Annotated in this window: 57 protein-coding genes and 1 pseudogene (2 of these 58 running past the window's edge); 22 read left to right on the top strand and 36 right to left on the bottom strand. The window is 54.1% G+C overall.

All coding sequences use genetic code 11. The annotated features are described in order from the left end of the window. Nucleotides 1–810: the 3' portion of a dienelactone hydrolase family protein gene (locus R1T41_RS14765; RefSeq protein ID WP_062952352.1), read on the top strand. It extends 15 nt beyond the left edge of the window; 810 of the gene's 825 nt are visible here — the last part of the coding sequence; its start codon lies off the left edge, out of view; its stop codon occupies nt 808–810. Between the two features lie 76 nt (nt 811–886). On the opposite strand, the gene R1T41_RS14770 is transcribed toward R1T41_RS14765, so the two are convergent. From R1T41_RS14770 to R1T41_RS14780, 3 genes are all read right to left on the bottom strand, one after another. Continuing rightward, on the bottom strand, nt 887–1657 hold the full coding sequence (locus tag R1T41_RS14770; protein WP_062952353.1) for an ABC transporter permease: 771 nt from the start codon (nt 1655–1657) through the stop codon (nt 887–889). 16 nt (nt 1658–1673) lie between these two features. Continuing rightward, a complete protein-coding gene (locus R1T41_RS14775) occupies nt 1674–2459 on the bottom strand; it encodes an ABC transporter ATP-binding protein (RefSeq protein WP_062958929.1) in 786 nt (261 codons plus the stop codon). Nucleotides 2460–2550: 91 nt separating this feature from the next. Beyond that, nucleotides 2551–3573 carry an ABC transporter substrate-binding protein gene (locus R1T41_RS14780; protein WP_062952355.1) on the bottom strand — a complete coding sequence of 341 codons (1023 nt, stop codon included), beginning with the start codon at nt 3571–3573 and terminating at the stop codon, nt 2551–2553. A gap of 265 nt (nt 3574–3838) precedes the next feature. Between R1T41_RS14780 and R1T41_RS14785 the strand changes: the two genes are divergently transcribed. After that, a complete protein-coding gene (locus tag R1T41_RS14785) occupies nt 3839–4558 on the top strand; it encodes an ATP12 family chaperone protein (protein WP_317337639.1) in 720 nt (239 codons plus the stop codon). Nucleotides 4559–4574: 16 nt separating this feature from the next. Here R1T41_RS14785 and R1T41_RS14790 read toward each other — a convergent pair whose 3' ends face one another. After that, complete coding sequence (locus R1T41_RS14790; protein WP_114111544.1) at nt 4575–5552, bottom strand: ABC transporter transmembrane domain-containing protein; 978 nt, start codon at nt 5550–5552, stop codon at nt 4575–4577. Between the two features lie 307 nt (nt 5553–5859). Between R1T41_RS14790 and R1T41_RS14795 the strand changes: the two genes are divergently transcribed. The 6 genes from R1T41_RS14795 to R1T41_RS14820 all read left to right on the top strand — a co-directional run bounded on the left by R1T41_RS14795 (nt 5860) and on the right by R1T41_RS14820 (nt 12194). Further along, nucleotides 5860–7392, top strand: a complete 1533-nt coding sequence (locus R1T41_RS14795) for an acyl-CoA carboxylase subunit beta (RefSeq protein WP_317337640.1) — start codon at nt 5860–5862, stop codon at nt 7390–7392. 29 nt (nt 7393–7421) lie between these two features. Continuing rightward, nucleotides 7422–9428: an acetyl-CoA carboxylase biotin carboxylase subunit gene (gene accC / locus R1T41_RS14800; protein WP_317337641.1), complete on the top strand. Its 2007-nt coding sequence runs from the start codon at nt 7422–7424 to the stop codon at nt 9426–9428. Between the two features lie 241 nt (nt 9429–9669). Further along, nucleotides 9670–10419: an HAD family hydrolase gene (locus tag R1T41_RS14805; protein ID WP_209221646.1), complete on the top strand. Its 750-nt coding sequence runs from the start codon at nt 9670–9672 to the stop codon at nt 10417–10419. Nucleotides 10420–10435: 16 nt separating this feature from the next. After that, nucleotides 10436–10795 carry a DUF1244 domain-containing protein gene (locus R1T41_RS14810; RefSeq protein WP_411045562.1) on the top strand — a complete coding sequence of 120 codons (360 nt, stop codon included), beginning with the start codon at nt 10436–10438 and terminating at the stop codon, nt 10793–10795. 37 nt (nt 10796–10832) lie between these two features. Next, entirely contained in the window at nt 10833–11147 is a 315-nt protein-coding gene (locus R1T41_RS14815; protein ID WP_317337643.1) for an acylphosphatase, read from the top strand. A gap of 192 nt (nt 11148–11339) precedes the next feature. Beyond that, nucleotides 11340–12194, top strand: a complete 855-nt coding sequence (locus R1T41_RS14820) for a 5'-nucleotidase, lipoprotein e(P4) family (protein ID WP_114124067.1) — start codon at nt 11340–11342, stop codon at nt 12192–12194. A gap of 52 nt (nt 12195–12246) precedes the next feature. On the opposite strand, the gene R1T41_RS14825 is transcribed toward R1T41_RS14820, so the two are convergent. The 6 genes from R1T41_RS14825 to R1T41_RS14850 all read right to left on the bottom strand — a co-directional run bounded on the left by R1T41_RS14825 (nt 12247) and on the right by R1T41_RS14850 (nt 17650). Continuing rightward, nucleotides 12247–12402, bottom strand: a complete 156-nt coding sequence (locus tag R1T41_RS14825; protein WP_317337644.1) for a hypothetical protein — start codon at nt 12400–12402, stop codon at nt 12247–12249. A 67-nt stretch (nt 12403–12469) separates the two neighbouring features. Next, nucleotides 12470–13492, bottom strand: coding sequence for an SEL1-like repeat protein (locus tag R1T41_RS14830; protein ID WP_317337645.1), 1023 nt, complete (start codon nt 13490–13492; stop codon nt 12470–12472). A 198-nt stretch (nt 13493–13690) separates the two neighbouring features. Beyond that, on the bottom strand, nt 13691–14440 hold the full coding sequence (locus R1T41_RS14835; protein ID WP_317337646.1) for a DUF4336 domain-containing protein: 750 nt from the start codon (nt 14438–14440) through the stop codon (nt 13691–13693). A gap of 84 nt (nt 14441–14524) precedes the next feature. After that, nucleotides 14525–15088: a hypothetical protein gene (locus R1T41_RS14840; RefSeq protein WP_317337647.1), complete on the bottom strand. Its 564-nt coding sequence runs from the start codon at nt 15086–15088 to the stop codon at nt 14525–14527. Nucleotides 15089–15204: 116 nt separating this feature from the next. After that, complete coding sequence (locus R1T41_RS14845; RefSeq protein WP_317337648.1) at nt 15205–16620, bottom strand: FAD-binding oxidoreductase; 1416 nt, start codon at nt 16618–16620, stop codon at nt 15205–15207. Between the two features lie 34 nt (nt 16621–16654). Beyond that, nucleotides 16655–17650 (bottom strand): L-threonylcarbamoyladenylate synthase, encoded by a 996-nt coding sequence (locus R1T41_RS14850; protein ID WP_317337649.1) that lies wholly within the window; start codon nt 17648–17650, stop codon nt 16655–16657. 259 nt (nt 17651–17909) lie between these two features. On the opposite strand from R1T41_RS14850, the gene R1T41_RS14855 reads away from it, so the two are divergent. Continuing rightward, nucleotides 17910–19079, top strand: coding sequence for an MFS transporter (locus R1T41_RS14855; RefSeq protein ID WP_317337650.1), 1170 nt, complete (start codon nt 17910–17912; stop codon nt 19077–19079). A 301-nt stretch (nt 19080–19380) separates the two neighbouring features. On the opposite strand, the gene cysQ is transcribed toward R1T41_RS14855, so the two are convergent. Both cysQ and ftrA read right to left on the bottom strand, forming a co-directional pair. Beyond that, nucleotides 19381–20202: a 3'(2'),5'-bisphosphate nucleotidase CysQ gene (gene cysQ / locus R1T41_RS14860; protein WP_317337651.1), complete on the bottom strand. Its 822-nt coding sequence runs from the start codon at nt 20200–20202 to the stop codon at nt 19381–19383. Between the two features lie 153 nt (nt 20203–20355). Beyond that, the gene (gene ftrA, locus R1T41_RS14865) at nt 20356–21351 is read right to left on the bottom strand and encodes a transcriptional regulator FtrA (RefSeq protein ID WP_317337652.1); all 996 of its coding nucleotides are present in this window, start codon (nt 21349–21351) and stop codon (nt 20356–20358) included. Between the two features lie 134 nt (nt 21352–21485). Between ftrA and R1T41_RS14870 the strand changes: the two genes are divergently transcribed. Beyond that, the gene (locus R1T41_RS14870; protein ID WP_062952370.1) at nt 21486–21887 is read left to right on the top strand and encodes a rhodanese-like domain-containing protein; all 402 of its coding nucleotides are present in this window, start codon (nt 21486–21488) and stop codon (nt 21885–21887) included. Between the two features lie 86 nt (nt 21888–21973). After that, nucleotides 21974–22456, top strand: a complete 483-nt coding sequence (locus R1T41_RS14875) for a GNAT family N-acetyltransferase (protein ID WP_317337653.1) — start codon at nt 21974–21976, stop codon at nt 22454–22456. On the opposite strand, the gene R1T41_RS14880 is transcribed toward R1T41_RS14875, so the two are convergent. Genes R1T41_RS14880 through R1T41_RS14890 form a run of 3 tightly spaced genes read right to left on the bottom strand, consistent with a single transcriptional unit; the run spans nt 22446 to nt 25212 of the window. After that, the gene (locus tag R1T41_RS14880) at nt 22446–22826 is read right to left on the bottom strand and encodes a DUF2750 domain-containing protein (protein WP_317337654.1); all 381 of its coding nucleotides are present in this window, start codon (nt 22824–22826) and stop codon (nt 22446–22448) included. The two genes, R1T41_RS14875 and R1T41_RS14880, sit on opposite strands and share 11 nt — an antisense overlap. Beyond that, nucleotides 22823–24310 carry an AmmeMemoRadiSam system protein B gene (gene amrB, locus R1T41_RS14885; protein ID WP_317337655.1) on the bottom strand — a complete coding sequence of 496 codons (1488 nt, stop codon included), beginning with the start codon at nt 24308–24310 and terminating at the stop codon, nt 22823–22825. Before amrB ends, R1T41_RS14880 begins: the two co-directional genes overlap by 4 nt. A gap of 20 nt (nt 24311–24330) precedes the next feature. After that, nucleotides 24331–25212: an AbiJ-NTD4 domain-containing protein gene (locus R1T41_RS14890; RefSeq protein ID WP_317337656.1), complete on the bottom strand. Its 882-nt coding sequence runs from the start codon at nt 25210–25212 to the stop codon at nt 24331–24333. A gap of 92 nt (nt 25213–25304) precedes the next feature. On the opposite strand from R1T41_RS14890, the gene amrS reads away from it, so the two are divergent. Beyond that, nucleotides 25305–26420 carry an AmmeMemoRadiSam system radical SAM enzyme gene (gene amrS / locus R1T41_RS14895; protein WP_317337657.1) on the top strand — a complete coding sequence of 372 codons (1116 nt, stop codon included), beginning with the start codon at nt 25305–25307 and terminating at the stop codon, nt 26418–26420. Nucleotides 26421–26493: 73 nt separating this feature from the next. Then, entirely contained in the window at nt 26494–26958 is a 465-nt protein-coding gene (locus tag R1T41_RS14900; protein ID WP_317337658.1) for a GNAT family N-acetyltransferase, read from the top strand. A gap of 64 nt (nt 26959–27022) precedes the next feature. Here R1T41_RS14900 and R1T41_RS14905 read toward each other — a convergent pair whose 3' ends face one another. The 3 genes from R1T41_RS14905 to R1T41_RS14915 all read right to left on the bottom strand — a co-directional run bounded on the left by R1T41_RS14905 (nt 27023) and on the right by R1T41_RS14915 (nt 31553). Beyond that, nucleotides 27023–28294 carry a lipase family protein gene (locus tag R1T41_RS14905; RefSeq protein ID WP_317337659.1) on the bottom strand — a complete coding sequence of 424 codons (1272 nt, stop codon included), beginning with the start codon at nt 28292–28294 and terminating at the stop codon, nt 27023–27025. A 232-nt stretch (nt 28295–28526) separates the two neighbouring features. Then, entirely contained in the window at nt 28527–29792 is a 1266-nt protein-coding gene (locus R1T41_RS14910; RefSeq protein WP_317337660.1) for an NnrS family protein, read from the bottom strand. A 57-nt stretch (nt 29793–29849) separates the two neighbouring features. Further along, the gene (locus R1T41_RS14915; RefSeq protein WP_317337661.1) at nt 29850–31553 is read right to left on the bottom strand and encodes a restriction endonuclease; all 1704 of its coding nucleotides are present in this window, start codon (nt 31551–31553) and stop codon (nt 29850–29852) included. Between the two features lie 330 nt (nt 31554–31883). Here R1T41_RS14915 and R1T41_RS14920 point away from each other — a divergent pair, with 330 nt between their 5' ends. Next, entirely contained in the window at nt 31884–33353 is a 1470-nt protein-coding gene (locus R1T41_RS14920) for a leucyl aminopeptidase (RefSeq protein ID WP_317337662.1), read from the top strand. Nucleotides 33354–33436: 83 nt separating this feature from the next. Further along, complete coding sequence (locus tag R1T41_RS14925; RefSeq protein ID WP_317337663.1) at nt 33437–33892, top strand: DNA polymerase III subunit chi; 456 nt, start codon at nt 33437–33439, stop codon at nt 33890–33892. A gap of 16 nt (nt 33893–33908) precedes the next feature. Here R1T41_RS14925 and R1T41_RS14930 read toward each other — a convergent pair whose 3' ends face one another. From R1T41_RS14930 to R1T41_RS14940, 3 genes are read right to left on the bottom strand one after another with little or no spacing between them, the layout of a single operon-like run. Next, nucleotides 33909–34526 carry a hypothetical protein gene (locus R1T41_RS14930; RefSeq protein ID WP_317337664.1) on the bottom strand — a complete coding sequence of 206 codons (618 nt, stop codon included), beginning with the start codon at nt 34524–34526 and terminating at the stop codon, nt 33909–33911. A gap of 30 nt (nt 34527–34556) precedes the next feature. Next, nucleotides 34557–36905 (bottom strand): protein-arginine deiminase family protein, encoded by a 2349-nt coding sequence (locus R1T41_RS14935; protein ID WP_317337665.1) that lies wholly within the window; start codon nt 36903–36905, stop codon nt 34557–34559. 7 nt (nt 36906–36912) lie between these two features. Then, nucleotides 36913–37752 (bottom strand): hypothetical protein, encoded by an 840-nt coding sequence (locus tag R1T41_RS14940; protein ID WP_317337666.1) that lies wholly within the window; start codon nt 37750–37752, stop codon nt 36913–36915. A gap of 313 nt (nt 37753–38065) precedes the next feature. On the opposite strand from R1T41_RS14940, the pseudogene R1T41_RS14945 reads away from it, so the two are divergent. From R1T41_RS14945 to R1T41_RS14955, 3 genes and pseudogenes are all read left to right on the top strand, one after another. Continuing rightward, nucleotides 38066–38794, top strand: a pseudogene (locus R1T41_RS14945) (methionine ABC transporter ATP-binding protein); the annotation flags it as partial. 68 nt (nt 38795–38862) lie between these two features. After that, nucleotides 38863–39522: a methionine ABC transporter permease gene (locus R1T41_RS14950; RefSeq protein ID WP_062952387.1), complete on the top strand. Its 660-nt coding sequence runs from the start codon at nt 38863–38865 to the stop codon at nt 39520–39522. Between the two features lie 68 nt (nt 39523–39590). Then, a complete protein-coding gene (locus R1T41_RS14955; protein ID WP_114116175.1) occupies nt 39591–40391 on the top strand; it encodes a MetQ/NlpA family ABC transporter substrate-binding protein in 801 nt (266 codons plus the stop codon). A gap of 97 nt (nt 40392–40488) precedes the next feature. Here R1T41_RS14955 and R1T41_RS14960 read toward each other — a convergent pair whose 3' ends face one another. From R1T41_RS14960 to R1T41_RS14990, 7 genes are all read right to left on the bottom strand, one after another. Beyond that, complete coding sequence (locus R1T41_RS14960; RefSeq protein ID WP_317337668.1) at nt 40489–41220, bottom strand: thioredoxin family protein; 732 nt, start codon at nt 41218–41220, stop codon at nt 40489–40491. Between the two features lie 124 nt (nt 41221–41344). Next, nucleotides 41345–42040: a GNAT family N-acetyltransferase gene (locus R1T41_RS14965; protein ID WP_317337669.1), complete on the bottom strand. Its 696-nt coding sequence runs from the start codon at nt 42038–42040 to the stop codon at nt 41345–41347. Nucleotides 42041–42045: 5 nt separating this feature from the next. Beyond that, nucleotides 42046–43713, bottom strand: a complete 1668-nt coding sequence (locus tag R1T41_RS14970; RefSeq protein WP_062958955.1) for an MFS transporter — start codon at nt 43711–43713, stop codon at nt 42046–42048. 139 nt (nt 43714–43852) lie between these two features. Next, entirely contained in the window at nt 43853–44311 is a 459-nt protein-coding gene (locus tag R1T41_RS14975; protein WP_062952390.1) for an SRPBCC domain-containing protein, read from the bottom strand. An 11-nt stretch (nt 44312–44322) separates the two neighbouring features. Further along, a complete protein-coding gene (locus R1T41_RS14980; RefSeq protein ID WP_062952391.1) occupies nt 44323–44691 on the bottom strand; it encodes an ArsR/SmtB family transcription factor in 369 nt (122 codons plus the stop codon). A gap of 37 nt (nt 44692–44728) precedes the next feature. Continuing rightward, nucleotides 44729–45376 carry a LysE family translocator gene (locus R1T41_RS14985; RefSeq protein ID WP_247793717.1) on the bottom strand — a complete coding sequence of 216 codons (648 nt, stop codon included), beginning with the start codon at nt 45374–45376 and terminating at the stop codon, nt 44729–44731. 118 nt (nt 45377–45494) lie between these two features. After that, nucleotides 45495–46202, bottom strand: coding sequence for a hypothetical protein (locus R1T41_RS14990; RefSeq protein ID WP_317337670.1), 708 nt, complete (start codon nt 46200–46202; stop codon nt 45495–45497). A gap of 72 nt (nt 46203–46274) precedes the next feature. On the opposite strand from R1T41_RS14990, the gene R1T41_RS14995 reads away from it, so the two are divergent. The 3 genes from R1T41_RS14995 to R1T41_RS21960 are packed head-to-tail and all read left to right on the top strand — an operon-like array spanning nt 46275 to nt 49569. Further along, nucleotides 46275–47447: a CBASS cGAMP synthase gene (locus tag R1T41_RS14995; RefSeq protein ID WP_317337671.1), complete on the top strand. Its 1173-nt coding sequence runs from the start codon at nt 46275–46277 to the stop codon at nt 47445–47447. Then, nucleotides 47447–49108 (top strand): ThiF family adenylyltransferase, encoded by a 1662-nt coding sequence (locus R1T41_RS15000; RefSeq protein ID WP_317337672.1) that lies wholly within the window; start codon nt 47447–47449, stop codon nt 49106–49108. Before R1T41_RS14995 ends, R1T41_RS15000 begins: the two co-directional genes overlap by 1 nt. Then, nucleotides 49072–49569 (top strand): Mov34/MPN/PAD-1 family protein, encoded by a 498-nt coding sequence (locus R1T41_RS21960; RefSeq protein ID WP_411045425.1) that lies wholly within the window; start codon nt 49072–49074, stop codon nt 49567–49569. Before R1T41_RS15000 ends, R1T41_RS21960 begins: the two co-directional genes overlap by 37 nt. 63 nt (nt 49570–49632) lie before the next feature. Here the strand turns inward: R1T41_RS21960 and R1T41_RS15005 are convergent, their stop codons facing one another. The 3 genes from R1T41_RS15005 to R1T41_RS15015 all read right to left on the bottom strand — a co-directional run bounded on the left by R1T41_RS15005 (nt 49633) and on the right by R1T41_RS15015 (nt 53498). After that, the gene (locus R1T41_RS15005; protein WP_317337673.1) at nt 49633–50046 is read right to left on the bottom strand and encodes a DUF1801 domain-containing protein; all 414 of its coding nucleotides are present in this window, start codon (nt 50044–50046) and stop codon (nt 49633–49635) included. 118 nt (nt 50047–50164) lie between these two features. After that, a complete protein-coding gene (locus tag R1T41_RS15010) occupies nt 50165–51451 on the bottom strand; it encodes a calcium-binding protein (RefSeq protein ID WP_317337674.1) in 1287 nt (428 codons plus the stop codon). Between the two features lie 136 nt (nt 51452–51587). Then, nucleotides 51588–53498: an ABC-F family ATP-binding cassette domain-containing protein gene (locus tag R1T41_RS15015; RefSeq protein WP_062952396.1), complete on the bottom strand. Its 1911-nt coding sequence runs from the start codon at nt 53496–53498 to the stop codon at nt 51588–51590. Nucleotides 53499–53874: 376 nt separating this feature from the next. Here R1T41_RS15015 and ndk point away from each other — a divergent pair, with 376 nt between their 5' ends. Beyond that, nucleotides 53875–54297: a nucleoside-diphosphate kinase gene (gene ndk, locus R1T41_RS15020; protein ID WP_007091418.1), complete on the top strand. Its 423-nt coding sequence runs from the start codon at nt 53875–53877 to the stop codon at nt 54295–54297. Between the two features lie 115 nt (nt 54298–54412). Here ndk and R1T41_RS15025 read toward each other — a convergent pair whose 3' ends face one another. The 5 genes from R1T41_RS15025 to R1T41_RS15045 form a co-directional block, all read right to left on the bottom strand. Then, a complete protein-coding gene (locus R1T41_RS15025; protein ID WP_082824789.1) occupies nt 54413–54547 on the bottom strand; it encodes an aa3-type cytochrome c oxidase subunit IV in 135 nt (44 codons plus the stop codon). A 179-nt stretch (nt 54548–54726) separates the two neighbouring features. Continuing rightward, nucleotides 54727–54855, bottom strand: a complete 129-nt coding sequence (locus tag R1T41_RS15030) for an aa3-type cytochrome c oxidase subunit IV (protein ID WP_082824790.1) — start codon at nt 54853–54855, stop codon at nt 54727–54729. Nucleotides 54856–54959: 104 nt separating this feature from the next. Beyond that, nucleotides 54960–55343 carry a hypothetical protein gene (locus R1T41_RS15035; protein ID WP_062958961.1) on the bottom strand — a complete coding sequence of 128 codons (384 nt, stop codon included), beginning with the start codon at nt 55341–55343 and terminating at the stop codon, nt 54960–54962. 85 nt (nt 55344–55428) lie between these two features. Beyond that, nucleotides 55429–56412, bottom strand: a complete 984-nt coding sequence (locus tag R1T41_RS15040; RefSeq protein WP_317337675.1) for a formylglycine-generating enzyme family protein — start codon at nt 56410–56412, stop codon at nt 55429–55431. An 89-nt stretch (nt 56413–56501) separates the two neighbouring features. After that, a protein-coding gene (locus tag R1T41_RS15045) for an HAD family hydrolase (protein ID WP_317337676.1) crosses the window boundary here: on the bottom strand, nt 56502–56572 show its 3' portion. The gene runs 928 nt beyond the window's last position; 71 of the gene's 999 nt are visible here — the last part of the coding sequence; the start codon falls outside the window, past its right edge; the stop codon is at nt 56502–56504.

Raw genomic sequence — 56572 nt, forward strand, 5'->3', positions numbered from 1 at the left:
GGATGTGGTGTAAACGACCATCTCGGCCCGCCGCCCAAGGCCACGGACGAAGATCGCCGTCTGTTCCTGAAGGGGGCGGTTGCCCTGCCACTCGCAGTCGTTCTGGCCGACCCGATTCTGGCCCATGCCGCCGGATCGATGCTCGAACCCGTGACGATCACAACGCCGGGCGGGGAAAAGATGACCGCCGAAATTGCCATGCCGGCAACCCTTCCGGCCCCGACCGTCATTCTGATCCATGAATGGTGGGGGCTTAATGATCAGATCCGTGCGGTTGCCGCCGAATATGCCAAGCAGGGCTATATCGCGCTTGCGGTTGATCTGTATGGCAAACCGGCTGCGACCACGCCGGACGGGGCCAAGGCCCTGATGTCGGCGGTTGATCCGGCGATTGCCACCGAAAAATTGCAGGAATCCGTCAAATTCCTGAAAAATCACAAGGATTCAACCGGCAAGGTCGGAACGGTTGGCTGGTGCTTTGGCGGGGGCTGGTCGCTCAATACCGGGCTTGCCGCCGATGTCGATGCGGTTGTGGTCTATTACGGCAATGTCAAAAAGACCGCCGAACAGGTCTCGACGCTAAGCGCGCCATTGATGGGGCATTTCGGCACGCTTGATAAAAGCATCAACAAGCCGATGGTCGAAGGGTTTGAGGAATCCCTCAAGGAAGCCGGAAAAACCGATTATCAGATTTTCTGGTACGAGGCCGATCATGCCTTTGCCAATCCGACCGGCGGGCGTTACGACGCCGAGGACGCAATGCTGGCGTGGGAACGCACGATGGGCTTCTTTGATACCCATCTGTCCTAGGCGTCAATACAATCGTCTGCATATAAAAAAGGCCGGGGTTTTCCCGGCCTTTTGCGTATCTAAGCGGAGCCAGCTATTAATTCGCAGGATTGCCGCGATTGGCCCATTTGGTCGACCGGCGTTCGATGATGTTAAACAGCTCGTACATCGCAATCCCCATCACCGCGATCACCAGCAACCCGGCAAATACCAGCGGCATGTTGAATTTCGACGATGCCGACAGCATCAGGTAACCGACGCCAAGGTTCGATGCGACGGTTTCCGAAATCACCGAACCGACAAAGGCCAGCGTGATCGCGACCTTGAGCGATGCAAAGAAATAGGGCATTGCACGCGGGAAGCCGACCTTGACCAGAATATCGCGTCGCGTCGCGCCAAGGGATCGCAACACATCGCGCAATTCGGGTTCAAGGGTCGCCAGCCCGGTCGCCACATTGACCACAATCGGGAAGAACGAAATCAGGAATGCGGTAATGATCGCCGGAACCGTGCCGATGCCAAACCACATCACAAGGACCGGGACCAGGGCGACCTTCGGGACCGAGTTAAACCCGACCAGAAGCGGATTGGCCGCGTCGTAAACCGCCTTGCTCGACCCCACCAGCGCCCCCAGAATGACGCCAAACACAACCGCAATGGCAAAGCCCGCAAGCGTTGTATAAAGCGTCTGAAGCGCGTGCATCCAGATGGCGGCCCGAAATTCCCAGCCGACCATGATGCTTTCGGACGGTGTTGGCAGGACATAGACCGGGATATTGAAAATCCGCACGATCAGTTCCCACAAAACAAAAAGCCCGATTGCGCTGAGCCACGGTGTTGCTTTCGCGAAGTCTTTTTTCTTGGTCATGATGCAAAGCCTTCCGTTATGCCGCGCGCACGTCACGGATGTGACTGCGCAATTCGTGGACCAGATCGGTGAAAGGCTGCGTGAATGTCGTTTCCTGATCCCGCGGGCGGGGCAGGGTGTTTTCCCGCTGCACCAGAATCATGCCGGGGCGCTTTGACATCACATAGATCGTATCGGCCAGATAGGCCGCTTCGCGCAGATCATGCGTCACAAGGATGACGGTAAAGGGCCGCACCATCCAAAGATTTTGCAGGATGTCCCAAAGCTCTTCGCGGGTGAAGGCATCAAGCGCGCCGAACGGCTCGTCCAGCATCAGAAGATCGGGTTCATGGATCAGCGACCGGCAAAGCGATGCGCGTTGCTGCATCCCGCCCGACAATTCCCACGGATATTTGTCTTCATGCCCGGCAAGCCCGACACTGGCCAGAAGCTTTCGCGCGCGGTCTTCGTATTCGGCACGGTGCTTGCGCAGGCGGTTGCGATGCGGTTTGACGATTTCCATCGGCAGCAGCACGTTATCAAGGGTCGTGCGCCATGGCAGAAGGGTCGGGTTCTGGAATGCCATGCCAACGATTTTAAGCGGCCCGGAAACCTCCTTGTTATCGACGATAACCGTGCCTTCGCTGGGTGGCATCAGTCCCGATACCAGTTTCAGCAGCGATGACTTGCCACATCCCGAAGGACCGACAACGGCGATAAATTCGCCCTTGTTGATCTTCATGTTTGTTGTTTCCAATGCCAGATCGTCACCTTCGCTGTAACGAAGCCGGACATTGTTAAGTTCGACAAAGCTGTTCGACACGGCAGTCAGTCCCCCTGCGTATCATTATTTGTGATTTCTTATGGATCGGGGCCGGTTCGCCCGGCCCCGTTTGCGTTGTCTGACGTGCCGATTATTTCAGCATGCGGTCTTTTTCGCCGGGCATGAAGATGTCGGTGAAGATGTCCGCAACGGTTGGCTTGTTTTCAATGCCAAATGCCAGGCTGACCTGATCAATCGCCTTGTTCATGCGATCGGTCTTGATCAGGCCCATGCCTTCTTTAAGCGTCACCTCGGTCACAACGTTTTCGTCAATCGTCATCTGAAGGCGCTGCAATTCAAGGGCCGGGTCAATCAGCGGATCGGTTTCCTTAAGTGCTGCAATGGCTTCTTCGGGGTTGGCAATCGCATCACGCCATCCCTTGACGACCGCACGCAGGAACGCACGCAGTTCTTCCGGATGGTTTTCCATCATGTCGGGCGATGCGATCATCGCGTTGCCATAGAAATCCATGCCGTAATCGAAATACTTGAAAACGGTCAGGTCGTCCTTGGAAATACCCTGCGCCTGAAGGTTCAGGATCGATGTGAAATAGTGGCCGGTGATCGCATCAACGTCACCACGCACCAGCATCGGTTCGCGCAGCGGCGGGTCCATGCTTTCCCATTTGACATCGTCAAGTTTAAGCCCGGTTGCCTGTGCAAAGGCCGGGAACAGCTTGCGCGATGCATCAAATACCGGCGCGCCAAGCGTTTTGCCAATCAGGTCCTCGGGCTTGGTGATGCCGCTTTTCTTCAGCATGAAAAGCGAGAAGGGCGGGCGGTCATAGACCATGAAGATCGACTTCATCGCACGGTCGGGGTTCGATGCATTGAATTCCAGCATCGAGTTGATATCGGCAAATCCGACATCATAGGCGCCGCTGGCAACGCGCGTGATAGAACCGACCGATCCGTTGCCCGAATCAATCGTGACATCAAGGCCTTCATCGTCGAAATAGCCCTTTTTCTTGGCCAGCACATAGGGTGCTGCCGGGCCTTCGAATTTCCAGTCGAGTGTGAATTTGATCGCCATCTGCGCCATCGCGGATTGCGCACCAAGTGCAACGGCAATGCCGACGGTCGCGCCAAGTAGCCGCGCTTTAAGTCTCACCATTAATGAAGCCTCCTGTTTCGGGTCTTTTTGACGACCCATTGACCGAATGATACCCCTGATCGCACAGCAATGCCTGTGCCAAATCCCTTTTTTGTCGGTTTTCCTGATATGAAGGGACTGTTACGGGGAGAGTACGGTTGTTTAATAAATGGTCAATGGGGTAAATTGACCAAAAATTATACAGAAATTCTTGATAATCGCCTTTGAAGATGGCGGTCCCATCAAATCGCTTGCACATGGAAACGGATTTGGGCATATCGCCATCATGCTTACAAAATCGATCAACCGTTTTTATAAAAAAGCCGAAGCCGTGCGCGACGAAGATGCGCAGGGCTGGCGTATTCATCTGGACGGAAGGCCTGTAAAATCACCGTCCAAGGCCGAATTCGTATTGCCCGCCGAACGGCTGGCGCATGAAATTGCGGCCGAATGGGATGCGCAGGGCGAAAAGGTTCTGCCGACCACGATGCCGATCATGCAACTGGCCGCGACCGCGATTGACCGGGTGCGCCCGCACCGGTTTGCGGTGATTGCGGAACTGACCGGGTTTGGCCGGTCTGACCTGTTATGCTATCGCGCATCTTTCCCCGATGATCTTGTGCGCCAGCAGGCCGAAGCTTGGCAGCCGTTACTTGACTGGGCGCATCATGAACTGGGTATTTCGCTGAAAGTGACCGAAGGCGTCATGCCGATCACGCAGGAAGACGAGGCCCTTCTGCGCATTCAGGACGAGATCGAGGCGCTTGATGATTACCATCTGACAGCCCTTCACACCCTGACGACGGTTTCGGGATCGGTCATCATCGGTCTGGCAACCCTGCGGGGCCGGATCAGTGCCGAAGAGGCGTTTGAAGTTTCCCAGCTTGATGAAAGCTATTCCATCGAACATTGGGGGGCCGACGCCGAGGCCGTCGCACGCCGCGAACGCCACCGGGCCGAATTGCTGGCGGCGGGGCGGTATCTTGATCTGATCGGGCAGCGATAAACATTCGTTGCCCTGATCAATTCATCCATTTCGCGATCATTCTGTGTTGTACGGCTGCCTGTGCCGCCATCCGGTAATAGGACAGCAATTCGCGCATTGGCGATGACATCCGGTCAAAACCGGAAATGAACGCGACAATAATCCCGACCGATGTTTCGCCCTTGATCGCAAGATAACCACCGACGACCAGCACGCAAAGCGGTGCAAGGGCATTCAGCAGATTGATCAGGGTTTTCATCCCGAACTTGAGGATGAAAAACCACATGCGGTTGTTATAAAGATAACTGATGCCGCGATGGATCGGGTCCAGAAGTTCCTTGTGATCGTCATCTTCGCCCGGGTGGAGTTCGCTTAGCTCGTCGCTGACTTCGCGCATTTTTTCCACGCGCTTTTCAATCAGCCGGTTGATCTGTTTTTGAATGACCGGCACCAATGCGATTTGCGGGATCAGGGCAAGAATGCCGATCAGACCAATGATCGGCTCGACACTGACCATATAGCCGATCCCGAAAATCAGCATCCCGGCATTGACGACCGGCTGCGAAAGGCCATCGCCCACAAACCCGCCGAGTTTTTCGATTTCTGATCCGATGATCGAAACCGCCCGGCCGTTTTCGCCTTCGCCATTGCCGGTGCGGTCTTCGGCGTAAAGGCGGCTGAGATGGCGGCGGTTATGACGGATCGCACTTTCACTGAGCCAGCCTTCGTAAATCCGAAGCGTGAATTTGGCCGCCGACTGCACCAGCACCACCGCCAGATAGATCACCGCCAGTACGGTCAGAAGCGACATGTCCTGTTTGCTGATCGCATCATCGACAAGCCTGCGTTGCAGTTCCAGCGGCACAATGCCAAGAACGGCAACCGATATGGCAATCAGGCAGACAACGATCTGGTGCCGGCCACTCATCAGCCAGATATAACGCCATAAGGATTGCGCAGGGCGATCATCGCCGGTGGATTTCGGCTCGTGCGGGCGGATGCGAAACAGCTTCATGAAAGGACCGTTCTGGTGGATATCATAAGGCCTTAACGCGCCAGAACCCGTTTGGTGCCCGCACCGTTCGAAATGCCGGTATTTCCCGACCGGCTTCTAGACTTTAGTCCAGCCCGCCCACACATATCGCAATGACGTTAGGGAAATCAGGCCTTTGCGGGCCATTTTGTTCCTGTACCAGACTGTGAAAAATAATTGGCATTCCAGTACCGAATAATGCTATTTCAATTCATCATTCAGATTGCATCACCGGCATGACCACCGTCATGAATGCATTCCGGGCGGCCCAAAATAAGGATCACGCAATATGCAGGATATTATCGCCAAGCTCGAAGCCAAACGCGCAGAGGCGGCCATGGGCGGCGGCCAGCGCCGCATCGACAATCAGCATGCCAAGGGCAAACTGACCGCGCGCGAACGGCTTGATGTGCTTCTTGACGAAGGCTCGTTCGAGGAATGGGACATGTTTGTCGAACATGATTGCGTTGATTTCGGCATGACCGAAAACCGCATTCCGGGCGATGGCGTGGTCACCGGGCATGGCACGATCAATGGCCGTCTGGTGTTTGTCTTTTCACAGGATTTCACCGTGTTCGGTGGTGCGCTTTCGGGCGCGCATGCGCGCAAGATCTGCAAGATCATGGATCAGGCGATGAAGGTCGGTGCACCGGTGATCGGGCTTAACGATTCCGGCGGTGCGCGTATTCAGGAAGGTGTCGAAAGCCTTGCCGGTTATGCCGATGTGTTCCAGCGCAATGTCGAGGCATCCGGTGTTATCCCGCAAATTTCCCTGATCATGGGGCCGTGTGCGGGCGGGGCGGTCTATAGCCCGGCCATGACCGACTTTATTTTCATGGTCAAGGACAGTTCATACATGTTCGTGACCGGCCCGGACGTGGTCAAGACCGTGACGCACGAGGAAGTCACTCACGAGGAACTTGGCGGGGCGATGACCCATACCAGCATTTCCGGTGTGGCCGATCTGGCGTTTGAAAACGATGTTGATCTGCTGTTGCAGACCCGTCGTTTCATGGATTTCCTGCCGCTATCCAATAAGGAAAAGCCGCCCGCACGTCTGTGTGAAGACCCGATCATGCGCGATGATTTCTCGCTTGATACGCTGGTTCCTGAAAATCCCAACATGCCCTATGACATGAAGGAACTGATCACAAAGGTCGTAGATGAAGGCGACTTTTATGAAATTCAGCCCGATCATGCCAAAAACATCATTATCGGTATGGGGCGCATGGATGGCCGCACGGTTGGCATCGTCGCCAATCAGCCGATGGTTCTGGCCGGTTGCCTTGATATTGCATCCTCGAAAAAGGCCGCGCGGTTTGTACGGTTCTGTGATGCCTATAACATCCCGATTGTCACCTTTGTCGATGTGCCGGGCTTCATGCCGGGGACCGCACAGGAATATGGTGGCATCATCAAGCACGGTGCCAAACTGCTTTATGCCTATGCCGAGGCGACGGTGCCAAAGGTCACCGTCATCACCCGCAAGGCTTATGGCGGGGCTTATGACGTGATGGCATCCAAACATCTGCGCGGTGACGTCAACTATGCCTGGCCGACCGCTGAAATCGCGGTGATGGGGCCAAAGGGTGCGGTGGAAATCATTTTCCGGGCCGATATGAACGACCCGGCCAAGATCGAGGCCCGCACCGAAGAATACCGTGAAAAATTTGCCAACCCGTTTGTCGCGGGGCGCAAGGGTTTCATTGACGATGTCATCATGCCGCATGGCACGCGCAGGCGTGTGTGCAAGGCGCTTGGCATGCTGCGCAACAAGGACATCAAGAACCCGGCCCGCAAACACGGCAACATTCCGCTTTAACCCGCGACGTCAAATTGGGAGCAAACAATATGTTCAAGAAAATCCTGATTGCCAACCGCGGTGAAATTGCCTGCCGCGTGATCAAATCAGCCCGTAAAATGGGCATTGCCACGGTCGCGGTTTATTCCGATGCCGATAAAAATGCCCTGCATGTGCAGATGGCCGACGAAGCCGTGCATATTGGTCCGGCGCCATCCAACCAGTCCTATCTGGTGATTGATAAAATCATCGATGCCTGCAAATCGACAGGGGCGGAGGCCGTCCATCCCGGCTATGGCTTCCTTTCGGAAAATCAGGCATTCGCCAAGGCGCTTGATGCCGCCAAAATCGCCTTCATCGGCCCGCCGGTTGGCGCGATTGCCGCGATGGGCGATAAGATCACATCGAAAAAAATCGCCGCTGAGGCCGGTGTTTCCACCGTTCCGGGCTATATGGGCGTGATCAAGGATACTGCCGAGGCGATCAAAATTGCCAATGATGTCGGCTATCCGGTGATGTTGAAGGCATCGGCTGGTGGTGGTGGCAAGGGCATGCGCATTGCGCGCAACGATGCCGAATGCCGCGAAGGGTTCGAGCGCGCCACGTCAGAAGCCGCAAGCTCCTTTGGCGATGATCGCGTCTTTATCGAGAAATTCGTCGAAGAACCGCGCCATATCGAAATTCAGGTGCTTTGCGATAAACATGGTCACGGCATTTACCTTGGCGAACGCGAATGTTCGATCCAGCGCCGCCATCAGAAAGTCGTCGAAGAAGCGCCGTCACCCTTTATCGACCCTGAAACCCGCAAGGCGATGGGTGAACAGGCCGTGGCACTGGCGCATGCGGTGGATTACTGCTCCGCCGGGACGGTGGAATTCATCGTCGATAAGGACAAGAACTTCTACTTCCTTGAAATGAACACAAGGCTTCAGGTCGAACATCCGGTGACCGAGCTGGTGACCGGCGAGGATCTTGTGGAATGGATGATCAAAATCGCCAATGACGAAAAGCTGACGCTCGCGCAGGATGACGTCAAGCTGACCGGCTGGGCGATGGAAACCCGCATCTATGCCGAGGACCCGTTTCGTGAATTCCTGCCTTCCACCGGGCGGTTGGTGCGGTATCAGCCCCCAGCCGAGAGCGCATCGGTGCGTGTCGATACCGGTGTCTATGAAGGCGGCGAAATTTCGATGTATTACGATCCGATGGTCGCCAAACTCGTGACTTACGGCGAAACCCGTGATGATGCGATTGCGGAAATGCGGGCCGCCCTTGATGCCTATTACATTCGCGGTATTTCGCACAATATCCCGTTTGTTGCCGCCGTCATGGCCAATAAACGGTTCCAGTCAGGCAACATCACCACCAATTTCATCGCCGAAGAATATCCCAACGGCTTTTCTGCCGATGATCTGCCCAATGATGATCCGGCGATGCTGGTTGTTGTTGCCGGATACCTCAATCAGCGGGTGGCGGAACGCAATGCGCGGGTGACCGGGCAGGTCAGTGACCATCCGTTGACCATCGCCGAAAGCTGGGTCGCGGTATCGGGCGATGATCACACCGCATTCGATATCGAAATTGACGGTGTTAACAATGACTACATTGTTGCCATCGGGGATCGCAGTTATGGCGTTTCATCCGACTGGAAAATCGGTGATGCGCTGTTTGTCGGCGAAATTGACGGTGCGCCGGTCTGCGTGCAGATCGATGTCGAGGGTGTCGGCTATCGCCTGTCGGCCAACGGCATCCAGCGCAGCTTCAAGGTGATGCTGCCCCGCGTGGCCGAATTGCAAAAACTGATGCCTTTCAAGGCACCGCCGGATATGTCAAACTTCCTGCTGTCCCCGATGCCGGGGCTGCTGGTCAAGGTATCGGTCACCGAAGGCCAGACCGTCCAACCAGGCGAGGAACTTTGCATCCTTGAGGCGATGAAAATGGAAAACGTGCTGAAGGCCGAAAGCAAAGGCGTTGTCAAAAAAATCCACGCCGAGCAGGGCGCGAACCTGTCGGTCGATGCGATCATCATCGAGTTTGAGAAAGACGAGGCAGCCTAGGCCGGATTGTCATCTGATCGGGCATTGACTGAAACGTGATCGGCGTCGGGGGAACATTCCCCCGGCGCTTTTTGTTTCATACCTGTTCGATCGGACGGGTTTGCAACCCCTTTCGAACAGTTGCAACGCATATTAAATACAGAAAACGGGGCTTTACGGCGATTTCCGGCTGACCTATGGTCGCGGATTGAGGCCCGATGCTTTGACATGGCCATCCAATAACAAGAAACGAGGGCTTGGAATGACCTATAAACTGATTGCCTTTGATGGCGACGATACGCTGTGGCACAACGAACCGCTGTTTCGTGACGCCCATATCCGCCTGCGCGAAATGCTTTCGCATTATGGCGATGCCGATACGGTCAATGATCGGCTCTATCAGGCGGAACTGGCCAATCTTTCGATCTATGGATACGGCATCACGGGCTTTACCCTGTCGATGATCGAAACCGCGATCGAGCTTTCCGACAAGAAAATAAGTGCGGCCGAAATTCATGAACTGGCCGAAATCGGCAAATCGATGCTGCGCGCGCCGACCCGCCTTATTGAAGGGGCCGAGGATGTTTTGCGCCATTATGCCGCCCATCCGGATCGCAAGGTCGTTCTGATCACCAAGGGCGATTTGATCGCCCAGCAGCTTAAAATCGAGCGTTCCGGCCTCGAAAGCCTGTTTGCCGGGGTCGAGATCGTCTCGGAAAAGGACCCGCTGACCTATCGCAATATCTTTGGCCGCTATGGTGTGGAGCCATCCGAGGCGGTGATGATCGGCAACTCGTTAAAGTCCGACATCCTGCCCGTCCTTGCGTGCGGTGGGTCTGCGATCCACATTCCCTATGAAATCACATGGGTCCACGAAATGGTCGATCAGACGGAAATCGATAATGATCATTTCGTCACTGTCGAAAGCATCGCCGCGGTGCCCGAAAGCATCGAGAAACTTGAAGAGGACCTGCCTGCCTATGGCACGGTCGGGAGTATGGAAAATGTCTGATTGCGCCGGTTCGGAAATGTCGACCGAAGCATCCCTTGCCAATGGCCCTGCGGCAAATCTTGATCCGCAGACCAAGCTGGAACTTGAAGCCGCAGCCTTTCGCGGGCTTGTGCAGCATCTTCAGGACCGCAAGGATGTGCAGAATATCGATCTGATGAACCTTGCGGGTTTCTGCCGAAACTGCCTTGCCAAATGGTATCTGGCCGCGGCACGTGAACGCAACGTTCCGATGGATTATGATGGTGCGCGCGAAGTGGTCTACGGCATGACCTATGATGAATGGAAAGACAATCATCAGGCCCCGGCAAGCGCCGAACAGAAACAGAAGTTTCAGGACACCGCCCATCTGCACGCCAATATCCCCGGCGCGAAATAAAAGTCGCGAAGTAAACATCACACCAAAGGATGTTGTCATGACCACCACCGAACCAGACCCGCAAACCGGCACCGGAAACATTTCCGTTCATGCCCGGATTGAAGGCCGGGTGCAGGGCGTGTGGTATCGCGCCTGGACGGTCGAGGAAGCGCGCAAACGCGATCTGACCGGCTGGGTGCGCAACCGTGCGGATGGCACGGTCGAAGCCCTGTTTTGTGGCCCGGTCGCCGGGGTGCAATCCATGATTGCCGCCTGTCACGAGGGCCCGATGCATGCCAATGTCACCCGCGTGCATGAAGAACCCGGCCTTGAAGACGGGTTCACCACTTTTGAAAAACACCCGACTGTCTGACGACGGGCCGCCAGATTGGCGCCTTTATCCAATCGCGTTCAAAGCCTTTTTCCGCCCCTATGCAGAAAAAGGCTTTTTCTTTGGTGCGGTGCGGTGGCATGCTCTTTCAATCCTGTCCGGCTGGTCAGCCCGCTATTTTGCGTATCGGGTGTGTGCAGGCCGGACCGGGAACCAAACAGGGAGAATACAAAGATGAAATTGACGACGAAATCATTTGGCGTTGCCGTTCTTCTGGCGGGTTCGGCCTTTGGCGCGTTTGGCGCACAGGCACAGGAACCGGCACAGAATGACGGTCTGAACGCATCGCTTTGGTATCAGACCTCGGTCGAATACAAAACCACGGCCCTTTCGGTTTATGCCGGTGCGCAGCGTCTTCTCGATGCCGCGATTGGTGATCATGACTGGACCGCGGCCCTTGAACAGGATGGCAATTATTCGGCCAAGCCGCCGGCGATCATCCTTGATGTTGATGAAACCGTGCTCGATAACTCGGCCTATCAGTCATGGGTTGTGACGGCCAATACGTCTTACAGCTCCAAAACCTGGGCGGCATTTGTCGAAGATGCGATTTCAACCCCGACGCCGGGCGCGCTGGAACTGACCAAGGCCGCGGCTGACAAGGGCGTTGAAGTCTTCTATGTCACCAACCGCAAGGCCGCCGAAGAAGCCGCGACCATCAAAAACCTGCAGGAATACGGCTTCCCTTACGCCGATGCGGACCATGTGATGGTGCGCGGTGAAAAGGAAGAATGGGGTTCCGCCAAGGCCACCCGTCGTGCGGCAGTTGCGGCTGATTTCCGTGTCATCATGATGTTTGGCGATAACTTCGGTGATTTCACCGACGATATCGATGGCACCATCGATGAACGCCTCGAAGTCATGGACAAATACGCGACCTATTGGGGGGAACGCTGGTTCATGCTGCCGAACCCGACCTATGGGTCATGGGAATCCGCGGCATTCGGCAATGACTGGAAAAAATCCCCCGAAGCCCGCCGTCAGGACAAGCTTGACGCGCTCAATAGCTGGTCGGGCCCGAAAGAATAATTTCTTTCGCATCTGACGATAGAAAGGGGGCGTGCCATGATCGGCGCGCCCCTTATTTCATGACCCAGCGAAAGGCGCGTTTGAGTTCGGCTGTGCCGTTGTGATCGTACCAGCGGCCATGCGCATATCCATCCGGAGCCATCGAGGCAACAAACATCCGCTGCAGCCACCGCCAAGTGGTTGAGAGGTCGTTCGGGCTTGCGGTCACGCTTTGACTGTTCTGGTGGGCATGTCAAAAGAGGGGCATGGGCATTTCAGAGAGGGGCTAAATCAAATCAGCAACCCTTATAGTTTTTAGCAACACACTCTTTCATAAGTATCTGTGCTGCGGAGATGTCAGCAGGTGTCATAAATTCTTCGACTTTTTCTCGAGATTTTAAATCAATATCTTCCCCTAAAGATGCCGAAATATTAAGCCACATGTACGCAGAGACGATATCTTTTGATACGCCGCGTCCGTCGGCAAACATGAATCCAAGATTTTTTTGAGCTTTTGCATGACCCTGTTCAGCGGCAAGGGTGTACCAACTCACGGCAGTCTTATCATCTTGTGGAACGCCTTCTCCGTCTTCATACATTTTCCCAAGATTGTTTTGTGCTTTTGCATGGCCCTGTTCAGCGGCAAGGGTGTACCAATTCACGGTAGTCTTATAGTCCTGTGGTACGCCGCGTCCGTCTTCATACATTGTCCCAAGATTGAATTGTGCCTCGGCAAGCCGCTGGTCAGCGGCAAGGGAGATCCACCTAAAAGCAGTCTGATCATCCTGAGGAGCACCTAGTCCGAAGTAATACCTGGCCCCAAGATTGTTTTGTGCTATTGCGTACCCCTGTTCAGCGGCAAGGGTGTACCACTTCACGGCAGTCTTATCATCTTTTGGAACACCTTCTCCGTTGGCATATATCACCCCGAGATTGTTTTGTGCTATTGCGTACCCCTGTTCAGCGGCAAGGGTGTACCATTTCACAGCAGTCTTATCATCCTGTGGTACGCCGCGTCCGTCGTCATACATCAGTCCAAGATTGTTTTGTGCTTCGGCAAGCCCCTGTTCAGCGGCACGGGTGTACCATTTCACGGCACTCTTATCATCCTGTGGAACACCCTGTCCTGCGTAATACATTGCCCCAAGATTGTTTTGTGCTTCGGCAAGCCCCTGTTCAGCAAGAGGAGTAAATTCTTTTACTGCAGTTGCAAAATCTTCGTTTCGTGTTGCAATTACCCCCTTTTGGAAGTGAGTGGCGCAACCAGGTAATGACATTATTATTAATAGAAAAACTGGTGTAATAAAGGAGAATCTCACAATAACGTCCTTTGATATGGAATTGCCGAAGTATTATTTGTTTTTTATTTCAGTGATTATTTTGGTAAATATTTTGCAAAATCAAATCACCATTTTCAAACCCATATGCATATCTCTCCCCATGATCGTACGGTGAAACTCCCCTCAACGACTTGATGATATCACATTACGCTCATGTTTGAGCGTAATGCGGCTGCTTTATCGCATCGCCCAACGAAAGGCGCGTTTAAGCTCGGCCGTGCCGTTGTGATCATACCAGCGGCCATGCGCGATAATCACCCGTTCCGGTGCCCAGTCGATCATCTGATTTACCGCCTTGCGAAGACTTTCCTTGTGTCCGGCAAAGGTCATGCGCATATCGCGTGGCGCGCAGCCATCCGGATCCATCGAGCCAAATATCCGCACCAGCCAGCGCCACACCGGGCTTTTGATCTTGTGGGCCTCGAAATTCTCTATCAGGTCGGTCAGGATCAGGGTGTTTGATTTCGGGTGGTAAAATACCGCCTCGGACAAATAGCCGCCGCGTACCATCACCTGTTCAATCTCGCCGGCCCATTCGCGTTCAACGCTGTCGGCAAGTTCGGCGTCAAACGATACCGTCATGCCGACCGATTTCGCCCGCTTCATCACACCGGGCGCGCAGAAGCTTTGCGCTGCCGGATAGGCCGCCTGCCATTCCGGCACCCCGGCATAATGGATGGTGTTGGGCGCAATCAGACAGGCAACTTCGCCCAGCGCATCAACACGGGCCTTAAGCTCCGTCGTCAAACGGATCGGTGAATGGATAAACAGCTTGCCTGATGCCAGCCGGATGATCGTCATCCGGGTCGGAAACGGCAGTTTCATGCCGAGATACTGAAACCCGATCACCGGGCCATCCACGATCCAGATTTCGTCCCCGACGGCCTTGGGAACGTTTAGCGGATCATAGGTATCAATCGAAAACATCGCGGACCTTTTTGGGATGGGGTCTTTGGAGGAGGCTATTCCACTCCTTTGAAATCACAAGATTTTTGCAATTCGCATTTGTTTTTATTTGTTTGCGCTGACTTCATTGTCATCTGTCGGTAGGGCGATTGTAGAGGCAAAATATCTGCTTAAATGCATGAACAACACGAAAGCTATCGGGATGCCGTTTAGAAATGAGAAATTGGGGAAAAACAACCCTGTGGACGCAGAAAACCCAAAGCTCATGAAAGCCACGATCAATATCTCACAGGTCGGATTGTATCTACTTCTTAATAGAAATTCTGAGCCTATAACAATAATTACACCAATTATTCCGCTAGATATAAACACGCTTACGAATATCGAGGTGTGAATTGGGTCGGGTAAAAATGAAAATTCGAACATTTTATCCGCTTTGAAAACAAATATCGCACCAGCGAAATATGAGACGATAAGAGAAATTACAATCGCCAGAAAAACTGCAAGCGGAACTATAATTAATTTGGCGTCGTTTTTGTTTTGTGCATTTTTTGTATGAACAAGTATTGCCGTAAAACCGTAGCTGCCAAATAGCAGTATCAATGCTCCCAGATGTCCGAATGGGAGCAGAAATCCGGCAATAATAGGAAGACATAAATAGTAGCGCATTTCCGACGCCATCATGACCTCTAGGTGCGTTATTTAACTATTTTTCTAACGTATTTCGCGTCTTGATTGTGAGGGGACATTAATGTGATGCAAGAAAATTTACGTAAACTTCTAAGCTAAATGACGATTTTGCCGGGGTTGAGCATTCCATCTGGATCAATCGCATCCTTGATCGCGCGCAATAATTTCATCTTTTCCGGGCTGGCATAGCGGGCCAGTTCATCAAGCTTCAGCTTGCCAATGCCATGTTCGGCACTGATCGATCCGCCAAGATCGGCAACAATGTCATGGATCAGGCGGTTAAGCGTTTCCCAGCAATCGAGAAATGCCTGTTTTTCCATCTCGACCGGCTGGGTGAAGTTGAAATGGATATTGCCATCACCAACATGGCCAAACGGGCAGGGGCGAATGCCCGGAATGAAATCACCGGCCGCGGCCATGCCGCGTGTCAGCAATTCCGGCACCTTGGAAACCGGAACCGATACATCATGCTTGATGCTGCCGCCTTCAAACCCCTGTGCCTCGGGGATGCCTTCGCGGATCGCCCAAAGATTGGCGCGCTGGGCCTCGGATTGTGCAAGCGTTGCATCGCTGGCAAGGCCCGCCTCAAGGGCGCTTTCGAGAAGGTCGCTTAGAACCTCGTTCAAATCATCCTTGGGCCGTGACGAGGTCAGCTCGATCATCACATACCAGTCCGAGGGTGCGGCAAGCGGGGCAGATAGCCCCGGCAAATGGGCGATGGCCATATCATGGGCAAAGCCGCACAACAGCTCGAACGCGGCAATCGCATCACCGCTTTCACGTCGCGCAAGCGCCAGAAGGTCAAGGGCGGCATCGGGGCTGGGGACAGCCACCCAAGCGGTCGCGACATGGCGCGGCTTGGGAAACAGTTTCAGCGTTGCCTTGGTGATAATGCCAAGGGTGCCTTCCGCCCCGATAAACAGATCGCGCAGATCATAGCCGGTATTGTCCTTGCGCAGGGATGACAGGCCGTTCCACACGCTACCATCGGGCAGAACGACTTCAAGCCCCAGAACCAGATCACGCGCATTGCCATAACGAATGACGTTCAGCCCGCCCGCATTGGTCGCAAGATTGCCGCCAATCTGGCAGGAGCCCTCCGACCCAAGGCTTAGAGGGAAAAGAAGGTCACGGTCGCCTGCCGCATCCTGCACGGTTTGCAGGATCGCACCGGCCTCGACCGTTGCGGTGAAATCGCGGGCATCAATTTCAATGATCCGGTTCATCCGTTTCAGGTTCAGGATCACCTCGGCGGCATTGGCAACCGCCCCGCCGCATCGCCCGGTATTGCCGCCCTGAGGCACAATCGCAATGCCATGTGTTGCACAGATCGCGACACATTTGGCGACTTCGTCGGTGTTGGCGGGGTAAAGCACCATGCCCGCGTCGCCAGCAAACTTGCCGCGGGCCTCGGCATTATGGTTTGCCAGAATATCGGCCTCCATGCTCCAGCCTTTCGGGCCAAGGGCATCCTGAAGTTCCTTGATCGCGCTGGCGGGCAGGATGTGCATGGGGCTGTTTTCCGCTCGGCTGAGGTTGGAAGAATTACGGGGTCGGATGAAGGGCGCGGGGCGCGCTGGCGCGTTTCATCCTGTCATTGATCGCAAGCCCAAGACCGGTATCGGGGATCGGCGCAATCGCGATCCCGTCAAAGCGCGGCTGATCGGCTTCGTGCAGCTTGGCAAACAGGTTGGCGGCGGCTTCGCGGTCATCACCGGTTTTCGAAAGCCACAGGACTTTATCAAACCCCTTGGTCACGCAATCCCCGAATGCCAGCAATATTTCATGGCCATATTTCTTCTGATCTGGTGCATCGGCATTCAGCCGCACCGGAAGGCCGGGCGCATAATGGCTGGTCAGCATGCCGGGGCTTTTGGGCGCATTGTCATCTGTTTCGGCCATCACGACGTCGCATCCCAGAACTTCCGCCACCTGATCACGCGTAATCCCGCCGGGGCGCAGCATCACCACCTGATCGGTGGTAAGATCAATGACGGTGCTTTCAAGTCCGACCCCGCAGGGCCCGCCATCCAAGATCATGCCAATCGCATTGCCAAGGGATGCTGCTACATGGGCCGCCGTCGTCGGGCTGATCCGCCCGGACCGGTTGGCCGAAGGTGCTGCAATCGGGCGACCAACCGCACGCAATAATGCGCGCGCCATGTCATGTGCGGGCACACGCACCGCAATGCTTGGTAATCCGGCGGTGGTCAGGTGCGAAACCGTGCTGTCATCGCGTTTGGGCAAAACAAGGGTCAGGGCACCGGGCCAGAACGCATCGGCAAGCTTATCGGCACGCGCATCAAAAACCGCATGCTGAGAGGCGGCATCGCGGTCAGGAAAATGGCTGATCAGCGGGTTGAAGCTTGGCCGTTGCTTGGCGGCAAAAATGCCTGCAACCGCATCGTCATTGGTGGCATCCGCGCCCAACCCGTAAACCGTTTCGGTCGGAAACGCGACAAGCTCGCCCGCGCGCAACTTGGCCGCGGCCTGTGTCAGGGCACCTTCGGAATAGGGGCGGATCGTCAAAGCCGGGGACATCAAGCATTCCATAAAAAATATAGCCTTGTGAAATACCTAGCGACGATAGGGCTTAATGACAAGCTGGAACCGACTTTATCGCTGTTTGGATTGATCGAATGATCGTCCCGGTTTAGGGTGTCGCTCGCAGGAAGAACCCGATGATTGATCCCGGTTCGCACGTGGTGCGTGTCAAAGCCTGCATTCCTGATATCCGGCCTGCTGCAAACACCCGCTCAGGTCCTCGAAACGGTGTAATCCATCGCAAGGAGGGCCTTTTATGCCTTTGCACATGCCATCCATCCCGCCGAAAATCGCCATACCGCTGGCCCTGATTAATCTCGCGTCCTTTGTTTCGCAGATCATCCAGATCGGCGTGATCGATACGCTTTTGCCTCTGGCACTGACCAATGCCGGGCTGGGGGAACGGCATGGCGGCATGATGCTGTCGCTTTACTGGATTGCCGATCTGATCGGCGGTTTCTTTGTAGCGGCGGTTTTGCGCAAAACCCATCCCTTCATCCCGCTTCTGATCAGCGGCCTGTCATTCTTCACCCTGATTGTCGTGGTGATGTTTGCGCCGCAATCGGCTCTTGTCCTGCCGGCAACCCTGTTTGCCGGGGTGGGGTTGATCCTGCGGTGGGTGGTGTGTGACGGGCTGATCGTGCAACTGGCCCCGCGCGATAAAATGGGCCGGGTGGTTGGTTTTCATGAAACCCTGATGGGGCTTGGCATAGTTCTGGGGCCGATCCTGATTGGCTGGTTTGGGGATGACGCATTCGTCATGTCGGGCATTGCCCTTGCGGCCGCCATCATTCCGCTTTTCTGCGCCTTTGCCATGCCGCGCATTGAAATGGCATCGACCCAAAAGGGAGCCGGGGCAGCTTTCCGGCGCTGGATCGATCATTGGGATCTGGTGCTGATTGCCTTTGTCGCGGGGTTTGTCGAAATCTGCTTTTTGTCGGTCCTGCCCTTGCAATCGCAACGCGACACCGGGCTTGCCGATGCCGGGCTCTGGATGGCGGCGATATTTGTGTTTGGCGGCACGATCTGTCAGCCGCTTGTCGGCTATGTTTCCGATAAAAGCGGCCCGATCAAACTGGCATGGCTATGCTTCGGATTGCTTCTGGCGGGGGCGGTGCCGATGGCGCTTGCAGGCTACGGCATCTTTGCCGCCATCATTCAGTTCGCACTGGGGATTGCGGTGGCCGGGCTTTATACCGCTGCCGTCCTGATCGCGGCTAGTGGCCGGGGGCAGGGATATCAGGTCGGCGTTCTGGTGATCGTCTCGCAAAGCTATACGCTGGGGGCCATTGTCGGCCCGTCGGCGGGGACGTCGCTTCTGGTGATGGTCGGAAGCTGGGCCTTGCCGATCCTTGTTCTACTGTCGGCAGGCATATCGGTACTGCTTTTAATGATGCGCCGGGCCACACCGGCACCGGGAAACTAGCCTCAAACAGCGCAGAGCCGCCATCAAGATGGCGGCTCCATTTACGCTCTAGCCCGGTGGTCGCTCCGCGGCAGTGACCCGGACCGCGTCGCCGTGATTCCGGCGGCTATTTACGTCACCTACACTTTGTGTGGCGATGGCGCGATCATCATTCAAATTGCCAAAAATGTCAAGGTTTCTGCGGTCTGGCATGCATCGTGATATGCGCCATATGCAATGCGGCCTGTCTTTGGTGCGCTGCACAAAAGACAAGCCGCTATGATCGTTCTGTTATTCGGATCGCCTACCGCTTCGCGATAGATCAGGATTGGTAGGTCACCGGTACGGATGGGCTGCGTGCGATGAAGAACGGATTGCGGAAATCGGCCTTGCCATAGGCAAACCGAGTCCCGTCCATATTCTCGACCACGCCACCGGCAGCCGCCAGAACCGCATGACCGGCCCCGATATCCCATTCCATGGTCGGGCCAAGCCGCGGATAAAGGTCAGCAACACCTTCGGCCAGAAGGCAGAGCTTAAGCGAACTTCCAGCCGGGCGCAGTTCCTTGACCGCAAGATCACCGAGAAACGCCTTCATCGCGTCGGGATCGCCATGCGACCGTGACCCAACAACCACAACGCCGTCTTCCGGCATGTCGCGCACGGTGATCGCGCGCGTACTGTCGTTACCATCACCACTGCCTTCAATCAGCTTCGCGCCATCCGGCCCGCCGTAATAAAGCTTTTCAATTGCCGGGGCATAAACCACGCCCAGAACCGGGGCGCCCCTGGCAATCAGGGCGATATTGACGGTAAACTCGCCGTTGCGTTTGATGAATTCCTTGGTCCCGTCCAGCGGATCAACCAGCCAGAAGAAGTCGGTATCCCCGTTCACATCGGGAATGTCACCTGCGGCCGCACTTTCCTCGGACACGATTTTGACATTCGGGGTCAGGGCGCGAAGACCGGGCAGGATCACCGCCTCGGCGGCGTCATCGGCCTCGGTCACCGGGGATGCGTCATCCTTGGACCGGACTTCGAAATCGGTGTCATAGATTTTCATCATGGCGGCACCGGCGCGGCGCGCAATTTCAATCAACCCGTTTTCAAGGGCACTGGCATCGGCCGGAAGGGCAATCGTCATGGCAATCTCGTCTGGTTAATCTTTTGCGTGCAAAGGGCATAGGGAATTTTGCCCATCACGTCCAGTAAGACCGTCCCATTATGGCGAGATCACGTTCACTTTCCTGTTCACGTTCATCATCGCAATCACCTGCCCTCAGGACGATATGCCCGGTCACGCCGGTTGACTGACCCGAAACCGGTTACGATAGCGGGCCGGGGGCACATGGGCGATATCGCGAAACGCGATGCGAAATGTTTCCATCGACTGGAACCCGCATTGCTCGGCAATGTCACCCAGCGGCAAACTGGTTTCTTCAAGCAATTTCATCGCCCGCAATACCCGTTCACGCCGCAGCCATTTAAGCGGAGCCATGCCGGTGCCTTCGCGGAAGCGCCGCAAAAATGTTCTTTCGCTTAGTCCCGAAAAGTCGGCCATTTCGCCGATTTCAATTGGTTCGGCCAGTTTGCCGCGTGCCCAGTCCAGAACGGCTGCAATCGATTTGCCCGGTCGTTCCTGTACCGGTGCTTCGACATATTGCGCCTGTCCCCCATCACGATGGGGGGGCATCACCAACCGCCGTGCGACCACATTGGCAACCTGCGCGCCATGATCGGACCGGATCACATGCAAACAGGCATCAATCCCCGCACTGCTGCCCGCCGATGTGATGATCTGGCTGTTTTCGACATATAAAACATCATCGACAATCTCGATATCGGGATACATCGCGTGCAGCCGGTCGGTATATCGCCAATGCGTCGTCGCCCGCCCGTTTGCCAGCAACCCGCTTGCCGCCAGAACAAACACGCCCGAACAGATGCTTACCAACCGGCATCCGCGGGCATGAGCACGCCTTAAAGCATCACAAAGTGCCACATCAGGCATCACATCCGCCCCGCGCCAGCCGGGGATGATCACGGTATCGGCATGATCAATCAATTCGATCCCGGCATCGGTCGCCACCCGAAAACCGCCCATCGCCCGGATTTCCGGGTCAATTCCCGCAATCGAACAGCGATACCACGGAAAATCAAATTCCGGCCGGGGCAGGGCAAATGCCTCCAGGGCGATGCCGAATTCAAATGTGCAAAGCCCGTCATAGGCCAGCACCACAACATGATGCAGGGCGTCGGTTGGTTTGATGTCTGCGGCACGATGATCGGGCATGACCGGATTTGATTCCGTTAAAATGCGGTTTGGCGAAAAACTACCGAATAATGGCATTTTGGCCACTATCACAAAAAATGGCAATCGTTACGATCATCCCATTACCCATGATGATTGCAAACGGAGCCACCCGAATGAAAAGCCTGATCAATGAAACCGCGCCCGCACCGTCGCATATCGCACGTGCCCATTTTGATGCGATGCTGCAATTTGAAACCGATTGCTGGGACACGCATGCAAGCCTGCAATCAGGGGCCGATGATTTCATTCTTGTCGATGTCCGGTCCCCCGCGCTGTATCACGGCGGCCATATCGAAGGCGCGATCAACATCCCGCACGGCAAGATGACCGAACGCCGCATGGCCGAATATCCCGCCGGTAAAACCTTTGTGGTTTATTGCGCCGGTCCGCATTGCAATGGTGCCAACAAGGCGGCCTGTCGGCTGGCCGCCCTTGGCCTGCCGGTCAAGCTGATGATTGGTGGTGTGACCGGTTGGATCGACGAGGGGTTCAGCCTGACGGAACCGGATGCCTGATTTGACGGTAACCACCGCCCGCCAATATGGGCTGACAGGATCGCTGCCTGTCGGCCCATCCTATTCTTTGCCACCGGATCGCACCAATGACGTCATCACCAGTGCCGTATGAAATCCGCACCGCCGTCCCGAATGATCTGCCCCGTCTGATTGACCTGATTGCCGATCACGCGGATTTTGAACGCCAGAAGGTCAATCGCGCCCATCTGGCCGAAAACCTGCCCCGATATCTGTTTGGCGCGGATGCCTGCCTGAGCGTGATGGTGGCGGGCAGGGGTGGGGAACTGGTCGGCTATGGTGCGGCCAGTATCGAATTTTCAACATGGAAGGCCGCCTGCTTCCTGCATCTGGATTGTCTTTACCTTGCGCCGCAAAGCCGTGGGGCCGGGCTTGGCGCGCGGATGCTGGCCGCGTTTGAAAATCTGGCACGTCAGCAGAACCTTGGCTGGATGGAATGGCAAACGCCCGACTGGAATATCGATGCTGCCCGGTTTTATGAACGCAATGGGGCACTGGCCCTGCCAAAGCTGCGCTTTGCGAAAACGCTGTCCCACATCCCTAGCCGGTGATCGATTTCTTTAACGCGGCCATCAAATCATCATGCAATGCCAAATGCCCCGGCAGGATCGGGCCATCATCGCCGGTGGGAGAAATACCGGGCTCGATCCTGTTCCGGGCAAGATCGGGCAACAGCTTTTCGGTCAGTTCAACCAGTGTGATCGCGGTTGGGACATAGCCGGTTTGCGCGATCTCGTTCCACGCTTCGGCATGGTCATGGCTTGCGAAAAACGGGCAATATCGGGTGCCATCATTGCCGGGGCACAACAGCCAGCCCTTGTCATAAAGCCCCCAAACACCTTCCCACGCGATCACGCTTTCAATGAAATAACGATAGCGCGCATCACGGGCATTGATGTTGTCTGATCCGGCACTGCTCATGACATCGGGGGCGGTTGCTGCCAGAAATCCCTGGGCGCGATGTCCTTGCCCGATATGCCGCGCGTGACAAACCGTTGGGCGCGCATGCGATCCGACCAGTGATCCGTCGAAAGCCCGGCCTTGCGTTTCAATTGTGCCACGAAATCCGCCGGATCGGGCAATTGCTCCCAGACCTGTGGCAGGAACAAGCCACGATGATTGCCATCCGACAGGATGATGCCATCCTCATGGGGTGTCAGTTTGGCGATCAGATCGGCCTCGCTTTCAAACGGAAAATCACGCGGCGGGGACAGGACGGAGATGGATAATTCCAGATCGTCATTCAATTCATCTTGGCGAAGGGCCGGAAAGCGCGGGTCGCCAAACCCGGCCTTGAAGGCATTTTCACAAAGGTCCGTCGCCAGATCGCGATGCGCCATCACCGACCCGATGCAGCCGCGAAGCTGGCCGGATTTCTTTAATGTCACAAAGCACGCACCCGGTTGCAGAAGTTCGGGCGAAACCGATGCCGGATCAATGCGAAGCGGCCCGCCATGCGTGACCCCGTGCCAGATCGATTGCCGTGCAAGGTCGATCATCATGGCCCCGTGATCGGCCAGAAGCTTTTCGGTCATGCCGACAAAGCCTCCTGATGATTTGCTCGTCTTTGCATCCTCGCGCATATCCGCTGACCCCGCATAAACCGCCCACGCGCCATAGCCGACCACACGTGATTTATCGCCCGTCACATCGCCGGAATTGCACATGCCAAGCGTCCTGATCCGCATGCCGCGCTTGCGGGCCGACATCAACATGCCCGCAACCGGTAACGCGCCGCATGCATCGCCGCTTGTGATGCTTTCGGCGTCAAACCGTTCGATCATTGCGCGCGTATTGTCGTCGATGCGTTTGGCGGTATCGTAATCATGAAAATGCGACAGGTCCGATGAAATCACGATCAGGGTTTCCGGCCCACCCCAAAGGGCCTCTATCACCTCATGCACCTGCCATGCAGAACACCGGCTGACCAGCAGCGGCACAATGCCGATATCGGCATCTTCGCCAAACAATCGCTGGATAAACGGCAATTCGATCTCAAGCCCGTGCTCTTGCGTGTGCGCCTCGTCCAGAACCTGCACCTGCGGCCATGCAAGGGCGGCCTGCAACCCGGCCAGATCACAGCGCACATCGCCAAGCGGTGTGGCAAACCCGTCCGCCTTGGCAATCGCAATCCCCTGAAACGCCATGCGATGCGCCGGGCCAATGATCACGATCCGTTTGACCGTGTCCTTTAACGCCCGAACCGTGGCAAAACCCAGACCGGCAATCGCCCCTGAAAACATCAGCCCGGCATGGGGCACAATGATTGCCTTGGGGATTGGCGTGTCATTCTCCGTCTGGCTCTCGACCGCCGCATGGATCAACCCGTCAATCTCGCTACGCAACATATCGGGTGCTGCGGGATAAAACGTTCCGGCAATGGCGGGAGGACGGATGAGGGGCATTTATGTTCCAGTGTTAGGGCTTATTGTTTCCGTTCCAGATATGACTCAACGATATATAGAAGGTTGGCAGTTGCATGATGTATCGCAAGGCGAACCGCCTTGTCTGAAACCTTTTTATCGGGACCGCCGTGACCGCCCTCTTTATTTCGGATTTCACCTAGTGCTTTTAACTCATTGGTTATAGGTGCCAGTTTGTCGGACGCAATCGCTGGAAATAGACCGTTTTCTGCCGCTTTTTGTATTAATGGCATATAGGTATCTTTGTCGCCGTAGATTATCCCGAGGTTCTTGAAAATAACCTTGAGAGCAGCCTCAACTGCTTTAACCGTATTGTCTATCGCGTTCTGAGAACTTTCACTGGTTCCTTCTTTGTAATCACTAAAAGCCTGACGCAGATAATTGTATGAATCTGTGAATTCATCCCTATTCAAAAGGCTTATCGTTGGAATAACTGCGTCATTTGTTAGTTCTTCGTCATCAACGGGTATTAGCTGGCCATCTATATACTTGTACCCAACTCCGGCTAATCGGAGCCTATAATTAACCGCGTCAATGGCATTTTCTGAGTCATAACCAGACTTTTGAGCCATTAACTCAATAGTGGTAAGCGCATAATCAATATCTTGTGGCGAACTTCCTCCATCCATCCCGTTGTGCAAAAAAGCTTGGAGTTCTGCACTGTAATTGAATCTTTCAGATGAATATGCACTCGGTGAACCCACATTGTTGAGTTTGTATACACCAACTGCGTGTCGCAAAATTCGAACAATTATCTCAAAATTTCGGATTTTGGGTGAAAGCAATTGCCAGCATTGTGTTCGGGCATTGTCGGGAAAATGATTTTTCTCAAAGGTCTTCGGCCACTCTCCGCGTTGTGTTTTCATTCTTTCAAAGAATAGCATTGGACATTTTCCCGATTGCTTTTCGCTTTCCGTGCATTGATCACTAAATGATAACCTAACAGGCGCTCCGGAAAATAAGGTTTTCTGCATTTATGCAAGCGAACAATGTAGTCGATACCGTTCCCGGCCGATACTGGCATCATCTTGAGGATGGTCGTATCCAGTGTGATGTCTGCCCGCGCTTTTGCAAGCTGAAGGACGGGCAACGGGGCTTGTGTTTTGTCCGGGCACGCGAGGGTGATCAGGTGGTTTTGACCACATGGGGCCGGTCATCGGGCTTTTGCATTGATCCGATCGAGAAAAAGCCGCTTAACCATTTCTTGCCTGGCACCCCGATCCTGTCCTTTGGTACGGCGGGCTGTAACCTGACCTGCAAGTTCTGCCAGAATTACGAGATTTCCAAGGCGCGTGAAATGGACAGGCTGGGATCGCTTGCGACGCCTGAAATGATCGCCAGAACCGCCAAGGAATATGGCTGTTCGGCAGTTGCGTTTACCTATAACGATCCGGTGATTTTTCTGGAATATGCGGTGGATGTGGCGCAGGCCTGCCGGGAGGCCGGCATTCGTACCGTCGCCGTCACGGCGGGTTATATTGGCGATAAAGCCCGCGAGGAATTCTTCCGCCATATGGATGCGGCCAATGTGGATATTAAGGGCTTTACCGAGGATTTCTATCACAAGCTTTGTTCCGCCCATCTGGCCGATGTTCTGGAAACCCTGAAATACCTTAAACATGAAACCGGGGTGTGGTTCGAGCTGACCAATCTGTTGATCCCCGGCGAGAATGACAGTGACGCGGAATTCGATGAAATGACGTCATGGGTGGCGGGTGAACTTGGCCCTGACGTGCCGATGCATTTCACCGCCTTTCATCCCGACTGGAAAATGATGGATCATCCTCGCACTCCGCCCGCGACCCTGATCCGGGCGCGCGAGATCGCGATGAAAAACGGCATTCGCTATGCTTATGTCGGCAATGTCCATGACAAGGCGGGATCAAGCACCTTTTGCCATCACTGTGGTCACATCCTGATCGGGCGGGACTGGTATCAGTTATCGGACTGGAACCTTGATGCGCACGGGGCCTGCACCCAATGTGGTACCCATTGCGCAGGTGTGTTCCAACCGCGCCCCGGCACATGGGGGCCAAAGCGCCAGCCGGTGCGTCTGGCCGGGCCAACTGCGGCTTCGGCACCACCATCCTGATGGTGTTTTTGCTTCCATTTCGGGCAAAGCAGGCTAAATTGCCGCCAGTTTCGTTTGGACCCAAAATCACCCCATGAAAATCCGCAAAGCCAGTACCTCTGACGTCAGTGCCATTTTCGCCATCCGAAGCCGGGTGCGCGAAAACCATCTGTCCGTCGATCAGTTGGCGGAACGGGGCATTACCAAGGCCGCCTTTGGCAAATGGATTGCTGATGGCTATGGCATGTGGGTGGCCGATCTGGACGGGGCGGCGGCGGGCTTTGCCATTGCCATCCCGCACGAGGCGACATTATGGGCGCTGTTCGTTGATCCCGATTTCGAAGGCCGCGGGGTGGGAAGGGCACTTTTGCGTGTGGCCGAGGAATGGCTGTTTGCAAAAGGTTGCAACGATATATCCCTGACCACCGATGCCGATCCCAAAATCCGCGCGCATGGCTTTTACGAGAGTCACGGCTGGCACTGCACCGGGGATGCGGATAAGGGGCAGGTCGAATACATCAAATCCAACCCGACCCTGTCGCTGTTTGATTTTGGCTAGGCGGCCCCGCAGGTCAAGCAGCGATCTGACCGATCAGATGCCAGATGTTGCTCGATGCAGAACCTTAATCGATGCTTGGCAAATATTGTACCGGCGTAACCTGCATGATGTAGTGATACTGATAAATATGTGTCGCAAAGATCAAATTACCAATTTGTGCGACTGACTTGTCTGATGTTGCATCGTTTTCAGGGTTGGTATCCGTAATCGGGTTATCTTTCGTAAAGGGTGGCCATTTCTGCCATTGCGGATCCGTTTTTAGAATATAGGGTGCGTATGTCTTATCGTTCGTCCAGCTATAGAAACCCCATGCGTCCGAGAAATCGGTTTTTCCAAGAAGATCATGGGTGATATTGGCGTAGTCGACACCTTCGGGCCACTTTTTGACCTTGTCGACCAGCTCAGCCATTTCGTCGCCAACTGGGCCATGTATGACACCGAAGATGCTGTCATATTCCTGAAATCCGGTGCGCGATATGATCGCGTCAATCATGTTCCAGCCATGCGGGACGACATCGTGGATATTCATATGATCGTGGGTATGAGGATAGGTCGCCGCAAATTCATTGATCCATGCTGTATTGCCCGGTGTTGCGCCTGCATAGGGATAAATTTCAACACTGGCCCAGCCACTGTCAGTGTCGGGGTAAAGATAGAACGCCAAAGCCGGTGACAATGCCCCGCCCAGACTATGGCCGGTAAAGACTAGTTTTTCGGTTGGTTTTTTCTTCTCTTTAAGGAAGTCAGACACACTTTGCCGGGTTTTCGGGTCTTTCATCTCCATAAGCAAATTGCTGATGCCCAATGCGGTTCCGCCTGAAACCTGCGGTTTGGTTTGATCTATCGGATCGTGCTTTTCGACGGTAAACGGAAATTTCGGAGGCCAAAGCGATGTTTTTTCGGCTGCAACATCGAAATCCTCCTCGGTCCAGTCGGAAATGTTTTTGGGATTTGTGCCCGCGATTGCGACCACATAGGTCGCAAGTTCATTGCTGTGGGCGACAAACATCGAATTGGTGGCATAACCGCCATGCGGTTTGGGAAGTTCTTTGTAAGGATGTTCGATATAGACACTCGGGCCCCATACGACCTCCCAGTCACCACCGGCAAGAGCACTGTTCTGTTGCGGGAAATATCCAACCCATTCCGGACCTTTCCAGTCCTTGAACGGCCCGGTCGTAGAGGCTGCTTTCAAATCGCCGCCGCAAAGCGCAATCTTCATGTATTTTGTCAGATCGTTCTGGTCGCCTGGCTCTTTTGCCTGAACCTGAATATCGGCTACCGCGTTTGCAGCCATGCACAAGCCAAAATAGGTTTGCCCTACGCTGTAAGTCATCGTCACCTCCCTCATCCGGACGCAATAGATTGAAAACTCAACGTGTATTGTCATACGTGGGCGAGAATTCTCGTGGCGTTCAACAGATCGGCATGCTGTCAGCATGGAGTAACGCTAGGCGAGAAATTTCCTCAAAAATATAACCTACAGGTTGACGTATCTACTATTCTCAAGGGTTGGGAAGCGTGATCATTATGTGATGCAAAGGTTGCAGTTTTCATGCACGGACAGATTATCTGACCGGAATGCCGCGTGTTTTCTTCTGGCTTGGCCCGATCAGGATCGGCGCATAGCCAATCAGAAACGCCAGCCACCCGACCAGCCAGCATAAAGTCGCCGCTGCCAGAACCGGAAGGTAAGCATCCGGGAACTGCCCGACCAGAAGCCGCAGCACGGTCGAAATCCACACCAACCCGAATGCCGCATTCAAGGCCCAGCTTGCGCGCAATTCCCGCCCGGTATGGCCAAGGGCTGCCCGCCCGCCAATCGCAATGATCATGCAGGCCATCGCCCCGCCGGTAAGCCCATGCAGGGCATCACGCGGCGCAATCACATCCGGCCAGATATGGGCAATGCCAAACAAAGCCAATCCGGCCGGTACCCAGAAATAGGCGAAATGCAACATCGCCACCAACGGATCACGCAGCGTCAGGTGCCCGCGCCAGCGCACCATGCGAAACCCGTGCAGGGTGGCCGTCATCAGCAATGCCGCGCCAAAGATGACGCCATCCGTATCCACCATTCCGATCACGATGGTGATGGCAAGGGCGGTAAGGCAGGCACCGTCAAAACGCGTAAACATCACCGGCATCGCGGCATCCGGCTGTTCGCGTTGCAGCCAGTTGCGCGTAAAGGCTGGAATGATCCGCCCGCCAATCAGGGCAATCAGAAGCACGATCAGCAAAATCGCACTTTGGTAAATCACCATCGCATCAAGCGCGATCAGGCCAAGCGCGCTTGCGATAAACACCCCATCAAAGGCGGTGATAAGCCCCAGAATGCCAAGGATTTTAAGGTTGCGGTAGTTTCGCCCCAGCACAAGCTCCCGCCCGGCAATCACGATAAGGGCGATGAAATAGCCAAGCCCGCTGATGATGGTCAGGGCGGGGGCTAATGCCTCGCCAAAGCCAATCGCCAGCCGGGCGATGAGCCAGCACGCGGCAAGCGTCATCAGCAACCCGCCCGAAACCCCCGGCCGCTCCGTCCAGTTGGCAATCGCGGTTAGCAGGAACCCGCCAATCGCTGCCCCGCCAAAGCCGAAAATCATTTCATGCCCGTGCCAAAGTGATGGCATGCCAAGTGACGGTGTCGCCACCCCATGCGCCATCCCCGCGACCCACCAGACCACGGCCACAACCGCAATCAGTCCGGCAAACAGAAACATCGGGCGAAACGCGCCGCTCCAGAATGGATGTGGTACGATGACAGGTTCGGAGATCGAGATCGGCGTGGTTTTGGCATTCATCATGGCACCAAGGCAAAGGTTTGAATGCGTCATAATAGCGTCCAGCCATCCCGCCGCCTTGACATCGCGCAATTCACAGGTGGGCTGTTCTTAGCCGCCAGATAATCCGAGTTCCTTCCTTGCTGCTGCAATATCAATTTTTGCTTTTACTCCATGCTTTTCTAGCAGATGCAGCAAGTTGGCCCCGCCTAGCAGGGTGAGGGGCTTGTCAGATGCAAATTTATGTGCATCGGGTCCATAATCGGCTGTGGTTACTAGTATTCCCTTGCTTGCCCCTTCGGATAGTGTAGTTCCATACAGGTCGCGTACAGCAGATACGCCGACTGTTTTTGTATATCGTTTTGCCTGTATAACTATCTTTCCACCCGTGATTGGATCGGGATCATAGGCAATTGCGTCCACGCCACCATCGCTACTTGCTTGAGTTATTTTTACTTCACCTCCACGGGAGGAGAATTCTTTTTCAAATAGCTCTCTTACCAAGTGTTCGAAATCATCCCATGGCATAGAGGCAAGGTTTGTCTCACCCGAGTTATCTAAGCTTACTTCTCTAGCATCGATAAATCTTCGGTCTGTTTTATCCATTGATACGACCGGGGCGATAGGGGTTAAGCCGATAAGAGTAGATGCTGCGACACCTTTTAGTGATTTGAAGCATGCTTTGGGATCAATCTTTGCAAGGTTAATTTCAAGAAATTCATCTCTGTTGACCAGTAGAGATAAGATTGTTGAAACGATTTCCTTCCCAGTCGCTTTGTCTATGGTGTCGCAGATTCCGTTAAATGCTATTTTCTCAATATGAGAGTACTTATCTGCTTCCAGAATCTCGTGGATTGTTCGGAGGCAAATCTGATAGCACAAGTCATCATATATCTTTTTTTGCTCTAACTGTGATATTAGTGTTTCTTTAAATTCACCAGTGGATTTTACAAATCGAACATTCTTTATTATTGGTAAGTCAGTTGGTTCTGGTAACTTGTAATCTACGATAAGCAACTTGCTAATCGGTTCATATTCTAGGTCAAACTCTTTTGTAATTAATTCTGGGTAATTTGATGTATCCAATACAATTGAGGCGTGTTCTACTATCGCTTCCGGATCTCCTTCTATCCATGACGATATCAGTTTGTCGATGTCATCATTTGTCTTTTGTAAGTTATTTTCAAACGCTTCTTTTTCTAAAACTTGGGTACGCTCCCATTCTTCTTTTTTTTCTTTCCAAGATTTTAAATTTGTTAAAAACTGTTGTTCCTTCTGTTTCTTGAGTTGCGAGGCCTTTTCTACGGCAAGTGCATGCTCAGATTTTATTTTGTCGATGCGGCGTAAAAGCCAATCAAAAAAACCAATTTTGGGCGGGTTAGGCGGTGAAGGAAGCTTTCCGAGTTCAGGTTTTGGCTCGGGAAATGGCTTTGCCCGAAACTTTTCTTTCGGTCTTAGTATATTCCAATCTACGGTATCATCTACCGAAAGCGTGTAACGAAGAATTTCCGCTATTTTTGCGCGTAGTGCAGAGGATTCTTTGGTTAAGTTATCTGCTTGATAGGCATTGGTAGCGACCTCTGTTTTTGTTAGAAATACTTCATATTTCTTGTCCCAACTGGCGACTAAGGCATCCACCTTATTTTGGAGTATATCCAATTCTGGAGCGCTTAGTTCTTTGTGAAGATCAAGTTCGATGTGATTTAAGTCGATATAATATCGAAGAATTCGAGTTCCTGACGCATTCCATTTTGCCCGCAAAGTACCAATTCGAAGCTTTTTTAGGTGTGCGGATTGGACGTATATATCGGACATAGGGTGCCTCTCCTGAATCTTTTGTCGGATAATTGATTAAGTTGAGTGTAGGGACTTTAATTATCCTTTTGAGCTATTAATGATATTGAAGTTCCCGATTTCAACAATCTTAAATTTCATTAATACAGAAATATCTAATTAATGGCGTCGGTATCGATATCGCATTCGAACGTCACGATATATTGCTGTTAAGTAAAATCCCGCAGGTTTTTGAGCAATAAGCCTTTTCTTCGCCATTTAACGCGCTAGATTAGGGAAAGCATTCCAGCATCGGCGGGCTTGCCGGTGCAGACCTCACACATGCCCGAAACATGACAGGAGCCTTTTTTCATGAAGATCACGTTTTCTGATCTCGCCATCCCGACCTCGGGCGCTGTGATCGCCTTTGCCACCGATGGCGGCGATCTGATGCCAAGTGCCGTGGCGCTGGACGAAGCAACCGGCGGGGCACTTGCCAAGGCGATCAAGGGATCGACCTTCAAGGGGAAGGCGGGGCAAAGCCTGCAGCTTCTGGCACCGGCCAATACCGATCTTTCGCGCATCATCGTGTTCGGGATTGGCAAGGAAGCCGAGTTTGACGTGATCGCCGCCCAGAAGCTTGGTGGCAATGTTACCGTGCGTGCGCTTTCGACCGGCGAGAAGGACGTGACGGTCCTGTTTGACATGGAAGGCATGGCCTGTGATTTCGCCACCGGTGCGATGCTGCGCGATTATCGTTTCGATAAATACCGCACCACCGAAACCAAGGAAGACAAACCGGTCCTGAAATCCATCGCGATTGCCGCGCGCGATCACAAGGACGCGAAAAAACAGTTCGACAGTGCCAAAAAGGTCGTCGAAGGCGTGTTCCTGACCCGCGATCTGGTGTCCGAACCGGCCAATGTGCTGTATCCCGAAAGCTTCATGAAAGAAGTCAGCGCGCTTGAAAAGCTCGGTATCGAGATTGACGTGCTTGACGAAAAGGAAATGAAAAAGCTTGGCATGGGGGCGCTTCTGGGCGTGGCGCAGGGTTCGGCGCACAAGCCTTATATGGTTGTCATGCGCTGGAACGGCGGCAAGAAAAAGGACGCACCGGTCGCTTTTGTTGGCAAGGGCGTGACATTCGATACCGGCGGTATTTCGATTAAACCGGCTGCTGGCATGGAAGACATGAAATTCGATATGGGCGGGGCCGGTGTGGTTTCCGGCCTGATGAAGGCATTGGCTGGGCGCAAGGCCAAGGCCAACGTGATCGGCGTGATCGGCCTTGTTGAAAACATGCCATCCAGCACGGCACAGCGTCCGGGTGATGTTGTGACCTCGATGTCGGGCCAGACCATCGAAGTCATCAATACCGATGCCGAAGGCCGCCTTGTCCTGTGTGATGCGCTGACCTATGTGCAGGAGAAATACGATCCGAAACTGATCGTCGATCTGGCGACGCTTACCGGCGCGATCATTATTGCCCTTGGCCATGAAAATGCCGGGCTGTTTTCCAACAATGATGAATTATCGGCCCAGATCACCAATGCCGGTCTTGCGGTCAATGAAACCGTCTGGCGCCTGCCGCTGTCGAAGGCCTATGACAGCCAGCTTAAATCCGACATTGCTGATATGAAAAATGTCGGTGGCCGTCCGGCTGGCTCCATCACGGCGGCCCAGTTCCTGCAACGCTTCATCACCAAGGATCGCCCGTGGGCGCATCTTGATATCGCCGCGATGGCCTGGGCGACGAAGGATAGCGAAGTCACGCCAAAGGGCGGCACCGGCTATGGTGTACGTCTACTTGATCGCTTTGTTGCTGATAACTGTGAGTCCTGATTTCACGGCGGTTTGACCAGAAACTTGAGGGGCAGGGTGACGATCACCTTGCCCCGTTTTCATGTTCGCGATAGAAATCGACCATGGCTGACATCTGGTTCTATCATCTGACCGCGTCCCCGCTGGAACGTGCATTGCCGACCCTGCTGTCCAAGACGTTGGAGCGGGAAAAACGTGCTGTCGTCATGACCGGGACCGAGGAAAGGATCGAGGCGCTCAATACCCTGCTTTGGACCTATGACGCCGCAAGCTGGATGCCCCATGGATCGAAATCTGATGGTGATCCCGAAATGCAGCCGGTCTGGCTGACATCCGATGATGAAAATCCCAACGGCGCACAATTCCTGTTCCTGACCGACCGCGCGATGAGCGGCAAAATCGCCGATTATGAACGCGTGATCATGCTGTTTGACGACCGCGATCATGATGCGGTGGCCGAGGCACGTACCCGTTGGAAAGACTGGAAAGACGCTGGGCACAAGCTGTCTTACTGGCAGCAGACCCCGCAAGGCGCGTGGGAAAAAAAGGCCGAAAGCTGATCGGCTTTTACTATGCTTACGGCGTGCCCGTCCCCGATGTCACATCCTCAAACAGGATTTCCACCAGCGCCTTGGTGACGTCATTCTGGCTTAGTTTCCCATCCGCCATTTCATTGATTGCCGGGAAACTGTCCGCCGACAGGGCAAACAGCTTTGTCTGGATTTCAGATGCCCGCACCGGCCAGTCCGGATCGATTTGCGCCAACCCCAACAACATCGCACGCGCCATCTGATCGGCATTCCCGCTTTTGATCGCGTCCTGTACCTGCGGGATTTGCTTGGCCTCGGACACGGCAACGTCAAGTGTTGCCAAAAGGTCGGCCAGTGCCTTTGCCTGAATCTGAATATCCGTCACCGGATAATTCTGTTCGATGTCACGCAATGGGGCGACGGCGGCCGATGTGCCGTAACTCGACAGATAGGCAATCGCCCCGCCCAACTGCCAGCTTTCCCATTTTTTCCACGAACCGGCTTTCAAATCATCAATCATCGGGGCGGCAATCGTGCCGCCATATTGCCGGAAAATCTGGTCAATCGCCTGCGGTGCCGGGCGGCCGGTCACGCGGGTTGCTTCCTGTGTTGCAAGGTCGGCGATATCTTTCAGGGCCTGTTGATAGTCGCTTTGTGCACTCATCGGAAAGCTCCCGTTTCATATGTCACGATATCACGCATCAACCGCTGTCCACCAGTTGGCATAGCGCGCATTGCCGAAGGCCGCCTGACCGTTATAGGGCGCACGCAGTTCGTTGGTGCCACAGTGAATTTCGCCAAGTGCAACGTGATAATCATCCCAGTCATCAATGAAGTCGCAGGTGGGGCCATTGACGATGGCAGCGATTTTCTGGGTCAAATCACGTTCAAAAAGATCATATCCGTGATTGGGATTTGTATTGTCCTCGATCCACGGACCGAAAGGCTTGGGGATCATTAGGCGGTCATTACCAACAAACATATTGGGCATGTCACCGGTCAAGGCACCGCACTGAAAACCGCCCTGTTTGCCCGGATAGACGTTAAAGCCGTTATCGCGCCCGATCGTCCAGCCAGAAACCTTGTCTGCAAAGGTGAAATCACCTGGATTGAAGCTCTCCGGGAAGAATATGACTGGAACCTTGATGATATCGGTATCGACCAGATCGAATGCATTTTTCAGGAGCGTGACATTTCTGGCGATGACCGTTTCAACGCCGCCGATATTCCAGTCGCGCAGTTGCTTGTATGTGTAATTGCTGTGATCTCGTGGATTGGTTAAGGGGGCCTGACCGTTTCCAAGAAGGGCGTTGATGGTTGCGCCAACATTGGTCCCGTTGATTTGCAGGCTTGTATAATCAAAACGATTGTTAACGTTATCCCATGCCGCACGATTAAGTACATTTGCTGCGCCATGCGCACCTTGGGCTGCTGTCATAAGCCGGTATGCTTCTGCCGGACTTGCCACCAGAAGCTTCCATTTTTTGAAGGCATTTCCCGGATTGTTGTCGGGTACAAAGGTCATCATTTCATCGACGTGACCAACCAGTAGCCAGTCCGTATCCAGAATGATCGGTGTTTGCATATTCTGGGCGGCCATGAAGTCGCGGCTGCTGGCATCGACCCTGTGATACCGGTTATGGCCGTAATAAATCCGGCCGTATCGATACGGTGTGACAATGCCATTCGCCGTTTTCTGAACGGGTGGGGTTACAGCAATGTTTCCCCCGGAGTTAGCCGAGGTGATAGCATCGGCGCTTCCTGCTGCAGGGTACCAAACACCTACTTTGGGATGCGGAGGAACGCCGGGATTTAAGGGATCGGGAAGATCGAGAAGGATGCGGAAAACCCAATTCTGCAAGGATCTCCATCTATGGGTCTTCATGAACACATCGGCTGTCTGCGGTGTGTTAAGGACGTTGCCCGGCCAAGAACTTAAACCGGATACAATGGTATCGCGCATCCATCTATCGTCTCCTGCTGGCTCAGGAACAGTTTCCCCTATGGGGGCGTAGTTGGCCCATGCATTCCCATTGAGGAAGGTAACATTTGTGGCAGGTGTTATTCGCGGTGCGCCAGTTGTTACTGCAATAGCCGGATTGTCTGCCGCGGCCGCGTTGCCAAGATCTGTTCGGAATTGCGCATTTCCCGCATCAGCAACATACAAACGCGAAACAGTTTGCCGGTGATGGTTTCCAATCCAGCGGGCGGCAACGATACGTTCGCCATACATATATGTCGGGTTGTTTGCTCCGGTGACTTCGGGCTGAATGACAAAAAGACTGACGATGCCCTGACCGGACGTAAAGTTCTGCCCTGCAAATCTGACGGCCTCAATGCCGTATGCTTTGGCGGCACCAACCGATGCGGTTGTGATATTCGCCTCATCCGCGGTTTCCGGGCCGATGATTTCAAGGCTGTTATTGGCATCCCCGTCAAAAATCCGGAAATGGCGTTGGGCTGCTGCATCCGTGTTTATTGCTTTGTCGAGCCAGAGCCTTAGTTCCCAACCCGCAGGCACGACAACAACCGGACCAACAATGGTTCGACGAATTTCAAAGCGTGCAACGCCTGTAACCAGATCACTATTGCCGTTAACCTGCTGATCCTGATTGTCCGTACGTCCGACAACCGCATTATTGCCATCCCGGTTGCAATTGACCGGGATGATCGCGCCGCGTCCTGCCGTTCCGAAAGTAATGGTCCGTGGACTAAGCTGGTTAAGTGTTCCTGCTGCATCAAGCACGCCATCTCTGTCCCGGTCCGTGTGCAGCGTATAATAGATCACGGTAAGGTTCTTGGCATTGGTGGCGTCGCCATTAACCACAATATTCTGTTCGTCCACGGGCACAAATCCGATGCCGCTGATCTTCAGCCGCCACGTACCATTTGCAATATCAAAGACATGCGAAACCGCCATACTCGGCGTCAGTGTCAAATCCTGTGTCTGTTGCGGCTGGGCATCACAGGTTAGCGAAACGCGCACCTGGTCAAACGGATAATTTCCGGCAGGAGCGGTAAGCTGGACGGTATAATTTGCCATGGCGTCCTCAGCGGCTGGTGGATGCGAAAGAAGGGGCGTCGGCAAGCCCGTCTGGGAAGGACAGCCGTGCTTGAAGCGCGTTGTTCAGAATGGCGATCCGGTCATCGATGGTGCCAAGTCCGGTATCTTTCAGGATCGCACTGGCCCACGGCTGGCTGGTGACGTCCGGCCCACCTGCGAACTGTACGGTGGCGTAATCGGTAATCCCGTCCGGCGTCTTTACGCCAAGCTTGATGGCCGCATCCCCGGCCGCCTTGCTGGCAATTGCCAGACTGTCGGCGTCATATCCGGCAACCGCATCGGGGATGGTGATCTGCAAATAACCGGGAAGTGACGCGATCACATCGTCAAGCCACGGCACCGGTGACGGGCTGGGGCCGGGGGAGGGCGATGGCGATGGTGTGGGTTGCGGTTTGGGACCGCAGGGCGATGTCGGCAGGGCAGAAACCGCCTGTGATTCCTGCATCATCAGTTTCGCAACCTCATCGGCAAAGCGTTTCTCGGCCTGAAGGCGGCTGGCAGCGCTCGCATCGAATTTCTGTTTGCTCATGATGCTCAGCGTCTTGAGCCGCTCGGTATCCTGCGCGCCAAACGCCGCCAGAAGATTGCCAACCTGCGGGGCGCCATCGGCAAGGCGTTGCGACAATGCCTTGGCATCCTTGCCGCTGCCTGCTGCAATCAGGGTATCGCCATCGCGCGCAAGGCTCTGGTCATTGCTGATCTGCGCATTCAGGCTTTCAAGCTGCTTGGCGGTGCGAATGTCGATCCTGCTGCCGGTGATGGTCACATTGGTCGGGTATTGCGCCAGTGTTCGGGCAAGGTCGCTGATCCTGTCGGCATAGGCCATTTGTCCGGTCCCGCTTTGGTGAAGACGTCCTATGACGCGGGCGAGCGGGGTCTGTGACAGGCGAAGTTAATACAAATATTCCCTGTTGATTATTTCGATCTCATGCAAGCCATGCGTAAATTGCATGCGCATCGGGATTGATGAACGGCGTTCGGTTCGCTATACATGTCATATCGAACGCGCCGATTTGCTCCTCAGCTTGCGGGCGCGATAAAAATGCGGCTAAAGCGAGAGGGCGTGCACGCTCCGACATGTACGACCGCCTCGGGAATAGCCGCGGCGGTTTTTTTATGTTCGGAAAAGGTTGGGATCCATGATCAGGCTCTCGAACGTCCAGAAGACTTACTCCGCACGGCGCGGAAGCCCGGCGCATACCGCGCTGCACGGCATCAATCTTGATATCGCAGCCGGTGAAATCGTTGGGGTTATTGGCAGGTCTGGTGCGGGAAAATCCACACTTATTCGCTGCATCAATCTGCTTGAAGTCCCGACAGCGGGCAGTGTCATTGTTGATGGCACCGATGTGACGCAACTGGCAAAACGCGATCTGCCGCTGTTTCGCCGTCAGCTTGGCATGGTGTTCCAGCATTTCAATCTGCTGTCATCGCGCACGGTTTACGACAATATCGCCCTGCCGCTTGAACTGGCCGGGGCCAGCAAGGCGGAAATTGCCGCCGCGGTTGATCCGTTGTTGCCGCTGGTCGGGCTTGAAGACAAACGTGACCGTTATCCCGCCGAACTTTCCGGTGGTCAGAAACAGCGCGTTGGCATTGCGCGTGCGCTTTCAAGCAATCCCAAGGTCGTCCTGTGTGACGAGGTCACATCCGCCCTTGATCCGGAAACCACCCGCCAGATTCTCAGCCTGCTGCGTGACATCAATAAACGCCTGGGCCTGACCATGGTGGTGATCACCCATGAAATGGCCGTGGTCAAACAGCTTTGTGACCGGGTGGCGGTCATGGATGGCGGCGTGATTGTCGAGGAAGGCAAGGTTGACGCGATTTTCGCCAACCCGACCCACGCCACGACGCAATCGCTTCTGGCCGATGAATTTCTGGATTACCCGGCGCGGAACAATACCGCTGCGACCACCGGGCGGGAGGCTTAATCATGTTTGCAACACTTGCACCGATCCTGCTTCAGGCAACGCTTGAAACCTTTTCGATGGTGATTTCGGCCCTTGTGCTGGGCACGACATTCGGCTTGCCGATCGGGGTGATCCTGGCGACATCCGGGCGCGGCGAACTGTTCGAAGCCCCGCTGTTCCAGAAAATCATTGGTCCGATCGTCAATGCGACCCGGTCCGTCCCCTTCATCATTCTGGCCGTGGCGATCATTCCGTTCACCCGTCTGGTGGCGGGAACCTCCATCGGTACGGCAGCGGCGATTGTGCCCCTGACGGTGGCGGCCATTCCGTTCATCGCACGCATCATCGAAGGTGCGATCCGCGAGGTTGATGGCGGCCTTGTCGAAGCCGCCCAAGCCATGGGTGCACGCCCGTTTCAGGTGGTGACCAAGGTGCTGCTGCCCGAAGCATTGCCGGGCATCATTCACGGCCTGACCTTAACCGCGGTAACCCTGATCGGGTATTCGGCGATGGTTGGTGCGGTCGGGGCCGGCGGGCTCGGCGATCTTGGCATTCGTTACGGTTATCAGCGTTTCCGCCCCGATGTGATGGCGGCAGTTGTCATCACCCTGATTGTGGTGGTGCAGATGGTGCAAAGCTTGGGCGACTGGCTGGCGCGCAAGGCTGATAAACGCAATATCTGATCACTGTTTTTGTTTCTTCATCTTCTTTGAATTCCCGCAAAACACCACAGTAAACAAGGAGTTTTACCATGCGGTTTCTGCTTAAACTGACGGCTGCTGCCGTTCTGGCCGCCGCCCTGACCGGGCAGGCATTGGCGAACGAGAAAATCAAGATCGGCGTCACCCCGGGTGCGCACGAAGAAGTCATGGAACAGGTCGTCAAGGTCGCGGCCGAAAAGGGCCTTGATATCGAAATCATCAGCTTCTCGGATTATGTCATTCCGAACCAGGCGCTTGATGATGGCGACCTGCAGGCCAACAGCTTCCAGCACAAGCCTTACCTTGATAACCAGATCAAGGATCGTGGTTATGACCTTTCGGTTGTCGGCTATAACATCCTGACCCCGATGGGCATCTATTCCGACAAGATCAAGGATCTGAGCGAGCTTAAAGATGGTGCCGAAGTCGGCATTCCGAACGATCCGACCAATGGTGGTCGTGCGCTTCTGGTGCTTCAGTCCGAAGGCCTGATCAAGGTCGATCCGGCTGCCGGTCTTTCGGTCAGCCCGCTTGATGTGATTGAAAACCCGAAAAACATCAAATTCGTCGAACTTGATGCGGCCCAGCTTCCGCGTTCGCTGGCTGATCTGGATGCCTCGGCGATCAACACCAACTACGCGCTTGAAGCCGGTCTGAACCCGATCAAGGATTCAATCGCGATTGAAGGCAATGACAGCCCCTATGCCAACGTGATCGTCACCCGCACCCAGGACAAAGATGCACCCTGGGTCAAAACGCTGGTTGAGTCCTATCACGATGATTCGATCCGTGAATTCATCGAAACCAAATATGAAGGCTCGGTCCTGCCGGTTTTCAAAATTTCTGAATAATCGCAGCGATTATTCAAAACAAGTAAAGCCCGCGCTCGGATCAGAGCGCGGGCTTTTTTGTGCGGACATATACCGATTGTCTTTCGGCTAATCCCTGCTAGTGACAGCAGGAATGCACCGGTTTGTAATCCTCGTACTGATCATGCAGCTTGACCCAGTCCATGACCCCGTCCTCGTTACGGCCAAAGGGCGTCATGTCAAGGAAGGCGTGCGCCCCGATCAGGGCATCACCGGCACGGGCATAACTTGAATAGGTGTGGAAAATCTCGCCGGTTTCGGGATCGCGGACAAAGACGCTTTCGCCGTGAAGGTCTTCCATCTTGCCGGTATAGGGCGCGTAATTATAGGTCGCCTTGCCGGCCTTGACGTCATCAGGGCGAAATGACGCATCGAAATCGTAATTGAAGTCCGAACCCGCCGAGGAAACCCACGTGAAGTCCCAGCCCATGCGCTTTTTGAAATCCTGAAATTCCGCAAGCGGCGCCCGGGAAGCAGCAACCAGCGTCACGTCATGGTGTTTGAGATGCAGGTTGGCACCGTCAAAATGGTCGGCAAGGAACGAACAGCCCACACAGCCCTCTTTCCAGCCCGGTCCGAACATGAAGTGATAGACGATTAACTGATTGCGGCCGTCAAACAGATCGGCCAGCGATTTTTCACCGTCCGGCGTGTCAAAGACATACTCCTTGTCGACCCGCACCCATGGCAGGGTCCGGCGTTCCTCGCACAGGCGGTCATAGGCGCGCATATGTGCCTTTTCCCGTTCCAGATGCGCCTTGCGGGCATCAAGCCATTCCGCGCGAGAGACGATTTCGGGGCGTTTCATCATATCCTCCTTGTTGATCGGGTGGCGGCGCTGATCAGAAGGCTATGCAAAGACAATCGTGCCGGGGAAGGTCGGTGGGCAATTCAAACTTGTATCGGGACCGGTCGGGTTTCTGACCGGTCCCGGCTTACATTCCCTTGCAGGCGTGTTTTTGCATCTCAGCGGCAGTGCCGGTTTTAAGATTGCAGTTGGCATAGACAAAATTGTCGCTACCGGCATCGGTGCGGCGTGACGCATCGGGTCTGCCATGGTCCCAAATCGTGCGTTTAAGCGACCAGTCGACCTTTGCGGTGCCGCATTCGGTAGTCCATTCGGGGGAATTTTCCGACCCGTGACGTTCCGCCACGACTTCGGCTCCGAACCAGTCAGCCAGACGGGCAATGCGTTTATTGTCGCTGGCCGTAACGCCCATGATCGACGCAAGATCAAGCTCGCGGAAACCAAAGGCGATCATCATCGTGCTGGCCTCGATGGCGGCGCGGTAACGCCCCCAATGGCTTGGTGACAGCTCAATCCCGAAAATCGCGCTATCCACCGGCAGATCCTTGCCACGCAGGCCGACGCATCCCAGAAGATCGCCGGACGATTTATCAAAAATCCCGACCTGAAAATTGCGCCGTGGGCGTTCTTCCTGCCATGCCAGGAACCGATCAAACAGCGCATTGCTGCTCGCACGGGTGCGGTCATTATCCGCGGTGCCGTAAAGGGCGCGATACCGTTCATCCAGCTGATAGGCGACAAAGGCCGCCCGATCCGAGGGCGTGAAATCGCGCAGGATGAAACGTTTGCTTTCAAGTCTTGGGGGGAGTTCCGGACTTCGCATTGTGACTACTCCACAGTTCCGGCGGCACAGGCTGCCTGTTTCAGGGCCGGGTCAAGCGCAGCATCGCTTTTTGCGCCTTCCGCCCCATCATCGTTATTTGTGTCACAACGGGCATCGCGCAACGCGATCAGGGTGCCAATGGCCGACAAAACCATCAAAATTGTGCAAATAATCGAAATAACCTGTAAGCCATCCGTAAAGGCGGCGCGTGCAAGTGGCAGAATGTCAGATGATATTGACGCCGGAAGATCGGAAAGCGCATTGACGGCTCCGCCCAATGTGCTGCGGATGGCATCCGCGGCCTCATCCCCGACGCCCGACGGCACCGCTTTGACCATCACATCGCGATAGATCGCGGTACCGACACTGCCCAGTATGGCAATGCCAAGCGCGCCACCAAGTTCTGCACTGGTTTCCGACATCGCGGCTGCCGATCCGGCCCGATCCGAAGGGGCAGATGCGACAACCATATCCGTACAGATCATCGCAACCGGCGTAATCCCAAGCGAGAAGATCGTCGCACCCGCGACCAGGACATAAAGGCTGACAACACTGCCCGGCCAGGACAGCATGCCAAAGCCGATTGCCGTCAGGATCAGGGCACCGGTCATCACCTGCCCGGGTTTGAAGCGCCCCATCAGAACGGGTGCCCCCATCGAGCCGACAATCCCCGCCACCGTCGCAGGCAGCATCGAAAGTCCGGCCTGAATGGGGGTAAGCCCGATGACCAGTTGCAAGGCCTGCGACAGGAACAGGAAATAGGCCATCCCGGCAAAGATCACGGCGGTCTGGATCACAATCGGCAAAGAGATGGTTTTCTGTTTAAGCAGATCAAGATCAAGCAGCGGATCGGCTAGCTTGCGCTGCCGGCGGATGAAAATCCATGCACCAAGCAGGCCAAACACGAGTGCGGCAAACGCATCACTGCCAAAGCCATAGGCGGCAATGACCTTGACCCCGTAAATGATCGCCAGAACCGAGCCAAGCGACAGGGCAGCACTGAACAGGTCAAGCCGGCCAAAGCTTTCGGCCTTGTGTTCGGGCAGAAGGATCGGGGCAACAATCAGTAAAAGCACCATCACCGGCACATTAAGCAGGAAAACAGCCCCCCACCAGAAATAGCTGAGAACAAGCCCGCCCAGAAGCGGCCCGGCAGCGGTGCCAACCATAAAGGTCGTCATCCATGCGGCAATGGCAAAGGAACGTTCCTTGTCATTGTGGAACATGGATCGTATCAGCGACAGGGTGGAGGGCATCAATGTTGCCCCGGCAATACCCAGCACGCCACGCGCAAAGATCAGCATTTCCGGCGTATCGGAAAAGGCCGCCAGCACGGATGCCGCACCAAAACAGCCGCCGCCGATCATCAACAGCTTGCGCCGTCCGATCCGGTCGCCAAGGGTGCCCATGGTGATCAGCGATCCGGCAATGAAAAAGCCATAGATATCGACAATCCAGAGCAACTGGTCACTTGTCGGATTAAGGCTTGCGGTCAGATGCGGCACGGCAAGGTGCAGAACCGTCATATCCATCGCGATCAGAAGGCAGGGCAGGGCCAGAACCAGAAGGCCAATCCATTCGCGGCGGGTGGCCTTGTTATCGATGGCCGGTGACTTGGCGGGTGACGTGGCGGGTGACGCAAGGGGGGCATCGGGACGTGTCGGGGCGCTCATGTCTCGTGTTTCCTGTATTTCTTGTGGTGGCGCAGGCCGCGATAAATTGGGGCATCGCGGTGTTTATTCTGCGGTATTCATTCGGGGCGATGTTGCGACCTTAACCGTGGTTGAGGTCAAGACGGAAATCGGGGCAAAATCATTCCGAAGTGCAACAGACCTCCAGCTTGTCAAGCGCGCTGCTCCATCCTTCCTGATGGCCATCACGCGCACGCTCGTCAAAGAACTGCGTGTGATGGAGGATCAGAATGGTGGCCGCCCCGTGATCCTCGGCCATAAAGGTCAGGGTCACGTGCGATTTGCGTTCGGGCATGGTGATCCATTGCCAACTGAATGACAGCTTTGCATCGGGTTCCACCGCGTCATAGGTGCCGCTGACATCGTGGATTTCACCCTCCGGGCCTGATTCCTTGAACCGGATGCGAAAGGTGCCGCCGGTCCGGGCGTCGATTGTGGCATCAATCATTTCGCATCCCGCAGGTCCCCACCATCTGGCGAGTTTTTCGGGTTCAATCCATGCGGCGTAAACCTTTGCCGGTGGGGCGACAATCCGGCGCCGGATCGTCAGGCTCGGTTTTTGACTTATCGTTTCAGACATACGTCTTTTCCCTAGTCCGTTATTTCGTCTTTTCCCCGTTCGGGGATGGTGTCTTCTTCTTCAAGGAACGCGGCAAGCTGATCGAGTTTGTGCGACCAGAAACGCTGATAGCGGGCCAGCCATTCCATGGCGTGCTCCATCGGTTCGGCATTCAGGCGCACATTGACCGTGCGTCCGGTCTTTTGCCGCGCAATCAGCCCGGCATCGGACAGAACATCCAGATGTTTCATCACCGCAGGCAATGAAACGTGAAACGGTCGCGCCAGTTCACTGACCGACAGGTTTTCTTCCGTCTCCAGCCGCGCCAGAAGCGCACGGCGGGTTGGATCGGCAAGGGCGGCAAAGATGTCGTTCAGTTCGGCTTCTTGATACTTAACCATGAGGTTAAGTATTGATCAGGCCACACCGCCCTGTCAATCAAAAGTTGATCCCGGTTGTCGCCATGCCCTGCCACGCGGTCAGAAGGGCGACACCGATGAACAGCAAACCTGCCGTCCGCCCGATGAAAATCGTTGCCACCGGATTGCCGGTAATCAGGTTGCGGCTGGTTCCGGCCGCAAGGGCCAGCGCGCCATAAACCGCAAGCTGTACGGCGGCCGTCATGATCCCCATGACCAGCGCCTGTGACCAAAGCGGCCCGTAATGCGGGCGGATGAATTGCGGATAGACCGCGAAAATGAACAGATAGGCCTTGGGATTGAGCATGCAGGTAATCATGCCCTGACGAAACGCGATCCAAAGCGACGCGGCCTTGGCCGCCCGGATGCGATCAACCGTGATGGCGCTGCGCAACAGCGTGATGCCGATCCAGACCATATAGGCCGCCCCGGCAAACAGCATGACATTCAAAAGCCAGGGCGCAATGGCCAGAAGGGCGCTGATGCCGATGGCACCCAGCAACGTGTGATACACCCCGCCCAGCATGATCCCGGCGGTGGCCGATAACCCGGCACGTTTGCCGCCAGTCAGGGAATTGGCAATAACGAAAAACATATCCATGCCGGGCACAATGATAATGCCCGACAGCAGAACAAAGAACAGCCAGAGATTTTCAGCATATGTCATGGGGCGCTCGTAATTTATCCGCCGAACGGCTTGATCGGCAGGGATAAACTAGCAGGGCGCTCCTGACAGGCTCATGTCAGGAAGGTGGGGAAAGAGAATAGCTTGGTGGAGCTTTATATCAAGGTTGACTACTGCTATTGGGGTCGATTTTTAGAAACTTTATTTTTCCTGCAGTATTTATGGCTCTTTGCCATTTTCGAGCAGTCCAGAATGTTCCTTCTAAAGTATTGGATTCTGGATGGTACTCTATAATGGCTGCTCCAGGAAAGTTATCAGTATCTAGTAAGCTGGTAGAAAATCCATCTTGTTCAAAAAAGTAGCATAATCTATGAGGCTTAAAACCATCTCCACGTATCGGGGAGACTGTTATGGTTTTGCTGTCTTTAATTGTGGAGTTCTGTTCTGGATTCCATAGTTTTATTTCGATCTTAAACCAATTTTGATTTATTTCTGCTCTAAATTTCTCTGTTTTAAGAGGTGCGAGCATTGAGTCTTCTATGTGAGTATAATCTATTTCATTCTTATTGTTTGTTGCTGCGTCAATAAGCTCTTTCTGTCTTGGCCAATTTGATTGAAGTTCCACGTCCCAAGTACCATTAAGATCAGGAAAGAATTTTGATCCCAAAAAGGGGCATATCTTCCAAAGAGTCCTCCAAATTGGATTAATGGTAACAAGATAACTTATGCCAAGTGCAGCGGAGGGCACTATCGTAATGCGCAGCTCAAGCGGCAGAAGTGAATTGGAAAATTCCACTAACAAGAAAATTAATAACACCAGCCAAGCAAAAGGCCAGAATAGCCATTTTAAGGGAAATGCACTGTACATAAGGAGTACTTAATCCTTGTGCGTTCAGGGAGTTCGGTTAAACTATTGTAGAGTTGAGCAGCGAGGTTTCCAATGACGTTAGCTAATGCCCATGCGCTTTTTTGTGGATTGAAGAAAGATCCTAGCTATCTCGCTAACCTCACTGTCCCTGAAGATGTTATTGAATCTCTACTTTTGGCTCGCAAGGACATCCGAGCTGTTTTACGTGACAATGCAGTGAACCTAAGGTTCGATAGTCATTTTTGGGTGTCAGACAGTATCTACTCGAGCAGTCAATCCGCTAGACCTAATATTAGCATGAAATTTATGACGCAGGGTAGCTATGTCTATGGAACTTTGAATTCTCCAGAGAAACCTCAAGTGCAGGAAATAGATTTAGACGACGGAATGTACGTTCCTGTAGATTTTTTGAGTGACGGCAAACCAGCACTTATCGCCAAGTCCCTTTTTGATTTTGTCCTTACAACTTTAAATGACAACGGTTGGAGTGCTCAATCTAAGCCAAACTGTGTGCGGGTAAGGTTGTCGCGAGGGGCCCATATTGATATTCCGATTTATTCAATTCCTAGAAATGAATTTGAATCTTTAGCTATCGCAACGGAAAATGCGAACATGCAGAGTTCTCAGTTGTTTCGAGATAGTCTTGGCACGATCAATCGTTTGCCCTCGGACAAGGTTATGCTAGCACGAGCGGATGGTACTTGGATTCAATCTGACCCCCACCAATTGCATGAATGGGTTCAGGCTCAAAGGGCGAGATACGGAGCCCCATATATTAGATTGTGTCGGTTCTTTAAGGGGTGGAGGGACTTCACATGGGATAAGTCTCCATTATCTTCTTTATGCATAATGCGAGCAGTTCAGCTTGCCCTGACTAGGTTCGAGGGTGGCTTCCCCACTGAGTGGCGTGATGACGAGCTTATTTTGAAGGTATCTCGACTGTTACCAGACATATTTTCTGGAGATATCACCAATCCGGTATTGGGGCTGTCGCTTAATGATTGGGAGCAAAGTGAGGTAGAGGAAATCGTTTCTCAATCTCAGATACTGCGGGATCAGATGGAAACTGCGCTGTTGTATACAGGTGATGCTGATGTGATCGTAAGGAAGCTCAGGCTTCGCTTTGGGGACCGAATACCAAATCGTCCGGATGTAATTAAATTTGGTTCTACTATTGCAGCTCTTAAGAGCGCAAAACCCGCAGAAGTATCCGTCCCTAAAGTCATTGCATCAACATCTGGCTAATGGATCCAACTCAGGCAATTCATGCCATTGACGCAACTCTCAGAAAACTTGGGTTTTCGTATGCCGGACCTGGGGCTTGTGACTATGACGGTGTGATTTCGGTCAGTGGTTTAAAGTTGGATATTCATTTAAGTGTGTCAGACACTACTTTTCTCCAGCTTCCAACGGCCACTTTAAAGAACCCACAACAAGTTCCTCCCGGTAGAATGGGGCATGTAATAGTCGATAACAGTATTTGTTATGCTTCTGAGCATGGCTTGCTTCTCGATATGTACAAGCCGGGTGAATCTATTTTGCGTGTTGTTGATGAGATTCATCGTACGTTGGATGTATCTGAGGTTAAGGTAAGCCAATCTGTAGCAGAAGAATTTCAGTTATATTGGAAGTCTCAAAAACGTGTCCGTTTTATGTTGCCCAGTCAGCACATGGTCGGTCCGCTAAAAGCCTTTAAGTTTTTTGCAGAAAACTATGACGGCTATCAATTTGAAGTAATATCCTCAAAAAATAAGCTGAAGGGACATCGTGTGTTTGATGTTTCTAAAGTTCTTGTTTGGTTTCTTCCGGAAATAATTGGAACGGGAGGAAATATAAGATGCCCGCGTGATCTGGAAGAGTTTAAACTATGGCTTATGTCGCAAAATCTTCCTTCAAATTGCAAGTGGAAAGATGTTCTATTTTTCTTGAATAATGGGAGGTCATTCTTTGTTTCCGCGCCAAATGCTGTTGTTGGGTGTTCTCTGAAAAGTGCTCTCAAAGGAAAAATGAGGAGTTTTACTGGGAATCATGCGGTTAGGTCGACTGGTAAACTTACAAGCAGAAAATTCAGAAATGTTGAGATAGATCGACTAAGTGGAATATTGACCAGCTTCCAAGACGTGACTTCACGTAATAATTTATTGAGTAATTGTTTAATGGATGTCTCAGTTGCATTGATTGGGTGTGGAACGATTGGCGGGTTCCTTTCAAGAATGCTTGTCCAAAGCGGGTTTGGGCTTGGAAACGGTGTCTTAACAATTGTCGACAAAGGCATTTTAGAACCGGGAAACATTGGTAGGCACTTTCTAGGTTTCGATTATCTGGGACAACGGAAGGTAACCGCGCTCAAAAAGGAATTAGAACGGTTTCACCCCGATGTGAAAATTAAAGCTATTAATGCGGACGTGAAAGACGTTTGGAACGATTTGCGAAAGCATCAATTGATTATTGATGTCACTGGTGAATGGAATGTCCAGTGTGCTTTAAATGATCGGTTTTTGAATGACCAGACAGGTAAGGTTCAGGCGGTTTTACATGCATGGGTTGTGATGAATGGTGCATCAGTGCAGAGTTTTCTAAATCTAGATGATGATTTTGCATGTTTCAGGTGTCTGCGACCGGAGATGGGCGAAGATTGGCGCTATCCAGGAGCAAAAAAAGACGTTCAATTAGAGCTTCAGCCTGCGACTTGTGGTGATGATCCTTATGCTGCCTTCTCAGTGGATTGCTCAGTAATGTCCGCAAGTTTGGCTGCTCGTAGTGCCCTTGACTGGGCAACAGGAAAGCCAGGAAAGCGGCTTAGGACAATCGTCATTGACGACGATAGAGGGAGATTTCACAGGAATTTATCCCCAGTTCCTTCAAAAAGATGTCCTGCGTGTGCACGCTTGAGGGAAAGGCATTGATTGCAGTTCTGATTCCTAGGCAGATATTGACCGATCTTTGTGCGAGAGCAATACCATCTCAGCCAACTAACGAAACTGGTGGGATCTTGTTGGGGTTTCGCAAAGCCCTTGGGTTGCAGATTACGAACACCACTTATGCCCAATGTCGGGATTCTGCATCACCAAGTCTTTTTAAACGTTCCAAGCATGGGCATAGCGAGATAGCGGCTGAACTATGGACGCGCTCTAGAGGGACAATAGATTGGGTTGGAGAGTGGCATACGCATCCAAATGGTATTGCATCGCCATCACATATAGATGTTCGCAGTTGGCGTTTCTTGGTGTCTCAAGTCGATAAGCCAATGGTCTTCATTATTTCCAATGGAAAACGCGTTTATGTTGGGCTGCAAGAGCCTACGGGTTCGTTAGTCAGAAAAATGACAATTCAAGAAATGGATGGGGACAGTATCCTTTTCATCTGAATTTGAGTTGCTGATTATTCTTTCTTGGTTGTAGACGGATGCCTTATTGGTTGTTTACCCAGCTCAAAGCTTTTTCCCCGGCAATTTGCTGGCCTGTCTGATCCAGTCGGTGAGTTGGGCTTCGTCGAGTTGATCATCCTCGTGGATATTGAGGTAGCGGATGCCTTCGACCTTGGAGGTAAACGGTGGCACCGGGGTCAGGGACGTGCCCTGCATGAAGGTAATCTGGACGTATTTTTTGTAGCAATACATCGCCAGAAACCAGCCGTCTTCCTTGCCATAAAGCGGCGTATTCCATTTGACGGCCTTGCGGACAGTGGGAAAGACCTGCTCGACAAGGGTGTCAATGCGCCGCCCGATCGCGCTTTTCCAGTCAGGCATTGCGGCGATATAGGCCTGCACCGGTTCGTTGTCGTCACCCTTGGTGATTTGCGGGTTGGTGCTTGAAAGCAGCTTTGGCGCGCTGGCATTGCTCATGGGGGCAGGCGTTTATTTCAGGTTGTTGTGGTGTGGTGGATTTATACATCCAGGCGATAGTGGCGTAAAGGGACGACGGCGGTTTTCAAATATCCGCCGCCGTCGTTTGCTCAACGCCTCAGACCTCGGCGAACATGACATTGTCCGGGGTCAGGTCGGCCTTTGCCGTATCCTCGACAATCACGCCAAAGGTCCAGGGATCGCCATTGCTGAAATCAATGTATAGATCGCCGCCATCGGTTTCGCTGGCGTGATCCAGCAGGCTGTCGAAATCGGTGATGCCGGACCTTGCCTGAAGATCCGCGGTGAGAAGCAGGGTATCGCCATCATTGCCGCTTTCGAAATCAACCACCCGATCCCGGCTGGAGGCTTCGGCGTCGAAGACGAAAGTATCGTTGCCGACATTGCCCTGAAGCCAGTCATTGCCGCCACCACCCGAAAGGATGTTGTCGGAGAAAACTTCATGGGCTATGGGGCCGGCATCAAGCGTGTCATGGCCATCGCCACCATACAGCGAGACGTCATATCCTTCGCCGGTAAGCGTATCATTTCCGGCTTCGCCATGGATGTTTTCGCCAACAATGAAATCGTCGCCATCGCGGCCATAGATGGTATCGCCGCCCTTGTTGCCGATCAGCCGGTTGTCGTTGTCATCGCCAATGATCAGGTCGCTTTGATTGCTGCCATCGACATTTTCGATGCCGGAAAAATGATCGCCGGTCCGCCCCGATCCGGTCTCAAGATTGATCACCGGCTGCGGACCATATTCCCCATAAGGCGCATCGTTGCCCCAACCGGCGATATAGCTGATGGTATCAGACCCTTCGCCGCCGATGAAAAAGCTGGTCTGATCTTCGGAAAAGGTGGAACTGCTGCTGGCGTAGAATTTGTCATCGCCCCCACCACCCATCATGATGTCGCCTTCGCCTGCACCGTTATAGCTCTGGTAAAAGGCGTTGTTGCCGTTATTGCCGATCAGAATGTCGCCATAGCGTGAATCACGGATATCTTCGATATTGCTGTAACGGTCGCCTTCGGCATCACCGCCCGAACCGATGCCGGTGGCAAGATTGACAATGACACCTTCCTTGATCGCGTCATTTGAATAGGAAAATTGAATTTCATCCCGACCAGGGCCGCCATCGATGATATCGGCATCCGGACCGCCATCAAGCTGGTCATTGCCCGAACCACCGATCAGCGTATCGTTACCGATGCTGGCGTGGAAATGATCATGTCCGGCACCACCATCAAGCGTATCGTCCCCCGGCCCGACTTCATAGAAACGGTCATTCCCGCCAAGCCCGCGGATATAATCACCGCCAGCGCGCCCGAAAATCAGTTCGCCTTCGTCCGTTCCGACAAGCACATCTGCCCCGTCGGTCCCATAGATGACATCAGCCATGGTCCGTCTCCCGCATTGTTTGCTTTGCCCTTTGATCAGGCTGCGGGGGGAATTCGGCGACTTGATGGCAGGGGGCGGGATTGCCGGTCAGACCGGGAGTGACATCAGAACAGGGGAGATGCCAGAAGGCGGCGGGTTACGCCACCTTCTGTTCGTATTCTTCCTGCTTTTCCATCCAGCGTGTTTCGATCTCGGCCAGTTCGTTTTCGATCTTGCCGAGGTCTTTTTGCAAGGTGGTCAGTTTGGTGGCGTTATCGGGCTCGTAAAGCGCCGGGTCGGCCATTTCTTCCTTGATTTTGTCGCGGCGCGCGCTCAGCTTTTCCATCTGTTTTTCAAGATTTTCGATCTCGCGCTTGATGGGGGCTGCGGCCTTGCGCTTTTCGGCGGCCTGTTGACGGAGCGCCTTGCGGTTGCCTTTGTCCTCTGGCCGTGCCGGTTCGCCGTTTTCGTTGGCCTCTGCCTTGTCCGCGCGGCGTTCATCACGCGCCCGGTTCAGCAGATACTGGCGATATTCGGCGACGTCGCCGTCAAAGGCATTGACCGTGCCATCGGCCACCAGAATCAACCGATCCGCACAGGCTTCGATCAGGTACGGATCGTGGCTGATGATGATCACCGCACCTTCATAGGCATTCAACGCATGGTTCAGCGCATCGCGGCTGTCGATATCAAGGTGGTTGGTCGGTTCGTCAAGGATCAGCATATGCGGCGCATCAAGCGTCATCAGCGCAAACAGCAGGCGCGCCTTTTCCCCACCCGAAAGGTCCTTGACCTTGGTGTCGCCTTTCTGGCCCTCAAACGCAAAGCGGCCAAGCTGGGCGCGGACCTTGTGTTCGATCACATCAGGCATCAGGGACGCCATATGCTGATAGGGGGTTTCATCGGGGCGCAGTTCATCGGTCTGGTGCTGCGCGAAATAACCGATGCGCAGTTTGTTTGATGAATGTTTTTCGCCCGCCATCAGTTCAAGCCGGTTGGCAAGCAGCTTGGCCAGCGTCGATTTGCCGTTACCGTTCGCCCCCAGAAGTGCGATGCGGTCATCCATATCGATGCGCAGGCTGATATTGCGCAAGACCGGTTTGCCTTCGGCATAACCGACATCGCCACCATGAATATTGATCAGGGGCGGGGGCAGTTCCTTGGGGCTTGGGAAGTCGAACGAAATGCCGCGATCTTCGACCACTGGAATGGCCGGACCCATTTTTTCCAGCATCTTGATGCGGCTTTGCGCCTGCTTGGCCTTGCTGGCCTTGGCGCGGAAGCGGTCGATGAAGGATTGCAGATGCTTTTGCTGGGCGATCTGTTTTTCGTAATGCTTTGATGCCAGTTCAAGCTGTTCGCGGCGTGTCTTGGCAAATTTGTCGTAATTGCCGCCATACATCGTGACCTTGCCATCGGTCAGATGGGCAATATGTTTGACAACGCGGTTCAGAAGATCGCGGTCGTGACTGATCAGGATGATCGTGCCGGGATAGTTGATCAGATAGTTTTCAAGCCAGATGGTCGCTTCAAGATCAAGGTGGTTGGTCGGCTCGTCGAGCAGCAGCAGATCAGGCCGCAGGAACAGGGTCGCCGCCAGGGCGACACGCATGCGCCAGCCACCGGAAAAATCATCACACGGGCGTTGCTGGGCTTCGGCATCAAAGCCAAGACCTGACAGGATGGATGCCGCGCGCGCCTCGGCGGTGTGGGCATCGATATCGGCAAGGCGGGTATAGATATCGCCAATCCGGTTCGGGTCGGTGACGGTTTCGGCTTCGTGCAGAAGGGCGGCACGTTCCGTATCGGCGGCCAGAACCGTATCAAGCAGGGATCGCGAACCGGCGGGGGCTTCCTGCGATACAACGCCCATGCGGGTGCGGTTTGAAATCGATACATCGCCACCATCGGATGCGATTTCGCCCGAAATCAGTTTCAGAAGCGTGGATTTGCCGGCCCCGTTGCGTCCGATCAGGCCCAGTTTGTGCCCGTCGGGCACGGTCAGGGTCACGTGATCAAGGATCATACGGCCGCCAATGCGGTAGGTCAGATCGGTAATTTGCAGCATTTCGGGTCCGCGTTCGGGAATCGTTTGAAAATCTGTGCTTTCAATAGGGCAGGGACGGCCGTGACGCAAGGATTCTTGAAACTGTCATGAGTGGTCGATCACAGGAGGAACGGGGCAATATCGAAGCATCGCGTGGCGGCAAGGGGCGCAGTTTCACGGGATTTGGCGGCTTTCGGGGGGTGTTCAACCGTTGATGCAAGGGGCGCAGGTCTGAATTGCGCGGGCAGAACTATGTGTTGCGTTGCGAACCAAGGGCGTTTATATAGCGCCAACCTTAGGGTCTGCGGATGATAAGGAAGCCTTGTCGTCGGCTTTTTTATCTTCCGCAGTCCCTTCTTGGGGGTAACGAATTTTTACAAGTAGCTAGGTGAAACCAATGGCTATCGAACGCACTCTTTCGATCATCAAGCCGGACGCAACGCGCCGCAACCTGACTGGCAAAATCAATGCCGTCATCGAAGACGCAGGCCTTCGCATCGTCGCGCAGAAGCGTGTCGCTCTGACCCGTGCACAGGCTGAAGGCTTCTACGCTGTTCACAAAGAACGTTCGTTCTTTGGTGAACTGGTAGACTTCATGGTTTCCGGCCCGGTCGTCGTCCAGGCTCTGGAAGGCGAAAACGCCGTTGCCAAATACCGCGAAGTAATGGGTGCGACCAACCCGGCCAATGCCGAGGAAGGCACCATTCGCAAACAGTTTGCAGAATCCATCGAAGCGAACTCGGTCCATGGTTCGGACTCGCTTGAAAATGCTGCAATCGAAATTTCCTATTTCTTCGCCCAGACCGACATCGTCGGTTAAGGCTGTCGCTTCCGACATCGTCGGCTAAGCGATCAGAGATACGGTTTCCGGTTCGCCGGATAAGGAACGCCCCGCAGATGCGGGGCGTTTTTTTATGCCTGAAATATGCCGATGATCAGATCAGGAATGCCGCCAACAGGACCAGAAGGACGACAATCGAAATAATGTTCCAGATGATGAACTTGATAAAACCGTGCCAGCCATTTTCGTGGACCTGGACCAGTTCGGCATCATAGTCGCTTCCTTGCATCGTTTCCTCCCTGACTTGTTACAGGTGTGGCCTAACCCTTTGCGGGAAACACCAGAAGCATCGTAACACATTTCAGGGGTGAATTTGGATGGTGAAAATAACGCATAAGGTTTGTTCGCGGCCAAGAAAAAAGCTGCCGGTTTCGGCAGCTTTGCATTTTTGTTCCGCGATCAGGCCGATCAGAGCAGGAAAATCGCCATCACGATCAGCAGACCGATCACTGAAAGGGTGCCCCACTTCATAAAGACGGTAAAGCCGTTATAGATATCAACGTGGGTCTTGGTCAGTTCGTAGTCGTTACCCTGCAAATTAGCCTCCTGCGTTTGGAATTACTCCAGTGTATAGACGTGAAGTTGTTGCAGCGCAAGACGCAGATTAACCGGCAATATCATCCATTTGGCTAATTATCGGCTTATTGTGCGGCGGGCGTTTTTGGCCCACCCGGACAGCCATAGGGAAGGAACGTTCCCGAAAGGCCGCCGCTCATGACGCGCAGCGAAACCGCGTTGGCATATTGAAGCTGCGTTTCGGTTTTCGGGCAGGCATAGGCGCGGCCCCGGCATCCGCCCGCGATATAGTCTTCTTCGGCTTTGATAAAGTCGGCCCCGATATCCTCGCGCGGGATCGATTTCAGAACCTCGGCGCGGATATCGGTATACATCGCACATTTCGTTTCGCGCCAGTTTGCCGGTGCAGGCGGGGCCTCGTTCGCAAGAAGCGGGGCGGGGGCGGCAATCACTGCCAGAACAAGGGCCACGATATGCACCAGGGCAGGGTCAAGGACGGCAATCCGCATTTTCGTCTGTCTTTGTTGTTGTGGTCGGGCGCGCCATTGGCGCAGCAGATTGCGGAGGCATTATGGCTGTGGGTGCAATATCGGGTTACGGGCTGACATCTTTGACAATTCTGAAACCGACGTGATTGGTCGCAAGGCTGGTTTCGGCCTGCTGGCGGGCGGCAGGACGGTATCGCAGGCAATAGGACGGGGCGCAAAGCCACGACCCACCCTTTACCACATGCATCGGGCCGACAGAAGGATCGGCAAAGGTGGCGGCAATTGCCTTGGGCGGACCCTGCGGGTTGTCTTGTGTTCCGGCGGTGTGGAACGGTACCCACCAGTCAGACACATGTTCCCAGACATTGCCCGCCATATCAAAAAGACCATAGGCATTGGGGGCGAACGATCCGACCGGGGCGGTCCCGTGATAGCCATCATCCTTGGTATCGGTATTGGGAAATTCACCCTGCCAGGTATTGGCTTTCCAGCCTTGCGACGGATCGTATCCTTCGCCCCAGGTATATTCGTTGCCATCCAAACCGCCGCGCGCGGCAAATTCCCATTCCGCTTCGGTCGGCAGGCGACCACCGGCCCATTTGGCATAGGCCGCCGCGTCTTCGGGGGATATCTGAACCACGGGATGGTTTTCCATGCCGTCAATCGTGCTTTCGGGGCCAAGCGGATGCCGCCAGTTTGCCCCGGCCACGTAACGCCACCATTTGCGAAAATCGCGGCTGTCGACCGGGTTTGGTGGCTGGGCAAAGACCATGGAACCGGCCTTTAGCAGATAGGCGGGCACACCCGGATATTTTTGCGGATCAAGGTCGTTCTCGGCGGTGGTGACGTAATCTGTTTCGGCGACAAATTCGGCGAATTCGGCGTTTGTCACCTCGGTCTTTTTGATTTGGAACGCGCCGACCGTTACCTGATGGGCAGCGCGTTCTTCCTGATAGTGGCGATCCGATCCCATCCTGAAGGTGCCACCGTCAAGGCGCACAAAACCGTCGTCCTTGCCGAAAAACCATATGGCTGCCGCACCCAGTATGCACACAGCAGCCAGCGCAGAACCTGCATAGAGTCTCTTCAACGGGTATGCTCCCAACGGATATGCTTTCGGACCGGCATTTCTGGCCGTTTCCGATGATTGCGGGGCGGACGGGGGTTCCCTGTCGCAGCTTACTGGCCGGGATAGACCTGTTTCCAGTCGTTTTTCATGCTGACGATTGTCCAGCCCAGTCCGGGCCCCT

Source organism: Thalassospira lucentensis, assembly GCF_032921865.1.
GTDB lineage: Bacteria > Pseudomonadota > Alphaproteobacteria > Rhodospirillales > Thalassospiraceae > Thalassospira > Thalassospira lucentensis_A.

Excerpts from the sequence above, each read along its gene's own strand:
- R1T41_RS14900 (WP_317337658.1), top strand. The coding sequence starts at position 26,494 with ATGAAAATCCGCAAAGCCAGTACCTCTGACGTCAGTGCCATTTTCGCC.
- R1T41_RS14935 (WP_317337665.1), bottom strand. The coding sequence starts at position 36,905 with ATGGCAAATTATACCGTCCAGCTTACCGCTCCTGCCGGAAATTATCCG.
- R1T41_RS14875 (WP_317337653.1), top strand. The coding sequence starts at position 21,974 with ATGACGTCATCACCAGTGCCGTATGAAATCCGCACCGCCGTCCCGAAT.
- accC (WP_317337641.1), top strand. The coding sequence starts at position 7,422 with ATGTTCAAGAAAATCCTGATTGCCAACCGCGGTGAAATTGCCTGCCGC.
- R1T41_RS14845 (WP_317337648.1), bottom strand. The coding sequence starts at position 16,620 with ATGCACATCCTGCCCGCCAGCGCGATCAAGGAACTTCAGGATGCCCTT.
- R1T41_RS14850 (WP_317337649.1), bottom strand. The coding sequence starts at position 17,650 with ATGTCCCCGGCTTTGACGATCCGCCCCTATTCCGAAGGTGCCCTGACA.
- R1T41_RS14915 (WP_317337661.1), bottom strand. The coding sequence starts at position 31,553 with ATGTCCGATATATACGTCCAATCCGCACACCTAAAAAAGCTTCGAATT.
- R1T41_RS14835 (WP_317337646.1), bottom strand. The coding sequence starts at position 14,440 with ATGTTTTCGATTGATACCTATGATCCGCTAAACGTTCCCAAGGCCGTC.
- R1T41_RS14820 (WP_114124067.1), top strand. The coding sequence starts at position 11,340 with ATGAAATTGACGACGAAATCATTTGGCGTTGCCGTTCTTCTGGCGGGT.
- R1T41_RS15005 (WP_317337673.1), bottom strand. The coding sequence starts at position 50,046 with ATGAGCAATGCCAGCGCGCCAAAGCTGCTTTCAAGCACCAACCCGCAA.
- R1T41_RS14855 (WP_317337650.1), top strand. The coding sequence starts at position 17,910 with ATGCCTTTGCACATGCCATCCATCCCGCCGAAAATCGCCATACCGCTG.
- R1T41_RS14870 (WP_062952370.1), top strand. The coding sequence starts at position 21,486 with ATGAAAAGCCTGATCAATGAAACCGCGCCCGCACCGTCGCATATCGCA.
- R1T41_RS15035 (WP_062958961.1), bottom strand. The coding sequence starts at position 55,343 with ATGCGGATTGCCGTCCTTGACCCTGCCCTGGTGCATATCGTGGCCCTT.
- cysQ (WP_317337651.1), bottom strand. The coding sequence starts at position 20,202 with ATGACGATTGCCCTTCCGGCCGATGCCAGTGCCCTTGAAAACGGGTTG.
- R1T41_RS14790 (WP_114111544.1), bottom strand. The coding sequence starts at position 5,552 with ATGAAGCTGTTTCGCATCCGCCCGCACGAGCCGAAATCCACCGGCGAT.
- R1T41_RS14785 (WP_317337639.1), top strand. The coding sequence starts at position 3,839 with ATGCTTACAAAATCGATCAACCGTTTTTATAAAAAAGCCGAAGCCGTG.
- R1T41_RS14880 (WP_317337654.1), bottom strand. The coding sequence starts at position 22,826 with ATGAGCAGTGCCGGATCAGACAACATCAATGCCCGTGATGCGCGCTAT.
- R1T41_RS14955 (WP_114116175.1), top strand. The coding sequence starts at position 39,591 with ATGCGGTTTCTGCTTAAACTGACGGCTGCTGCCGTTCTGGCCGCCGCC.
- R1T41_RS14840 (WP_317337647.1), bottom strand. The coding sequence starts at position 15,088 with ATGCGCTACTATTTATGTCTTCCTATTATTGCCGGATTTCTGCTCCCA.
- R1T41_RS14770 (WP_062952353.1), bottom strand. The coding sequence starts at position 1,657 with ATGACCAAGAAAAAAGACTTCGCGAAAGCAACACCGTGGCTCAGCGCA.
- R1T41_RS14960 (WP_317337668.1), bottom strand. The coding sequence starts at position 41,220 with ATGATGAAACGCCCCGAAATCGTCTCTCGCGCGGAATGGCTTGATGCC.
- R1T41_RS14990 (WP_317337670.1), bottom strand. The coding sequence starts at position 46,202 with ATGTACAGTGCATTTCCCTTAAAATGGCTATTCTGGCCTTTTGCTTGG.
- R1T41_RS15000 (WP_317337672.1), top strand. The coding sequence starts at position 47,447 with ATGGATCCAACTCAGGCAATTCATGCCATTGACGCAACTCTCAGAAAA.
- R1T41_RS14815 (WP_317337643.1), top strand. The coding sequence starts at position 10,833 with ATGACCACCACCGAACCAGACCCGCAAACCGGCACCGGAAACATTTCC.
- R1T41_RS14965 (WP_317337669.1), bottom strand. The coding sequence starts at position 42,040 with ATGCGAAGTCCGGAACTCCCCCCAAGACTTGAAAGCAAACGTTTCATC.
- R1T41_RS14985 (WP_247793717.1), bottom strand. The coding sequence starts at position 45,376 with ATGACATATGCTGAAAATCTCTGGCTGTTCTTTGTTCTGCTGTCGGGC.
- R1T41_RS14805 (WP_209221646.1), top strand. The coding sequence starts at position 9,670 with ATGACCTATAAACTGATTGCCTTTGATGGCGACGATACGCTGTGGCAC.
- R1T41_RS14780 (WP_062952355.1), bottom strand. The coding sequence starts at position 3,573 with ATGGTGAGACTTAAAGCGCGGCTACTTGGCGCGACCGTCGGCATTGCC.
- R1T41_RS14980 (WP_062952391.1), bottom strand. The coding sequence starts at position 44,691 with ATGGTTAAGTATCAAGAAGCCGAACTGAACGACATCTTTGCCGCCCTT.
- ndk (WP_007091418.1), top strand. The coding sequence starts at position 53,875 with ATGGCTATCGAACGCACTCTTTCGATCATCAAGCCGGACGCAACGCGC.
- R1T41_RS14910 (WP_317337660.1), bottom strand. The coding sequence starts at position 29,792 with ATGACGCATTCAAACCTTTGCCTTGGTGCCATGATGAATGCCAAAACC.
- amrB (WP_317337655.1), bottom strand. The coding sequence starts at position 24,310 with ATGCCCCTCATCCGTCCTCCCGCCATTGCCGGAACGTTTTATCCCGCA.
- R1T41_RS15015 (WP_062952396.1), bottom strand. The coding sequence starts at position 53,498 with ATGCTGCAAATTACCGATCTGACCTACCGCATTGGCGGCCGTATGATC.
- R1T41_RS15025 (WP_082824789.1), bottom strand. The coding sequence starts at position 54,547 with ATGCAAGGAAGCGACTATGATGCCGAACTGGTCCAGGTCCACGAAAAT.
- R1T41_RS14970 (WP_062958955.1), bottom strand. The coding sequence starts at position 43,713 with ATGAGCGCCCCGACACGTCCCGATGCCCCCCTTGCGTCACCCGCCACG.
- R1T41_RS14890 (WP_317337656.1), bottom strand. The coding sequence starts at position 25,212 with ATGCTATTCTTTGAAAGAATGAAAACACAACGCGGAGAGTGGCCGAAG.
- R1T41_RS14810 (WP_411045562.1), top strand. The coding sequence starts at position 10,436 with ATGTCGACCGAAGCATCCCTTGCCAATGGCCCTGCGGCAAATCTTGAT.
- R1T41_RS14995 (WP_317337671.1), top strand. The coding sequence starts at position 46,275 with ATGACGTTAGCTAATGCCCATGCGCTTTTTTGTGGATTGAAGAAAGAT.
- R1T41_RS14795 (WP_317337640.1), top strand. The coding sequence starts at position 5,860 with ATGCAGGATATTATCGCCAAGCTCGAAGCCAAACGCGCAGAGGCGGCC.
- R1T41_RS21960 (WP_411045425.1), top strand. The coding sequence starts at position 49,072 with ATGTCCTGCGTGTGCACGCTTGAGGGAAAGGCATTGATTGCAGTTCTG.
- R1T41_RS14950 (WP_062952387.1), top strand. The coding sequence starts at position 38,863 with ATGTTTGCAACACTTGCACCGATCCTGCTTCAGGCAACGCTTGAAACC.
- R1T41_RS14920 (WP_317337662.1), top strand. The coding sequence starts at position 31,884 with ATGAAGATCACGTTTTCTGATCTCGCCATCCCGACCTCGGGCGCTGTG.
- R1T41_RS15010 (WP_317337674.1), bottom strand. The coding sequence starts at position 51,451 with ATGGCTGATGTCATCTATGGGACCGACGGGGCAGATGTGCTTGTCGGA.
- R1T41_RS14905 (WP_317337659.1), bottom strand. The coding sequence starts at position 28,294 with ATGACTTACAGCGTAGGGCAAACCTATTTTGGCTTGTGCATGGCTGCA.
- R1T41_RS14975 (WP_062952390.1), bottom strand. The coding sequence starts at position 44,311 with ATGTCTGAAACGATAAGTCAAAAACCGAGCCTGACGATCCGGCGCCGG.
- R1T41_RS14925 (WP_317337663.1), top strand. The coding sequence starts at position 33,437 with ATGGCTGACATCTGGTTCTATCATCTGACCGCGTCCCCGCTGGAACGT.
- amrS (WP_317337657.1), top strand. The coding sequence starts at position 25,305 with ATGCAAGCGAACAATGTAGTCGATACCGTTCCCGGCCGATACTGGCAT.
- R1T41_RS14930 (WP_317337664.1), bottom strand. The coding sequence starts at position 34,526 with ATGAGTGCACAAAGCGACTATCAACAGGCCCTGAAAGATATCGCCGAC.
- ftrA (WP_317337652.1), bottom strand. The coding sequence starts at position 21,351 with ATGCCCGATCATCGTGCCGCAGACATCAAACCAACCGACGCCCTGCAT.
- R1T41_RS14940 (WP_317337666.1), bottom strand. The coding sequence starts at position 37,752 with ATGGCCTATGCCGACAGGATCAGCGACCTTGCCCGAACACTGGCGCAA.